This is a genomic window from Scytonema sp. UIC 10036, from assembly GCF_009725235.1.
Map to the genome: position 1 here is coordinate 1 of NZ_WJFC01000055.1, position 56,823 is coordinate 56,823.

At 40.8% G+C, this 56,823-nt stretch carries 61 protein-coding genes and 2 pseudogenes (1 of these 63 only partly in view); 26 read left to right on the forward strand and 37 right to left on the reverse strand.

Annotated elements, in window-relative coordinates:
* Positions 1-434: 434 nt before the first annotated feature.
* The gene (locus tag F7734_RS24655; RefSeq protein ID WP_155747295.1) at positions 435-1,163 is read right to left on the reverse strand and encodes a TerC family protein; all 729 of its coding nucleotides are present in this window, start codon (positions 1,161-1,163) and stop codon (positions 435-437) included.
* Positions 1,164-1,685: 522 nt separating this feature from the next.
* Here F7734_RS24655 and F7734_RS24660 point away from each other — a divergent pair.
* On the forward strand, positions 1,686-1,931 hold the full coding sequence (locus F7734_RS24660; protein ID WP_155747197.1) for a hypothetical protein: 246 nt from the start codon (positions 1,686-1,688) through the stop codon (positions 1,929-1,931).
* A 413-nt stretch (positions 1,932-2,344) separates the two neighbouring features.
* Here the strand turns inward: F7734_RS24660 and F7734_RS24670 are convergent, their stop codons facing one another.
* From F7734_RS24670 to F7734_RS24705, 8 genes and pseudogenes are all read right to left on the reverse strand, one after another.
* On the reverse strand, positions 2,345-3,967 hold the full coding sequence (locus tag F7734_RS24670) for a hypothetical protein (protein WP_155747201.1): 1,623 nt from the start codon (positions 3,965-3,967) through the stop codon (positions 2,345-2,347).
* A 2-nt stretch (positions 3,968-3,969) separates the two neighbouring features.
* A complete protein-coding gene (locus F7734_RS24675) occupies positions 3,970-4,287 on the reverse strand; it encodes a hypothetical protein (RefSeq protein WP_155747203.1) in 318 nt (105 codons plus the stop codon).
* A gap of 46 nt (positions 4,288-4,333) precedes the next feature.
* On the reverse strand, positions 4,334-4,705 hold the full coding sequence (locus F7734_RS24680; protein WP_155747205.1) for a hypothetical protein: 372 nt from the start codon (positions 4,703-4,705) through the stop codon (positions 4,334-4,336).
* Complete coding sequence (locus F7734_RS24685; RefSeq protein WP_155747207.1) at positions 4,678-5,241, reverse strand: hypothetical protein; 564 nt, start codon at positions 5,239-5,241, stop codon at positions 4,678-4,680. The genes F7734_RS24680 and F7734_RS24685 overlap by 28 nt, the downstream gene beginning before the upstream one ends.
* 2 nt (positions 5,242-5,243) lie before the next feature.
* Positions 5,244-6,291, reverse strand: a pseudogene (locus F7734_RS24690) (ATP-binding protein); the annotation flags it as partial.
* Between the two features lie 193 nt (positions 6,292-6,484).
* Complete coding sequence (locus F7734_RS24695; protein ID WP_155747209.1) at positions 6,485-7,126, reverse strand: restriction endonuclease subunit R; 642 nt, start codon at positions 7,124-7,126, stop codon at positions 6,485-6,487.
* Positions 7,127-7,348: 222 nt separating this feature from the next.
* Positions 7,349-7,723 carry a transcriptional regulator gene (locus F7734_RS24700; RefSeq protein WP_155747211.1) on the reverse strand — a complete coding sequence of 125 codons (375 nt, stop codon included), beginning with the start codon at positions 7,721-7,723 and terminating at the stop codon, positions 7,349-7,351.
* Entirely contained in the window at positions 7,695-8,144 is a 450-nt protein-coding gene (locus tag F7734_RS24705; protein WP_347566275.1) for a type II toxin-antitoxin system RelE/ParE family toxin, read from the reverse strand. Before F7734_RS24705 ends, F7734_RS24700 begins: the two co-directional genes overlap by 29 nt.
* Positions 8,145-8,344: 200 nt before the next feature.
* Here F7734_RS24705 and acs point away from each other — a divergent pair, with 200 nt between their 5' ends.
* A complete protein-coding gene (gene acs / locus F7734_RS24710) occupies positions 8,345-10,315 on the forward strand; it encodes an acetate--CoA ligase (RefSeq protein WP_155747213.1) in 1,971 nt (656 codons plus the stop codon).
* 422 nt (positions 10,316-10,737) lie between these two features.
* On the opposite strand, the gene F7734_RS24715 is transcribed toward acs, so the two are convergent.
* Positions 10,738-11,043 (reverse strand): hypothetical protein, encoded by a 306-nt coding sequence (locus F7734_RS24715; protein WP_155747215.1) that lies wholly within the window; start codon positions 11,041-11,043, stop codon positions 10,738-10,740.
* A gap of 1,380 nt (positions 11,044-12,423) precedes the next feature.
* Between F7734_RS24715 and F7734_RS24720 the strand changes: the two genes are divergently transcribed.
* From F7734_RS24720 to F7734_RS24745, 6 genes are all read left to right on the forward strand, one after another.
* A complete protein-coding gene (locus F7734_RS24720; RefSeq protein WP_155747217.1) occupies positions 12,424-13,470 on the forward strand; it encodes a transporter substrate-binding domain-containing protein in 1,047 nt (348 codons plus the stop codon).
* Between the two features lie 229 nt (positions 13,471-13,699).
* A complete protein-coding gene (locus F7734_RS24725; protein ID WP_155747218.1) occupies positions 13,700-14,731 on the forward strand; it encodes a transporter substrate-binding domain-containing protein in 1,032 nt (343 codons plus the stop codon).
* 306 nt (positions 14,732-15,037) lie between these two features.
* Entirely contained in the window at positions 15,038-15,454 is a 417-nt protein-coding gene (locus tag F7734_RS24730) for an ATP-binding cassette domain-containing protein (protein WP_347566279.1), read from the forward strand.
* Between the two features lie 89 nt (positions 15,455-15,543).
* A complete protein-coding gene (locus F7734_RS24735) occupies positions 15,544-16,338 on the forward strand; it encodes a Uma2 family endonuclease (protein WP_155747220.1) in 795 nt (264 codons plus the stop codon).
* A 26-nt stretch (positions 16,339-16,364) separates the two neighbouring features.
* Positions 16,365-17,066 carry a tetratricopeptide repeat protein gene (locus F7734_RS24740; RefSeq protein ID WP_155747222.1) on the forward strand — a complete coding sequence of 234 codons (702 nt, stop codon included), beginning with the start codon at positions 16,365-16,367 and terminating at the stop codon, positions 17,064-17,066.
* Between the two features lie 313 nt (positions 17,067-17,379).
* Positions 17,380-17,625: a hypothetical protein gene (locus F7734_RS24745; RefSeq protein WP_155747223.1), complete on the forward strand. Its 246-nt coding sequence runs from the start codon at positions 17,380-17,382 to the stop codon at positions 17,623-17,625.
* Positions 17,626-18,242: 617 nt separating this feature from the next.
* Here F7734_RS24745 and F7734_RS24750 read toward each other — a convergent pair.
* The 6 genes from F7734_RS24750 to F7734_RS24775 all read right to left on the reverse strand — a co-directional run bounded on the left by F7734_RS24750 (position 18,243) and on the right by F7734_RS24775 (position 25,313).
* A complete protein-coding gene (locus F7734_RS24750) occupies positions 18,243-18,821 on the reverse strand; it encodes a Uma2 family endonuclease (RefSeq protein WP_155747225.1) in 579 nt (192 codons plus the stop codon).
* A 247-nt stretch (positions 18,822-19,068) separates the two neighbouring features.
* A complete protein-coding gene (locus tag F7734_RS24755) occupies positions 19,069-20,676 on the reverse strand; it encodes a DHA2 family efflux MFS transporter permease subunit (RefSeq protein WP_347566276.1) in 1,608 nt (535 codons plus the stop codon).
* 135 nt (positions 20,677-20,811) lie between these two features.
* Complete coding sequence (locus F7734_RS24760) at positions 20,812-22,089, reverse strand: MFS transporter (RefSeq protein WP_155747227.1); 1,278 nt, start codon at positions 22,087-22,089, stop codon at positions 20,812-20,814.
* A 134-nt stretch (positions 22,090-22,223) separates the two neighbouring features.
* Positions 22,224-23,711: an HlyD family secretion protein gene (locus tag F7734_RS24765; RefSeq protein ID WP_155747228.1), complete on the reverse strand. Its 1,488-nt coding sequence runs from the start codon at positions 23,709-23,711 to the stop codon at positions 22,224-22,226.
* Positions 23,712-23,854: 143 nt separating this feature from the next.
* Positions 23,855-24,322 (reverse strand): MarR family transcriptional regulator, encoded by a 468-nt coding sequence (locus tag F7734_RS24770; RefSeq protein ID WP_155747230.1) that lies wholly within the window; start codon positions 24,320-24,322, stop codon positions 23,855-23,857.
* A 76-nt stretch (positions 24,323-24,398) separates the two neighbouring features.
* Positions 24,399-25,313, reverse strand: coding sequence for a glycosyltransferase family 2 protein (locus tag F7734_RS24775; protein WP_155747232.1), 915 nt, complete (start codon positions 25,311-25,313; stop codon positions 24,399-24,401).
* A 65-nt stretch (positions 25,314-25,378) separates the two neighbouring features.
* Here F7734_RS24775 and F7734_RS24780 point away from each other — a divergent pair, with 65 nt between their 5' ends.
* The 4 genes from F7734_RS24780 to F7734_RS63810 all read left to right on the forward strand — a co-directional run bounded on the left by F7734_RS24780 (position 25,379) and on the right by F7734_RS63810 (position 28,637).
* Complete coding sequence (locus F7734_RS24780; protein WP_155747233.1) at positions 25,379-27,130, forward strand: hypothetical protein; 1,752 nt, start codon at positions 25,379-25,381, stop codon at positions 27,128-27,130.
* Between the two features lie 549 nt (positions 27,131-27,679).
* The gene (locus F7734_RS63800) at positions 27,680-28,051 is read left to right on the forward strand and encodes a hypothetical protein (protein WP_243147057.1); all 372 of its coding nucleotides are present in this window, start codon (positions 27,680-27,682) and stop codon (positions 28,049-28,051) included.
* A 69-nt stretch (positions 28,052-28,120) separates the two neighbouring features.
* Positions 28,121-28,270 (forward strand): hypothetical protein, encoded by a 150-nt coding sequence (locus F7734_RS63805; RefSeq protein WP_243147058.1) that lies wholly within the window; start codon positions 28,121-28,123, stop codon positions 28,268-28,270.
* 52 nt (positions 28,271-28,322) lie between these two features.
* Positions 28,323-28,637, forward strand: a complete 315-nt coding sequence (locus tag F7734_RS63810) for a DUF4351 domain-containing protein (protein WP_243147059.1) — start codon at positions 28,323-28,325, stop codon at positions 28,635-28,637.
* A gap of 77 nt (positions 28,638-28,714) precedes the next feature.
* On the opposite strand, the gene F7734_RS24790 is transcribed toward F7734_RS63810, so the two are convergent.
* The 3 genes from F7734_RS24790 to F7734_RS24800 all read right to left on the reverse strand — a co-directional run bounded on the left by F7734_RS24790 (position 28,715) and on the right by F7734_RS24800 (position 30,202).
* Positions 28,715-28,939, reverse strand: coding sequence for a hypothetical protein (locus F7734_RS24790; protein ID WP_155747235.1), 225 nt, complete (start codon positions 28,937-28,939; stop codon positions 28,715-28,717).
* A 495-nt stretch (positions 28,940-29,434) separates the two neighbouring features.
* Positions 29,435-29,920, reverse strand: a complete 486-nt coding sequence (locus F7734_RS24795; protein ID WP_155747237.1) for a GNAT family N-acetyltransferase — start codon at positions 29,918-29,920, stop codon at positions 29,435-29,437.
* Positions 29,921-30,202 (reverse strand): DUF1778 domain-containing protein, encoded by a 282-nt coding sequence (locus F7734_RS24800; RefSeq protein WP_038078960.1) that lies wholly within the window; start codon positions 30,200-30,202, stop codon positions 29,921-29,923. It lies immediately after the preceding gene.
* Positions 30,203-30,792: 590 nt separating this feature from the next.
* Between F7734_RS24800 and F7734_RS62210 the strand changes: the two genes are divergently transcribed.
* Positions 30,793-31,536, forward strand: a complete 744-nt coding sequence (locus F7734_RS62210; RefSeq protein WP_155747240.1) for a winged helix-turn-helix domain-containing protein — start codon at positions 30,793-30,795, stop codon at positions 31,534-31,536.
* Between the two features lie 185 nt (positions 31,537-31,721).
* On the opposite strand, the gene F7734_RS24810 is transcribed toward F7734_RS62210, so the two are convergent.
* Complete coding sequence (locus tag F7734_RS24810) at positions 31,722-32,009, reverse strand: hypothetical protein (RefSeq protein WP_155747241.1); 288 nt, start codon at positions 32,007-32,009, stop codon at positions 31,722-31,724.
* Positions 32,010-32,350: 341 nt separating this feature from the next.
* On the opposite strand from F7734_RS24810, the gene F7734_RS24815 reads away from it, so the two are divergent.
* From F7734_RS24815 to F7734_RS24825, 3 genes are all read left to right on the forward strand, one after another.
* Positions 32,351-32,704, forward strand: coding sequence for a TPM domain-containing protein (locus F7734_RS24815; RefSeq protein WP_166482128.1), 354 nt, complete (start codon positions 32,351-32,353; stop codon positions 32,702-32,704).
* A gap of 212 nt (positions 32,705-32,916) precedes the next feature.
* Entirely contained in the window at positions 32,917-33,498 is a 582-nt protein-coding gene (locus tag F7734_RS24820; RefSeq protein WP_155747245.1) for a hypothetical protein, read from the forward strand.
* Between the two features lie 72 nt (positions 33,499-33,570).
* Positions 33,571-34,050, forward strand: a complete 480-nt coding sequence (locus tag F7734_RS24825; RefSeq protein ID WP_155747247.1) for a GNAT family N-acetyltransferase — start codon at positions 33,571-33,573, stop codon at positions 34,048-34,050.
* Between the two features lie 172 nt (positions 34,051-34,222).
* Here F7734_RS24825 and F7734_RS24830 read toward each other — a convergent pair whose 3' ends face one another.
* The gene (locus F7734_RS24830; RefSeq protein WP_155747249.1) at positions 34,223-34,492 is read right to left on the reverse strand and encodes a GlsB/YeaQ/YmgE family stress response membrane protein; all 270 of its coding nucleotides are present in this window, start codon (positions 34,490-34,492) and stop codon (positions 34,223-34,225) included.
* A 346-nt stretch (positions 34,493-34,838) separates the two neighbouring features.
* Positions 34,839-35,048, reverse strand: coding sequence for a hypothetical protein (locus F7734_RS24835; RefSeq protein ID WP_155747251.1), 210 nt, complete (start codon positions 35,046-35,048; stop codon positions 34,839-34,841).
* Positions 35,049-35,526: 478 nt separating this feature from the next.
* On the opposite strand from F7734_RS24835, the gene F7734_RS24840 reads away from it, so the two are divergent.
* Complete coding sequence (locus F7734_RS24840; RefSeq protein ID WP_155747252.1) at positions 35,527-36,225, forward strand: class I SAM-dependent methyltransferase; 699 nt, start codon at positions 35,527-35,529, stop codon at positions 36,223-36,225.
* Between the two features lie 4 nt (positions 36,226-36,229).
* On the opposite strand, the gene F7734_RS24845 is transcribed toward F7734_RS24840, so the two are convergent.
* Positions 36,230-37,783 (reverse strand): FAD-binding domain-containing protein, encoded by a 1,554-nt coding sequence (locus F7734_RS24845; RefSeq protein WP_155747254.1) that lies wholly within the window; start codon positions 37,781-37,783, stop codon positions 36,230-36,232.
* A 154-nt stretch (positions 37,784-37,937) separates the two neighbouring features.
* Here F7734_RS24845 and F7734_RS24850 point away from each other — a divergent pair, with 154 nt between their 5' ends.
* Positions 37,938-38,153 (forward strand): hypothetical protein, encoded by a 216-nt coding sequence (locus tag F7734_RS24850; RefSeq protein WP_155747256.1) that lies wholly within the window; start codon positions 37,938-37,940, stop codon positions 38,151-38,153.
* Here F7734_RS24850 and F7734_RS24855 read toward each other — a convergent pair.
* Positions 38,147-38,662: a DUF3122 domain-containing protein gene (locus F7734_RS24855; protein ID WP_155747258.1), complete on the reverse strand. Its 516-nt coding sequence runs from the start codon at positions 38,660-38,662 to the stop codon at positions 38,147-38,149. The genes F7734_RS24850 and F7734_RS24855 overlap by 7 nt on opposite strands.
* 815 nt (positions 38,663-39,477) lie before the next feature.
* Positions 39,478-40,458, reverse strand: a complete 981-nt coding sequence (gene glnT / locus F7734_RS24860; RefSeq protein WP_347566277.1) for a type III glutamate--ammonia ligase — start codon at positions 40,456-40,458, stop codon at positions 39,478-39,480.
* A 30-nt stretch (positions 40,459-40,488) separates the two neighbouring features.
* On the opposite strand from glnT, the gene F7734_RS62215 reads away from it, so the two are divergent.
* On the forward strand, positions 40,489-40,695 hold the full coding sequence (locus tag F7734_RS62215; protein ID WP_207714201.1) for a hypothetical protein: 207 nt from the start codon (positions 40,489-40,491) through the stop codon (positions 40,693-40,695).
* Positions 40,696-40,707: 12 nt separating this feature from the next.
* Here F7734_RS62215 and F7734_RS63815 read toward each other — a convergent pair whose 3' ends face one another.
* From F7734_RS63815 to F7734_RS24880, 5 genes are all read right to left on the reverse strand, one after another.
* Positions 40,708-41,358 (reverse strand): IS200/IS605 family accessory protein TnpB-related protein, encoded by a 651-nt coding sequence (locus F7734_RS63815; RefSeq protein ID WP_243147060.1) that lies wholly within the window; start codon positions 41,356-41,358, stop codon positions 40,708-40,710.
* Positions 41,312-42,370: a PspA/IM30 family protein gene (locus F7734_RS63820; RefSeq protein ID WP_243147061.1), complete on the reverse strand. Its 1,059-nt coding sequence runs from the start codon at positions 42,368-42,370 to the stop codon at positions 41,312-41,314. The genes F7734_RS63815 and F7734_RS63820 overlap by 47 nt, the downstream gene beginning before the upstream one ends.
* Before the next feature lie 358 nt (positions 42,371-42,728).
* On the reverse strand, positions 42,729-42,992 hold the full coding sequence (locus F7734_RS66235) for a recombinase family protein (RefSeq protein ID WP_347566278.1): 264 nt from the start codon (positions 42,990-42,992) through the stop codon (positions 42,729-42,731).
* Positions 42,993-43,109: 117 nt separating this feature from the next.
* Positions 43,110-43,253 carry a hypothetical protein gene (locus tag F7734_RS24875; RefSeq protein ID WP_207714199.1) on the reverse strand — a complete coding sequence of 48 codons (144 nt, stop codon included), beginning with the start codon at positions 43,251-43,253 and terminating at the stop codon, positions 43,110-43,112.
* Positions 43,254-43,499: 246 nt separating this feature from the next.
* Positions 43,500-43,730 carry a hypothetical protein gene (locus F7734_RS24880; RefSeq protein ID WP_243147062.1) on the reverse strand — a complete coding sequence of 77 codons (231 nt, stop codon included), beginning with the start codon at positions 43,728-43,730 and terminating at the stop codon, positions 43,500-43,502.
* Between the two features lie 330 nt (positions 43,731-44,060).
* Between F7734_RS24880 and F7734_RS24885 the strand changes: the two genes are divergently transcribed.
* Positions 44,061-44,627 (forward strand): HD domain-containing protein, encoded by a 567-nt coding sequence (locus F7734_RS24885; RefSeq protein WP_155747260.1) that lies wholly within the window; start codon positions 44,061-44,063, stop codon positions 44,625-44,627.
* Between the two features lie 179 nt (positions 44,628-44,806).
* Positions 44,807-45,769 carry a fatty acid desaturase family protein gene (locus F7734_RS24890; RefSeq protein WP_155747262.1) on the forward strand — a complete coding sequence of 321 codons (963 nt, stop codon included), beginning with the start codon at positions 44,807-44,809 and terminating at the stop codon, positions 45,767-45,769.
* A 276-nt stretch (positions 45,770-46,045) separates the two neighbouring features.
* On the opposite strand, the gene F7734_RS24895 is transcribed toward F7734_RS24890, so the two are convergent.
* Entirely contained in the window at positions 46,046-46,480 is a 435-nt protein-coding gene (locus F7734_RS24895) for a hypothetical protein (RefSeq protein WP_155747264.1), read from the reverse strand.
* Between the two features lie 485 nt (positions 46,481-46,965).
* Between F7734_RS24895 and F7734_RS24900 the strand changes: the two genes are divergently transcribed.
* Entirely contained in the window at positions 46,966-47,496 is a 531-nt protein-coding gene (locus F7734_RS24900; RefSeq protein WP_243147063.1) for a Uma2 family endonuclease, read from the forward strand.
* Here the strand turns inward: F7734_RS24900 and F7734_RS24905 are convergent.
* The 4 genes and pseudogenes from F7734_RS24905 to F7734_RS24920 form a co-directional block, all read right to left on the reverse strand.
* Positions 47,431-47,652, reverse strand: a pseudogene (locus F7734_RS24905) (type II toxin-antitoxin system mRNA interferase toxin, RelE/StbE family); the annotation flags it as partial. The gene F7734_RS24900 and the pseudogene F7734_RS24905 overlap by 66 nt on opposite strands.
* Positions 47,649-47,870: a hypothetical protein gene (locus F7734_RS24910; protein WP_155747268.1), complete on the reverse strand. Its 222-nt coding sequence runs from the start codon at positions 47,868-47,870 to the stop codon at positions 47,649-47,651. The gene F7734_RS24910 and the pseudogene F7734_RS24905, both read right to left, overlap by 4 nt.
* A 78-nt stretch (positions 47,871-47,948) precedes the next feature.
* Positions 47,949-48,734: a tryptophan-rich sensory protein gene (locus tag F7734_RS24915; RefSeq protein WP_155747270.1), complete on the reverse strand. Its 786-nt coding sequence runs from the start codon at positions 48,732-48,734 to the stop codon at positions 47,949-47,951.
* A gap of 19 nt (positions 48,735-48,753) precedes the next feature.
* Positions 48,754-50,445 carry a glycosyltransferase family 39 protein gene (locus F7734_RS24920; protein WP_155747303.1) on the reverse strand — a complete coding sequence of 564 codons (1,692 nt, stop codon included), beginning with the start codon at positions 50,443-50,445 and terminating at the stop codon, positions 48,754-48,756.
* A 206-nt stretch (positions 50,446-50,651) separates the two neighbouring features.
* Here F7734_RS24920 and F7734_RS24925 point away from each other — a divergent pair, with 206 nt between their 5' ends.
* From F7734_RS24925 to F7734_RS24935, 3 genes are all read left to right on the forward strand, one after another.
* Entirely contained in the window at positions 50,652-51,296 is a 645-nt protein-coding gene (locus tag F7734_RS24925) for a class I SAM-dependent methyltransferase (RefSeq protein WP_155747272.1), read from the forward strand.
* A gap of 190 nt (positions 51,297-51,486) precedes the next feature.
* Positions 51,487-51,999 carry a hypothetical protein gene (locus F7734_RS24930; protein WP_155747274.1) on the forward strand — a complete coding sequence of 171 codons (513 nt, stop codon included), beginning with the start codon at positions 51,487-51,489 and terminating at the stop codon, positions 51,997-51,999.
* Positions 52,000-52,114: 115 nt separating this feature from the next.
* Positions 52,115-53,002: a hypothetical protein gene (locus F7734_RS24935; protein WP_166482129.1), complete on the forward strand. Its 888-nt coding sequence runs from the start codon at positions 52,115-52,117 to the stop codon at positions 53,000-53,002.
* Positions 53,003-53,124: 122 nt separating this feature from the next.
* Here F7734_RS24935 and F7734_RS24940 read toward each other — a convergent pair whose 3' ends face one another.
* Both F7734_RS24940 and F7734_RS24945 read right to left on the reverse strand, forming a co-directional pair.
* Positions 53,125-53,862 (reverse strand): hypothetical protein, encoded by a 738-nt coding sequence (locus F7734_RS24940; RefSeq protein WP_155747277.1) that lies wholly within the window; start codon positions 53,860-53,862, stop codon positions 53,125-53,127.
* Positions 53,863-54,164: 302 nt separating this feature from the next.
* Positions 54,165-54,866 carry a DUF4079 domain-containing protein gene (locus F7734_RS24945; RefSeq protein ID WP_155747278.1) on the reverse strand — a complete coding sequence of 234 codons (702 nt, stop codon included), beginning with the start codon at positions 54,864-54,866 and terminating at the stop codon, positions 54,165-54,167.
* Positions 54,867-55,341: 475 nt separating this feature from the next.
* Between F7734_RS24945 and F7734_RS24950 the strand changes: the two genes are divergently transcribed.
* Positions 55,342-56,823 carry the 5' portion of a glycosyltransferase gene (locus F7734_RS24950; RefSeq protein WP_155747280.1) on the forward strand. It continues 789 nt past the right edge of the window, so only the first 1,482 of its 2,271 coding nucleotides appear in the window; its start codon is at positions 55,342-55,344; its stop codon lies off the right edge, out of view.

Consider the following 56,823-nt stretch of genomic DNA (forward strand, 5'->3'; position numbering starts at 1 on the left):
TTCCCCCCTTGATAAGGGGGGATTAAGGGGGGTTGACACCTTGGTTGTATGAGTAATACCTACCCCACCCTAACCCTCCCCTTGTAAAGGGGAGGGAAGTTGATTTTCCATTTCCCCCCTTGATAAGGGGGGATTAAGGGGGGTTGACACCTTGGTTGTATGAGTAGTACCTACCCCACCCTAACGCTCCCCTTGTAAAGGGGAGAGAAGTTGATTTTCCATTTCCCCCCTTGATAAGGGGGGATTAAGGGGGGTAATTCCAAGTTGTGTGTACACTGTAGCTTAATAGGGACAGGGTTTAAGCCCATAAGATGGGTAATTGATTTTTTGGAAACCTCGTGTTTGCGAAACTCAATCCACCGTCAGCCCATCCTTAAGGCTTAAAGTATAACATACAATTTTCTACTTATGTAGAATTAACTCACTCTCTATCCTCATCGTTGCACTTCAGTTTTTTCTGGTTCCTCAATCGTCGTTTCAGCCTTAAAATCTTTACGCTTAGAGAATCCCCAAGCCAAAATTAGGGCAATAGAAGTAATCATCACCCATTGTGGGGGCACAAAGGAGTCGTTCACAACTTTCAAGAACAAGCGCAAGCCCACTAAAGCTACTGTAACGTAACCAGCATCTTCCAAGTAGACGTATTCATCCAACCAACGAATGAACAAACCTGCCATAAACCGCAGAGTCACAACACCAATGGTGGTTCCTGTAAGTACCAACCAAGTCTCATTAGAGACAGCGATCGCAGTGGTTACGCTATCGAGAGAAAATGCCAAATCTGTCAGGGCAATAACGGGGATCGCTTGCCATAAGGAACTGAATCGAGGACCGTGGTGTTGGTTGTCTTCACCTTCTTCAGAAGTAAAATGTTGAAATACTAACCACAGTAGATAGGCTGCACCCAACAATTCAAACTGCCAGAACTGTTGTACCCAGGCAGCAGTGAGAAGTAACGTAATTCGCAAAACATAAGCAATCACCAAACCAATGTTCAGCGCCTGACGTTCGAGTTTCTGGTTCCCCAGCCCTTGAGCGATCGCCGCCAGAGCGATCGCATTATCTGCAGAGAGCACCGCCTCTAAAAAAATGAGGAGCAGCAAAACTATAGATGCTTCTAAACTAGGATGAAAGTTGAGGTAGTCAAATATTTGATCTAGCATTCCTGTTTTCTCAAACGGCAAAAATTGAAAGTTAACAGTAAAAGGAGACTTGATATACAAAACGTAACAAAAAGCTACTCTTTCCAGCTTAACCTGTAGTTGGTAAATCTGTTCAACTTGTACCGACATTATTCTATACTTTGAGTAGCATAGCCCTCTTTTAAGAGTATAAATTAATACATATAACGATGTGTAGGCTGGGTTGAGGAACGAAACCCAGCAAATGGAGATTAAAAGTTCTGGTGGTGCGGGCATCTTGCCTGCCTTTGACAAGTGACAGACAGGATGCCCATCCTATATTCTGGCAATAATTTATTTTCTGCTGCCCTGAGAATGGAATTCTGGGGCTATGCAAACAAAGCCCGTCTAAGCGGGCTATTCTCTTTCTGCTGTAAGTTATAGTAGCGATCGCATTGCCGAATTTTTCTTTGCTACAAGTAGATAAGTAGAAATAAACACGCTATATTACCAAATGTAAAAACACCTGAAACTCTTACTAATGACAAATAACTTTTGACACCAATGAAAGCAATTAAAGTCATGGCAACTATTAATGAACACGGACAACTTACTTTAGATCGCCCCTTAGTAAGTGCTCAAAACAGTCGCGTTGAAGTTATTGTTCTCATTCCAGAAGAAGTAGAAATCGAGGAAGATGATAAATCTAAAGAAGTGATTTTAGAGAATTTCCATCAAGCTTGGCATGAAGCGATGACTGGACAAACAATTCCTGTTGCTCAACTTTGGCAAGGAATCGAAGGCATTTGAGAAACTGCAATGGAACTCGCGTTCCCACAAACACTGGAGTTCCACTCATAATTTCTGGCTCGGAGTAGATAATTCCTTGCTCGCGTAAAACCTTTTGAATGTCCATTACAGGTATTCGCAGTCTTGTTAGAAGTTTAGAGTTTTATCTTAATTATATAGCAACCTGAAAACATTCGTAAGAAATTTCTAACTGATGAGCAACTTTCATCTCTATAAGGCAAATGTTATCTGCGTCCATCTGCTACAGGCTGAGGTTCCTAAACTCTTTCTTTACTAAGCCCAGTTGAAAACTGCAATAAGATGAGTTCTTGGAACCGCGAGCGCAATCAATACTCCTTGGGTATTTCACACCTATAGAAACGTTACAGTTTTCTCAATCCAAAATCCAAAATCTAAAATCCAAAATCATCCTACTATTCCTCTCTCAACTTTTTCAACTCATCTGTCGTGAAGGGATTTTTACCTGCATTTAAGGCATTAATCCAACGTTGACGCTGCGATTTTTGCTCGGAATTATTAGTCCATTTGATAAATGCCTGAAAATCTTCAATCGCTCCTTTACTATTATCATTGAGCGCTCTAGCTAGCCCTCGACTATCAAGAATATTTCCATCTTTTGGAGAAAGAGCAACTGCTTTTTCACAGGCAAACATGACATCTTTCGCAAATCCCCGCAAGCTACCATCCCAACAAAGAAAATTCCAATCATACGCAGAAATGGTTAAAGAGGGATCGAGTTTTTGAGCATCTTTGTAAAGAGCGATCGCTTCTTTGATTTTATCCTGCTTTATCAGTGCTTCTCCTCTTGTAATAACAGCAACTGCTTTTGGGTTATTCTCTGAAGCTTCTGTCTCTGGATTTAGGTCAATATTTCGAGCTAGTTGCTGTGCTTGTTTAAACTTAACTAATGCTGCCTCAATGTCACCTTCTTGGGCGAGTTCTATCCCTTGGACAACTATAGCTGGTGCTGCTTTTACTTCTGAATTATAGTTTAATTTAGAGTTCCACACCTTGGCTTTATTAAACTTAGCAACTGCCCCCTCAAAATTCCCCTCTTTTGCTAATGTCTCACCTTGTTCAACTAAAGTCGAGGCTGCAGCAATCAGGAGAGGCTTTGTTTGACATACCTGAAGTTCTGCCAATGTCTCAGGATGTTGGGGTAAATAATATTTGAGCCAATCGCATCCCAACACAAGTAAATTTTCCAGATCCAAGTTCCACAGTTTCACCGTCTTGTCCGAACTTGCAGAAGCAATCGTCTTGCCGTCGGGGCTGAAGCTGACGCTCAAAACCGAGGCGGTATGCCCTTTGAGGGTTTTGAGTTCTCTGCCTGTGGTATCCCACAGTTTGACGGTGTTGTCCCAACTTGCAGAAGCGATGGTCTTGCCGTCGGGGCTGAAGCTGACGCTCCAAACCGAGGCGGTATGCCCTTTGAGGGTTTTGAGTTCTCTGCCTTTTGACTCGTATACTGCTTGCCGTAAAGCAACAACAACTTGGTTGCGGGTATGAGCTTCCATCCACTTTGCCCAAATTGTTTGTTGCAGTTTTTCTCCTGCTCTAATGCCTTCCACCAAAGCTTCTTCTTGAAGAGTCGCAGTAAAAAGTGCTTCTGAAGAGGAGGTAAGAGCGCTAATTTGAGCATTTGTCTCACCAATTGTTGACTTAACTCCAAATGTCACAGCCACGGCTGTTAATGCTGCCAATCCAACCCCTGCACTGGAAGCTATTCTTAATCGCTGTTTTAAAACCTGATTTAACTTTGCTTCTGCTAATTGGCGTTTTTGTTTTTCTCTTTCCAATTCTGCTAATAATTCTGCACCGCGTTGTTGCCGAATAAAAGATACTAAATAATCATGAACCAGTTGATAGCGATCTGCTGGAGATTGCGGTATCAAAAAGACTATCCCTGATGTCACTAAAATATTTAAAACTAGCTCTAATTTCTCTACTTCAGCTGCTAAGACTGCCAAAGCATCTGCCAATTCAGCATAGGTTTTTAATGGGCGAGTGTTATTCTCATCAGTCAGTAAATACAAGACTAATTGAGCAGCACTTTCGTTTTCTTGTCCGCAATCTTTGACAACTTCTCATTTGCAAGTTGTGCGATCGCTTCGAGGGCTGTTGTTGCATATTGCTGAGTATCTTCCCAATGACATTTTCCCAGTGCAACTTCTGCGAGGAAAGCATAAGCATTTGCTAGCCTGATGGGATTGGGATAGGTTAAGTGTAGTTTAACAGCAGTGTTAGCAACAGATTTTAATTCATCCCACTTTGCCAACTGTTGTAGCACTTCTCCCCAAGGGTTGATAAATTGAGCGACTAAATCGGAACGGTTTGCTTGCTGCAATATTGCCACACACCGTTGATAGTAGCTTTCTGTTTGATGACAGGCTGTTTCATGCTCAGCTCGGTGTAAAACGGCGTACCTTCGCCACCATAGCCCCAGGTGGAAAAGTACACAGGCTTGTCGCAGGGATAGGGGATAGGGGATGGGGATGGGGATGGGGGAGAACAGTTTCTTCTGCTTGTTCTGTTGTCGTGTCCTCTGTACTCTGTTCCCAGAATACAAGGCTTTGTTCGTAAAGTTGACGCGATCGCTCCATTTGATTTTTACTATGGGCATCGCGTCCTGAAATAAATTGCTGACTGGCTTCTAATTCTGGTTCATAACAACCCCGATTGTGTAATTCTTCCAATGCTGATTCAATCTCAGCTGCATCCATACCTATATTTAATGCAGCATTGTCTAAAAATCTGTCTCCACCTGTTTCCAAAATTTTAGAAAATAATCCATCTGCTTTTTTTGCAGAACTTGAATTAATTCAGTGGTAGAGATGGCAAATTTAATGGGTACACCAGCATAAGTATAAAAATCTGGTGCTAATTTTATAAACTTTTGCAGCACTAAATCGTTAATCCAGAAGACTACGGGAAATGAAAAACTTTGGGGAAAATCATCCCGTACTCGATTGATGGAAATCAACAGATCGTCAATTCTAGTAACTGACTGTAAACCCGATACTATAATGGTATTAGCAATAGATAATGGCACGTCCAACCCATCTTTTGCCAATTTTTCTTGTATAATTGAATATAGATTTGTGGCTGACTTATCTAAATTTATTTCCAGAATTTCTAATTGAGGGTTTTGTCGTAACTTTTCTAAAATTTGTTCTTGCAAATGTGCGTAGTTGCAGCGTACTAAAATTAGGGAAAAGCGACCTTGAGAACGAACGATCGCTCTGACAAGAGTGGCTAGCGATCGCTCATTTTGCACGGAAATCTCTTCTGTATTTATCGGTTCGCTCATACCTAAAATTGCTTGGCTTCTGCTAATACGGGATTAATACCAAACCAGCGTCCTTCTTTATCTTGATATTCAAAGACAAATAAACTTCTTAATAAAGTTTGGTAGTCATCTTCACCACTCACACTTTGCTGTTGAACGACTTGACGGAGCAATTCCCATTCATGCTTTGTAATAGATAGTACCAAGCTTTCGCGGTATTCGCGGATAGAGTTTTCCAAACATTCTCGTGATAAAGGAGGATCTTCTGACTGAAGACAACTGTAGAGCAATCCTAGTAAATTTCGCACGTGACCCCCACTGATTTGACAAAGCCTGTTTAAGGTATCGGGAGTGTCGAAAACTTCTGCAATTAAATTCAATCTGAGTTCGGAGTTAACTGTGGGAAAAGCTCTTGCCAATATCATCTGTTGCAACAGCGCTATCCCTTCAGAGCATGGAGTTCCATCGCGTAACTGTACGGGAACCATCGGTAGTATCTTGGGACTGACTCCACCACCCAAACGATTTTTCATCGTCTCATATTCATTAGAGAATACCAATGCTAGGGGTATTGTGTAAACAACATGGCACTTCAGCCTGCGTAACTCTTCGCCGCGATCGACAAATAAATGTTCGGGTTGGGAGCGCTCTCGGTTTTTCGCCCTTGGATCGACTCGATCCAAATTATCCACAATCACCACCAGCCCTTTCTTACCCTTCTCTTTTAGTTCCTGGTTAGCACGAGTTAGGAATTCTTCATTAAGAGATTCTAAAATATTATTAGTGCGAGGTTCTAGATATTGCCTCAACTGACTTCGCAGATGGGGGCTATCTTTTGTTTTTGCGCTAATTTTAGCAATACCTACAGATAACTCCCCCGCAAGTTCTTTTGGAGTTTGTAAAAATTCATGAATTTCACCTAATAGTTTGGCAAAATATCCCGGTCTGAGTTTAATTCCTACTGCTTCTAAACTTTCACTCACTGACCTGGCGATAAGCTGGGTACAGCTTGCGCTTCGCGATCGCCAGTAAAATATCTGTAACATCTACATCAGCCATGTCTAAGTTCTGCTGGGGTTGCAACTGTCAAAAAATCTTTGCAAATCTAGTTTAAGTCGCATTCACCTGTCCTATCCGTAGATTTACTACTAGTTTGACAGTAGCTTCAACTTTATTGTCTCTTTTTCCGCAAATTTTTCCAAGTGAAGTAGAAGTCAGCAGGTGCAAAGATTCCCAACTCTGCTAAGTCAGGAATTTAACTTACCTAATTTTCTAGTTTGCAAATTGCTTTCAAAACCTGTAATAGCTGAATACTGTCTTCAGATTGAATTAGGTTCAGTAATGGCATTAACTGATAGGTAGGGGGATTTCCTCGTTCGAGACGGACAAACTGATAACGGTGACCGTTTGTTGCTAGTCCCCAAACTGATGATTGCTTTTCTAAGCTTTTAAAAGCGTAAGTCAGTAGTTGGGGTAAACCCTCGGAAACGTCTACCGAACTGTTTTTTGTTTCTATTACCAAAATCCAAAATGTATTTGCAGTCTTTGCTTGAGCGTTGCTAACTGCTAGAATATCCATCCGCCCTGTTATCTTTGTGTCCTCGTCTTCGATGGAGATAGCGATCGCATCTTCCATTGTTAGTCGGACAGGTACATCATAAAATCCAGCTAAGCGCATTAAAGGCGCGAGAGCCAAAAATTTTACTGAGCCTTCAGAAACTTTTCCAGCACTAAGGTAACGTTCAAAGTCGTTACTAATGCGTAATAAATCCTGCTGTTCCAAATCGGTCAATGGTTCTAAAGTTAGGTAGTCTGCAAACGATGGAGCATTTGGTGTCTTTTGCAGTTTCAATAAGCGATGAATATCATTCAGAGATAAGTTACTGGCTTCTAGAGTAATTGGCATAGGTTTTCACCACGTTTTCTAGTACTAATGAACATACTGCACTATGAAAAGCAAGAATTTCCATAGAGGATCTCTAAAAAGTCACACCTGATACTTCTTTCGGCAATTAGTGTCTAGCTCTGTTATAATATTTACCCTATGGCGATCGCCTGTCTCTCGGAATGCCTGGAAGTACAAACCCCCTATACCACCCCGCGCAGATCGTGTTCAGATGGATTTGCCCTATATACCCGCCCGCGCTTTATGCCAGTTGCGTAAGTCCTGTGGAACACTGTTGTCATCTTTTGGAGCAAGAGCAATTCGATAACCAAGTGCATTGAGAAATTCAATTAAAGTGTAAATTTCTGCTCCGCCAGTTTCTGCAAGAATTTTATCCAGTTTTTCATAATGCTGTCTGGCAGTTTCTGAAAGATTATTTGCTTGCAGACGCGCATCTATCACATCTTTTAGGGCTGAACCTAGCATTTCAAGCCCAGCGCCATCTTCTTCTAATTCCAAGAAAGTTTGAATATAACCAGCAGCCTCTTGGGGATCTTTAAGAGATGAAATCAAGTATTCAAGGTAACTTCTACTTGCTGGTGCTTGCACGTTTTTCATAATCTTTCCAGTATTCCTTAGCTTTGTTGATATCTTGTTCTTGAGTACTTTTATCTCCACCACAAAGGAGAAGTATTACTGTTGTTCCTATTTGTCCAAAATACACGCGGTATCCCGAACCATAGTCCACTTTTAGTTCGCAAACTCCTTCTCCAACTGAACGATAATTTCCTAAATTGCCCGACTCTACTCGCTTCAGCCTGTTTCTGATTTTAGCTCTTGCTTGAATATAGCGGTTCTCATCCGAATCAGGTACAACTTCATCTGCGTTCATCTGCGTCCATCTGCGGTTCCATAAATTTTTTATGTATTGCACCCAAGTGAGAACCGCTATATCTCTCAGAGCTTCAAGCCATGATGTAAAAGGGCTGTTACCATCTGGAGTGAGATAATCCTGAATTTCTCTTGGTTCTGCCTCCATAAGATTATTCTATGATGCAGTCATGATGAGTAATAGCACCCCAGATTCAAAAAACAAAATCCTGATTTGTAAAGTAGAGATATAGCATACCAAGTCCCTACTCTGTTAATTTCCATACATCTTAACGAAAATCAACCACACTTCTGGTAATTTTCCGTACACAATAGTTTTGTGTTAGAACGCCAATAACAGAAATGACTATGTCCCAAATCACCATAGAATCTATCCTTCAAGAAAAGCGTTTATTCCATCCCAGTCAGGAATTTTCTCAAAACGCTCACATCAAAAGTCTTGAAGACTACCAGCTCCTCTATGATAAGGCTAAGGCAGATCCTCAAACATTCTGGGCAGAGTTGGCTGAACAGGAGTTGCACTGGTTCCAGAAGTGGGACACGGTGCTGGATTGGCAACCACCTTTTGCTAAATGGTTTGTTGGGGGAAAAATTAATATTTCTTACAACTGTATTGACAGACACCTGATGACTTGGCGCAAAAATAAAGCTGCTATTATTTGGGAGGGGGAACCAGGAGATTCGCGCACTCTCACTTATGCCCAATTACATCGCGAAGTTTGTCAGTTTGCAAATGTGCTGAAGCAGTTGGGTGTGAAAAAGGGAGATAGGGTTGGCGTTTATATGCCAATGATTCCTGAAGCGGCAATCGCAATGCTGGCTTGTGCTAGAATTGGCGCACCCCACAGTGTGGTTTTTGGCGGTTTTAGTGCAGAAGCATTGCGCGATCGCCTTGTGGATGCCCAAGCAAAGGTGGTTATCACGGCTGATGGTGGTTGGCGCAAGGATGTGATCGTTGCTCTTAAGGATCAGGTGGATAAAGCTTTGGCTGATGGGGCTGTTCCTTCAGTGGAAAACGTCCTAGTTGTGCGGCGTACCAACCAGGAAATCCATATGGAATCGGGACGAGACCATTGGTGGCATGAGTTACAAAAAGGTGCGTCTGCAGATTGTCCTGCTGAACCTATGGACAGCGAAGATATGCTGTTCATTCTCTATACTTCCGGTAGCACGGGTAAGCCGAAGGGTGTTGTCCATACGACCGCAGGTTATAACTTATACACCCACATGACCACAAAATGGATTTTTGACTTGCAGGATACTGATGTATATTGGTGTACTGCGGATGTGGGTTGGATTACAGGACACAGTTACATTGTCTACGGTCCTTTGTCGAACGGTGCAACAACGCTGATGTATGAAGGTGCGCCTCGTGCTTCCAATCCGGGCTGTATGTGGGACGTTATTGAAAAGTACGGGGTTAATATATTTTATACCGCACCTACTGCGATTCGTGCCTTTATCAAAATGGGCGAACACCTACCGAAAGCGAGAAATCTTTCTTCTCTGCGCTTGTTGGGAACTGTGGGCGAACCCATTAACCCAGAAGCTTGGATGTGGTATCACAAAGCGATTGGTGGGGAACGCTGTCCGATTGTTGATACTTGGTGGCAAACGGAAACGGGTGGTATTATGATTACACCGTTACCTGGTGCTATTCCTACAAAACCTGGTTCCGCAACTCGTCCTTTCCCAGGAATCTTAGCTGATGTTGTGGATTTGGATGGTGTTCCTGCGGGTGATAATGAGGGTGGTTACTTGATTGTCCGACATCCTTGGCCTGGAATGATGCGGACAGTCTATGGAGATCCAGATCGTTTCCGTCGCACTTACTGGGAACACATCCGACCTCAAGATGGACAATATGTCTACTTTGCTGGGGATGGCGCAAGACGCGATGAAGATGGATATTACTGGGTGATGGGGCGTGTTGATGATGTGATTAATGTAGCAGGTCACCGTCTCGGTACCATGGAAATTGAATCGGCTCTCGTTTCCCATCCTGCAGTTGCTGAAGCGGCTGTCGTGGGTAAGCCAGATGAACTGAAGGGCGAAGAGATTGTTGCTTTTGTGACTCTAGAAGGAGAGAGTACGGCGTCGGAGGAATTGAGCAAGGAACTTAAGCAACACGTTGTTCAAGAAATTGGTGCGATCGCTCGTCCGGGGGAAATCCGCTTTACCGATGCTTTGCCCAAAACTCGTTCTGGTAAGATTATGCGGCGATTGCTGCGGAATCTGGCTGCAGGACAGGAAGTTTCTGGGGATACTTCTACTTTGGAGGATAGGGGTGTGTTGGATAAGTTGCGGGAAGGTGCTTAGGAGTTTTGAACCGCAGATGAACGCAGACGGACGCAGATAAAGAGCTGTTCGAGTTAATAAACTACAGCATTTTCTTTTGGTACTTCTTGTGATACGGGCGTCATAGCCCGTACACAGAAAAGAGGGCGGGGACGCCCACCCCACTCATGTAGTCTAATAATCTGAAACTGCTGTAACACTACGCACGCTTATTGGTAATGATGGTTTGAATTCTCGCCAGTGCCAAAATGAGTGAAGTTCCTGGCTTATATGTAGAAAACTAAAAAAGCTAGTGAAGTAGAATGTCCACTTGTACTAGCCTTGGTAGAAGTCACGACTATCCTAGCGAGAAGGATTTGTTGAGCGAGTATTTAGTTGTGGTTTGACCCCATAACTCCAGTTTTTTCAAGCATACAGTGTTTGTTGATGAGACATGAGTGAGTCTAATTGGTGTTGTTTTGAGTTCCTCCTGATTTGAAAAACTCAATCAAATCTTGCATTTGCTCCTTGCTAAGAACATAACGTTGACTGGGAACACCTTCATGAATGAGTGCATACTTTTTTGTGCTACCGTTGTTTCTCACAGTCTCGATCACAAGACTTGAACGACTAAACCCCGTACCTTGAATAGTTTTCTCAAAAAACTCAGCTAGGTTGGATAAGAAGGCTTGACGTTGATCTGGATTGTTTTGCTTATTGGGGCTAGGTTTCATGCCAATCTTTATGATGTCCTTAACGTAACGATTCATGAATCATTGTTATTGCCAATAAGGACAGTAAAATAGCTCCCACACGCACAATTAGACCTCCTAGTAACGGTAGCAGTGGGTACATAAGATGAATTCCACCAAAAGATATTGACATCACAAAGACGATTCCAAAACCGGCTAGTGCGAGCAAAAAATATTTGAGTGACCTAGAAACCACTCTGTATAGAAGATGAGGCTCATTTTCTATCACAATTTTACACCTACAATAATTCAATTGGGTTCTCTCTGACTCCTCACGACCCAAAACCTGGGTCTTTCACCACAATTTCAAATTGTATTTCTCAATACTTAGCTAGAACACTGTGTGGGTGCTGGTTTACAACTATCCATCACTTTATTTTGTTGTCTCAATAATTCAGGTAATACTTTCCTTGTTATACTAATTCTTTGCGAACTGGCACAGAATCTTGAAGTCTAAAATCCTTGCACGGAAAGGGTTTTGCATCTATTTATCCATGCGTCTTCACATGAAGTATTACAAAGATTTGACAGAGTCAGATACTGAAAATATGCGATAGCGTTCGCAAAGCGCAAGCTGTACCCAGCTTATCGCAATTTTCCAGAGTATCCTAATTTTGAAATCGATCCGCGAGCAGATTGGTAAAGTCTCAGTTCTTGCTTTCATGTAAACTTGTCCTTTAGAGACAGTTTCTGGCGATCGCTGTAACTTTGCATGACCTGCTATAAAAGGCTATTTAGTTTAAACAAACCGATAGACAAGATACCCATCGGACATCTTTACCCGAATTGTTACTAAGCATTTGCCTGCTGTTGCTTTGTATGCTGTCTTTCTAGGACAGTCTATACTTTTTTTTCTTTAATGAGTATATTATCCATTTTCGCTTCAATTGTCAAGCTTTTAACGTCAGTCACGATTTGCAGATTCTTGAAGGTTAAATTAGTTCTGGGAAAGAAAAATGTCATATTTTAGTATAATTTAGCTTAATTTAGCTAATTTGAGAAGAATTTGAGAATCTTTATCTCTACTTTAAACAAACTGGTATGCTTGGGTAACGTGTAGTTTGCCGAACTAGAGAACAGTAGGAAACAGTGGAGGTTGAGTAAAGTTTATTGATATAGATTGACAAAATATAAAATATAATTCTGCAAGTGCAGAATTTTGATAGTATTATGCTGTCTTTTAATGTTCGTCATGACAAACATTAATGATGTCATGACAAATATGCTCCTGACGTATATGCTTTTGATGTACAAAAAACTGAGTCACCCGAAAGTAAGTACAAATGTATTTATGTACCGGGGAAGGCAAAGTCATTTTTGGGTAAGTGCGTCTACCTTTTGCGAGCACTTACAGGTAAGGAACTGGAAAATTCGATAAATGAGGAGGTGGGTAATTTTGTGACAAGTTCAACTCGCAATCAATCTCAAAGTACTCCACCCAAGTCTGAGTTTATTCAAGTTCTTGAGAAATACCTACAGGAAGCAGGATGGACAAACCAGGAATTGATGAATGAAATCCAGATAGGGGAAACACAGTTTTATCGGTGGGCACGGGGCGATAGCGTTCCGAGAAAAGCTATCGTTAATCGTATAGCAGTCTCTTTAGCACATCGATTGGATCTCACTCGCCAAAAGTTACCTCACGATCCCTTTCCCGCCTCTGATGAAATTGACGAAATCGTGAATGAGCTTCTAGAAGCCGCAGGATATAGCTCTGCTGTTAAAGGCAAAGGCGCAGATTATAGCTGGCATGAAATAGCCAAGAACCATTCATGGACACTTGGATATACTGATGTTCCAACATGGTCGCAGATTTCAGATAAACCAGGTTCATCTCCAACTGGATTAGCCATTAAATATGCAGAGCAAATTGGTCGGTTATTGGGAGTCAATACAATTTGGGAGTATTTGACTTGGCAAGAAATGCCTCTGGCAATTAGAGAAAGAAGAGTTCATGGTATCGCTCCTTTCTTTCTTAGAATACCGGAGCGGTTGTTTGATTATCGGTTCTCTCAGCCATGTAGTGAGGAAGCTTACAGTCTTTCTGCTGTCATGGTTCCTAACCAAGATAATACATCTACCTCTCTTGAAGACTTGCCTAAAAGACGGGTTCAGTTGATTCACGTTAGAGGTGATATAGGAAGCTGGGCAGTGAAAATTCTGAGTGATTCATATGACCAGAGGAAGGAATTTGAAGATGGAAGGAAAGCTATTAGCTATTTATTAGCAATGTCAGGTAGCAACAATGATATTACTCCTGTCTTTGTGTCTGATAGTGTCACTTGTCAATACATCTCTAATGAGAACAAGCTACAGGCAATAGAGATTAAAAGCTTGAACAATGTCAAAATATCTCCAGCCTTTGCTTTTCATTTAGATGAAGAGAGACTAACAGTAGCAGTCAATTCCGCTATCAAAATAGTTCCAAAGTTCCAAATTAGATGAAAGTGAATTATTTATTCATAGAATTAAACCGAGATCCAAAACACAGAGTAATGATACATTCAACACATAATGAATCTAAAAATACTACTGATTTTTTACAATGTGTAGAAAAGGTTATTTTAAAGGTTTCGCAAACTATAATTTTTAGATAAATATTCTCAATAAATTAAAATTATTGAGAATGAACCTGTGAAAAAAACAACGCTGTTTCGTCGTTTGAAAACTTACCGTGAAAAGTCAGAAAAACGCTCCGTCTAAGTCCGAGTTTGTTCAAGTTGTTGAAAAATACATACAAGAAGCAAGATGGACAAACCAAGAGTTGATGAATGAAATCCAGATAGGGGAAACACAGTTTTATCGGTGGGCACGCGGCGACAGCGTTCCGAGAAAAGCTATTGTTAATCGTATAGCAGTCTCTTTAGCACGTAGGTTGGATCAAACCCGCCAAAAGTTACCTTACGATCCCTTTCCCGCCTCTGATGAAATTGACGGAATCGTGAATGAGCTTCTAGAAGCTGCAGGATATAGGGCTGCTGTTAAAGGCAAAGGCGTAGATTATAGCTGGCATGAAATAGCCAAGAACCAATCATGGATACTTGGATATACTGATGTTCCGACATGGTCAATTTCAGGTAAATCAGATTCTCCACCCACTGGATTAGCAATTAAATATGCGGAGCAAATTGGTCGATTATTAGGGGTCAATACAATTTGGGAATATTTGACTTGGCAGGCAATTCCTTTGGCAATTAGAGAAAGAAGAGTTCATGGTATTGCTCCTTTCTTTCTTGCATGGCCAGAGCGCTTTTTTGACTATCGTTTCTCTGAACAATGTAGTGAAGACTCTTATGGTTTTTCTGCCGTAATTGCACCTGAACAAAGTAAGAAGTCTATTTCTCTTGAAGATTTACCTAATAGACGTGTTGAATTGGTTTACGTTAGAGGTGAGATAGGAGACTGGGCAGCTACAATGCTGAGGGACTCGTATCAAAAAAAGAAGGAATTTGAAGATAGAAAGAGAGCAATCAACTATTTGCTAACAACAGCAAAAACAGAAGAGAAGAAGGTTATTCCCGTTTTTCTGTCTGAAGATGTAACATGTGAACATATCTCTAAGGAGAATGAACTACAGGTAATAAATATTGAAAGATTAGAAAATATAAAGATAGATCCAGCATTTGCTTTTCATCCAGACGAAGAGAAACTAGCAGTAGCAGTTAATTCCGCTATTAAAATAATTCCCAAGATCCAATGGAGATAGGTTGTGATTTTCCTGATACTACCAAAGCACTTGTCTTACTATCTTTTCTATGAATTATGTAGTGAGAAGCATTACAATATTTATGCTGCCATGGTCCCCCAACAGGACAACAACTTTGCCGTGCTTGAAGACTTGCCTAATAAACGTGTTCAGTTGGTTCATGTAAGAGGTGAGATAGGAAGTTAGGCAGCTAACGTGCTTAGCGATTCATATCAACATCTGGAATTCGAGGACAGAAAGAAAGCTATTAGCCACTTATTAACCCAAGTTGCGGGTTAACGCAATTTTGATAAGCAAGGCTTACAAATTGGTATGGTCTTTCAACAGCTATATCTTTGGTCTCATATGACTATACTTGAAAATGTGTCACTTCCTCTCTGGCTTCGTAATGGGAAAAATAAGAAGATTGCAGATGAAGTTGCAAAGGAAAAGTTAGCCTTGCTTGGTATTAAGCACAAAGCTAACGATTATCCAAATCAGCTATCAGGAGGTCAACGGCAAAGAGCTGCGCTTGCACGCGCACTTGTGCATTCTCCTCAACTTCTTTTATTAGATGAAATCACTGCAAATTTGGATTCAGAAACAGCTGACAAGGTTATAGCAATTGTTGAAGAAATTTCAAAAAACACATCAGTGATATTAATCACTCATTCGAATCTGTATTTAGCAAATTGGTCATTTTTGCTCTTTAACGGGATAGAATGGAAGTTTCAAAAAAGTTAATGAATTAGTGTGGTCTTTGAAGATCGAGGAGATGTTCCCAGTCTCCAATCGCATTACAATAAAAATCAGATAGATGCCTGGTGAACCGTATGACTTCCGTCACTACACCAACTGACTCAGTGCTGAGTTTACCCGACCACACGCAATTGCCTGATTCTGACGGGACATTTGTGAAAAACTTACAAGAACATCCTCAAAGTATTCTACTGACAGATTCGATTAAACCTGTTTTAGAAACTCTACATCCTGACGGTCAATATTGTATCGGTCAAGATTCAGGTATTTATTGGCGGTTAATAGATCCCCCAGAGAGGGGGGCTGAAGCACCAGACTGGTTCTACGTACCGAACGTACCGCCAACTCTTAATGGCAAAATGCGCCGTTCCTACGTTTTGTGGAAGGAATATGTTGCACCGTTGATTGCGATCGAATTTGTCTCTGGCGATGGGAGTGAAGAACGAGATAAAACTTCACCATCACAAGGAGGAGAAGGGGAAGTTGGTAAATTTTGGGTTTACGAGCAGGCGATCCGCATTCCTTATTATGCGATTTATGAAGTAGAAAAAGCGGGGGTAGAAGTATACCGTCTCGTAGGTAATGCCTATCAACTGATGACACCCAATGACAGAGGTCATTATGCTATTACACCCATGGGAGTAGAGTTAGGAATTTGGCAAGGACGGTATCAAAATGCAGAATTGCCGTGGTTGCGGTGGTGGGATGCTGAGGGAAATTTACTACTAACAGGTGAGGAACGTGCTGAAGTTGAGCGACAAAGAGCCGATCTGGAGCGACAAAAGCGAGAGGAAATTGTAGAAAAATTACGATCGCTTTCTCCGGAACAACTGAACGCGTTAGGAATTAATCCAGAGTTACTGGATTAGCTGAAACTTCAGAAAGGAATCTCGAAATGAAGATGTTGAAACTAGCAAAGGCAAAGTTAACAAGTGGAATTTGTACGGGTGTATTTTTGACTTTTGCTTTGATTCCATCTTCTCTGGCTGCAAAGTCTGGTGGTGAATACCGACAATTAGGGCTTTTGTATCGTCAACAAGGACGGTTTCCTGAAGCCATTGCAGCGATGCAAAAGTCTGTGGAACTCGACCCAAAAAATATCATGGGGCGCGTGAATTTGGGTTGGACGCAGCATTTAGCAGGTCAGGAAAAAGAAGCGGCTAGCTCTTTATGGCAAGCTATCTATCAAGAACCTTTGTTTGTTCCCGCTTACAATGCTTTGGGAATTGTCTATTTAGTGGATGGAAATGTACCAGTCGCAACATTAGTTCATGCTTGGGCTGCTATTCTCAAACCGAATAATGAAATTGCTTACTTTAATTTGAGTTTGTCTTTGCATCGGCTACAAGTTTATAACTTTGCTATTATTTGTGCCGAGCGTGCTGCTACATTAGAGCCTAATAATCCTCATCCTTTGGTTGCTGCTGCGATCGCTTATTGGGATAATGGCGATAAAGATGCTGCTAAACAGGTCTATACAAAAGCTATACAGTTGGATTCTCGGTATCGCGATCGTTCTTTTTTAGGTCATCTCAAGCAAGCGGCTTTCAGTCAAGAACAAATTAAAATAACAGAGCAAATATTGACTGTGATGTAAATTTATTAGATTATTTCACGCAAAGACGTGCCGAGGAAATTGTAGAAATTGTAGGTTGGGTTGAGGAACGAAACCCAACAAATGCTGATAAATGTTGGGTTTCGCAAAGCCTCAACCCAACCTACGTTGAATTTGAGCAAACAAACGGAAATTAGATAACTGTGGTCTTAACCTCTATCCAAAGTATTAGCTTTAGAATACAACTATCTCAGGATTGAAATGTTTATCTGCCTATGGGTAGCTGCAATCACACTCGAAATTTACACAATTTAGTATTAATAACTGTTTCTATTTCTCTTGGATGGTTTAACTGATGCAAAGAAAATTTCACACGACGGTTGAAGAGAAGGAGGCAATATACTACTCAGAGTTATTCAAACAGGGTGTCGAATACGATAAAGCAGCTATTGCTGCGAAAATTTTAGCGTCTGGAAAATCGGATGAAGAATTGACTCGTGGAGAAATAGAACTTGTCAATGAAGTTTGCTCGGAGTGGTTAGCAAAGTACCAGCGCTACAAACATTTGAAACCGTTTTTAGCCAAGTATAAGCAGGTTTAGTACATCTACTCATCACTAGAATCATTTCACGTTTCGTCTCTGCTAATTAATGTCCCAACTAATTAATCATGGTTGGGATTTTTTAGTTAAATTCTTAATATACGTTTGATATTCTGTCATTTATTCCACACTTAAGGGAAATAATTTCTGTCTAACGCTAGAAGTAAATAATCTGTAAATTCGACAAACTCAAACCTAAAACTCAAAACTCAAACTGTTAAGGACTAAAAAAGAAGTTTGTTCAGAATGGTTGAGACAACATCAAAGATTGAGTTCAATTTTAGAGAATACAAACACTAAAAACAGAATTTAATCAAAGTTCGTAAAATCCAGAAAAGTTGCTAACTAGCTAGGGATTCAGAGAATTTGCTAATTAGCAGCTTGTTTAAGGTTTAAGCCAAGATTTTTTTAACATAAATTTTAAATAAAGTTCTACTATCTGTAGAAATATTGTATTTAAAGCAAAACTTCTAACTTAAGACGGAAGTCAAAATGTCATAAATTAAATGATTTGGAGTATTTATACTCATCCGAGTTACTTTTTCAAACGGCTTGGACGCTAGATTTTATGAGTCACGTTGACAGGGCTAGCAATATCCACCCTACTTTAAAAGTTTTCATGATGATTCCTCAGTTAAAGTAACATCTTCGTAGATTGCTGCTATTGGGCAACGAAAATCAACACTTGCTAAATGGACTTCTTCGTCTTTTTCAAACGAAAAAAGTTCCCAACGACCTTCTGAATTGCGACGGAAACACTCTACAATCATTGTGTCTTGGGAAATGAGGACATATTCTTGAAGTGTTTCTAAATGTCGGTAGTTAGCAAACTTTTTACCTCTGTCTAATGCTTCTGTTGAATCGGAAAGCACTTCTACAATCAAGCAAGGAAATTTTTTAAAGTATTCAAATTCTCTATCTCTTGCGTCACAGGTAACCATCACATCAGGATAGTAGTAGCAATTTAAGGTTTCAATTTGTGCTTTCATATCAAATGCGTAAACGCGGCAACCTTTACCCCGAAGATGGTTTCGTAAGAGAAATGATAAGTTTAGACTGATGGTAACGTGAGCATCGCTTGCTCCTGCCATTGCAAAGACTTGCCCATCAATATACTCGTGTTTAATTTGACTGTATTTCTCAGCTTCCAAATATTCTTCTGATGAAATGTAGTATTCATGCCTGCTAGTAACCATCTTAGTGTTTTTTTATCAATAATTTAGTAACCATTATAAACTGCTTACAATAGGAAATACTCCCTTGATGCTATAAAACTAACGTTCTTATTCTCCTCTTTCTTCGTATACTTCGCGTCTATGCCTCCTTCGTCGGCACGCTTCGCGAACGCGGTTCATTTAATTAGGTAATCTTTAAGTGGGATAGGAATATAAAAAAGCGATTAGTGAGCGATTCTCTAACCCCTAACCCCGAAACCCTAACCCCTCAATGCGCTACAGCACCGCCTGTGGGCTTAACTTTTTTGATAAACAAAATAGCAATACCGCTTAATAATAAGGCAATGCCAATAAAATAGAAACAATCGTTAAAAGCCATAACAAAAGCTTCACGACGCACAATTTTGTCAATAGCAGCTATTGCTTGGTTTTGTGCTGTCTCTAAATCCACTCCGCCTCGATTAGCAAAATATTGAGTTAGCTGGTTAATTCGCTCTTGAGTTGCAGGGCTATATATAGAGACTGATTCACCTAACCTATTAGAATGAAACTGTTCTCTATTAGTTAATAAAGTCGCTAATGCTGCAATTCCTATAGAACCGCCTAAATTCCGCATCATATTAAATAAACCACTTGCGGAACCAGCTTCTTTAGGGTTTAATCCCGCAGTGGCGATTGAAGTTAACGGTACCATAATCAGTGGTTGTCCCATTGCACGCACAAGTTGTGACCATCGCAATTGATCTAGCCCTGTTTCATACGTCATCCTAGCGTTCATAAAGACACTTATGGAAAACAAAGCTACACCCACAGCCACCATTAACCGCACATCAATACGTTGCATGAGTTTGGGAATAAAGGGAATAATAAATAACTGAGGAATCCCCGCCCAAATCAGAACTTCACCGATTTGCAAGGCATTGTATCCTTGAATTTGAGCTAAATACAGTGGCAAAATATAAATTGAACCGTACAATCCCACTCCTAAGGAAACATTCACGACACTTGCTAAACCAAAGTTACGATATCGCAAAAGCCCTAAATTAATAAATGGTTGTCTGCGAGTTAACTCAATCCAAAAGAATAACGCCAGAAAAATTGCCGCTACAATACTTAAGCGCACAATCAAGGCTGAACCAAACCAGTCTTTCCGGCTACCTTCTTCTAGAACAATTTGCAGAGAACCTAACCCAATTGCCATAGAAATAATTCCCAACCAATCACCTTGTTTGAGCAATTGTAGTTGCGGTGGTTCTTGCTTAATTCCATACCACACCCCAGCCAGCATTAACAAACCAGGAAAAACATTTATATAAAAGCTATATTGCCAGCTGTAATTTTCTGTTAACCAACCACCTAATGTTGGACCAATAGATGGTGCAAAAACTGCTGTAATCCCAAATGCAGCTAAACCGATTGGTTGTTTGGATGGAGGCAAATATGTCAGTACAACTGCCATAGCAGTAGGAATTAAAACTCCTCCAGTAAAACCTTGTAAGGCGCGGAAAACAATCATGGAGTTGAGGTTCCACGCCCAAGCACAAGTTATGGAAAACAAGATAAATAGGGCAGTGTTAACTAACAAATACCGTCGCAGGGAAAAGACACGAGACAGCCATCCTGTTAGGGGTATCACGACAATTTCTGCCACAAGATATGCTGTAGAAATCCAAGAACCTTCTTCTAGAGTTGCTCCTAATGTTGCCTGGATTTCTTGTAAAGAAGCATTGGTAATCTGAATATCCAGTACTGCCATAAAAGCACCAAGCATACTGGCTAAAACGCCTATCCAGGTTCTCAAGGGGACTTTTTGATTGGAGGGGGAATTGGCAGAACCCCGATTACCCCCATTGCCAACAGCATTTGTATTAGTCACAACAGGACTCCAAAAATTTTTTTGACAATCGATCTCAAATCCGTTTGGATCAGAATTATTTCTCCTTTCTTTTCCTCTGCGCCCTCTGCGCCCTCTGCGGTTTAATTATTCAGATGCTACCGGATTCGAGATGAATTATTGTTTAGCACTGACTACAATACCTTTTTCAGCCAAAATTGGATGAACCAATTTCCTTAAAGCAGGTAACTGTCTGGCAAAATATATGGAACCTAAGATACAAACTATACCATCAATGATTAAAGTTGTAGGAGCACCAATTTGACGAGCTAATGCACCTCCCACTAAATTTCCAAAGGGGATCGTGCCTAAAAATGACATCGTATATAAGCTCATGACTCGCCCACGCATATTTTCCCGAACAATTGTCTGTAATACTGTGTTGCTACTGGCAATTTGAATAATTGTTCCCAAACCAACAAACAGCATTGTTAGCAACGAAATTGGAAGTATGCGCGATAAGGCAAAGGCAATTAAACCAATTCCTAAAACAGTGGGACCTAAAACAATCAGTTTCCCAAGCCCTACGACGGTTCTTCGTGTTGCTAAATAAATACCACCAGTTAACGCTCCTACTCCCGAACCTGCCATTAAGAAACCTAAAGTTTCTGCACCACCTTTTAGGATTTCTTCTGCAAAAACTGGGGCAAGAACAGTGTATTGCATTCCAAAAAAGCTGACTAAAGCTGATATTAATAGAATAGCTCGAATGGGTGGAAAACCAAAAGCATAAGCAAATCCTTCTTTGATTTCTACTATAGGATTGCTATGAGTTCCTGTCATTCTTGAAGGCTTAATTTTCATTGCCAGTAATGCTATAATGACTGCAATATAACTCAACCCATCAATGAGGAAACAGTAAGCAGAACCTACTCTGGCAATAAGTAATCCCCCAATTGCAGGACCAATTAACCTCGCTCCATTAAACATGGTTGAGTTAATGGCAATAGCATTTGCTAAATCGTCTCTACGTTCCACTAACTCTGGTACAAATGCTTGTCTGGCTGGTGCATCAAAGGCATTAATAAATCCTTGAAACAAACTTAATGCAATGATATGCCAAATTTGGATAGTACCAGTAAATGCTAAGATTGCTAATGCCAAGGACTGTATCATTGCTAGTACTTGAGTACCAACAAGAGTGCGGTGACGGGAAAAGCGATCCACAAATACCCCACCAAAAGGAGTTAGAAAAAAGCTCGGAATTTGACTGGTAAAGCCGATAACACCTAACATAAAAGCGGAGTTTGTTAGATCGTAAACCAGCCAAATTGTAGCTAGTTGAGTCATCCAAGAACCAATCAAAGAAATGCCTTGTCCGGTAAAAAATAATTGATAGTTTCTTGACCTTAATGCGGGTGGTAGTAATTTACTTATGGGCGATCGCGTGTTCATACAAGGGTTGTTTTATACCTGTCATATATCTTCATAAATATCATCAGGCTCCAACCCTAACCCCTCTCTACAGGGAGAGATAAAGGATGAATGATGAATTGAAGCCTTCATAATTCATAATTCATAATTCATAATTATTTCACAGCTACGCTAACATCTGCGGACATTCCAGGAGTAATTCGTGCTTCATAGCCTTTTATACTCTCTCGGTCAAAAACAATTTTTACAGGAATGCGTTGCACGATTTTGGTAAAGTTACCTGTGGCGTTATCCGGTGGTAAAAGGGCAAATTGAGCGCCTGACGCTGGAGCAATACTGTCAACATGACCTACAAAAGTATGATGGGGAAATGCGTCTAGCTTAATTTCTACGGATTGTCCCGGCTTCATGTCTTCTAATTGGGTTTCTTTAAAGTTGGCAACAAGCCAATACTCGTTACTCACAATCGCCATGACTGGTGTGCCTGCTTGTATCCGATTCCCAACTTCCACTGTTTTTCGTCCGATGTGTCCGCTGGCAGGAGCAGTGATGTTGGTATAAGAGAGCTGCAACTGTGCATCTTTCAAAGATGCTTCTGTTTGGGCTATGGCTGCTTTTGCGGCTTCATACTGGCTGCGGTTCACTGTTGTTTGTCGTCCACTCGCAGTTGCTTGTTGCAAGCCTCCCCTCGATGCTGCTAATTTTGCTTGGGCGCTGACAACACCTTCTTGTGCTTGTGCTAGTTGAGATTCTGCTTTGGCTACACCAACTCTTGCTGCTGCAAGTCGCGCTTGTGCTTGTTGCACTGCCTGAACAGCGGCACTCTTCTGTGCTGAAGCAACATCATAGGCTGCTTTGGCTGTATCTAATTGTTGGCGGGCAATTGCGCCTTGTTGATATAGGGTGTTGTAACGGTTGTAGTCAGCTTGGGCTTTCTGTAAATTGGCATCTGCCTGTGCTACCTGTGCTTGGGCTGTGGGAACTCCTGCTTCTGCTACTTTGACTTCTGCTTGCGCCGCCGGAATCCCCGCTTGGGCTTCTTGCACTGCTGCAGTAGCTGTGGAAATTGCTGCTAATGCCCCACTCACATCTCCTTGCGCTTGAGTGGTTTTGGCTGTGGTTGTTTCTGAAGCGAGAGCAATGTTTGCTTGTGCTGCTTCTGCTTGACGGCGCGCATTTTGTAATGCTGCTTCTGCTTGCTGTACTTTACTCTCTATATCTCGCGGATCGAGTTTTACTAGTAATTGTCCCGGTTGCACTAGCTGGTTGTCATTTACCAGTACTTGGCTGACTGTTCCGGGAATACGACTGCTGACTTGGTGAATGTGCCCTGCGACTTGGGCGTTGTCTGTTTCTTGATGGCTGGATGCATACTGCCACCAACGATAACCAAAACCACTCGCTGCGATCGCACCCACACCCAATGCTGTCAATATCAATCCCATTGGCTTCTTCCGCTTTGGGGTTTCTGGTAGTTGTGGTACTTCTGCCTCAGATGGAGTACTCACACTCTTTTCTGGAGCCAGTACCATCTCCTCATTTGCAGTTTTATTTGCGATCGCTACAGAGAGTGTTTCTATATCTTTGACTGGTTCTGGTTCTAAAACTACAGTTTTATGTCCGTTATTGTTTGTGAATTTCATGATGACTAAATCCCTGGTATATCAAAAGTCAATTTGGAAAATTACTTAGTACACGTACTATTTAGTTAGAGGTTAATTATTTAGAATACGTAATATTTTTTCAAGAAAACTTAGATATGGCATCACCCAATCAGGTGATTTTTCTATGAAAGATTGTCAATTGTCTTACTCAGTATTTGCGAAAATAGCTCGCGTTCGGCATAGGAAATACCGCGCATCGCTTGTTCGCGAATCTCAACTGCGATAGGTGGTAACACAGTTTCAAGTTCCTTACCTGCGTCGGTTAACCAAATCCGCCAGATGCGGCGATCGCGAGAATCGCGTTCTCGACGAATCAATTTTCTTTCCTCCATTCTATCAAGGACACCAGTTAAGGTACCGCCAACTTGTTGTAGTTTATCCCCTATACTAGATGTCGGTAAACCGTCCTCTTCCCACAAACAGCACAGAACAACCCAGTGAAAAGGTGTCAATCCAAACGGTTCTAGGCGTTCTGTAAACTTGCGAGCCAGGAGTTGTGAAAGAAGTTTAATGCGGTAGCCAGTCCCATAAGGAGCGCGAACTTGCTGCCAAGACGCCAAATCTTGAGAATTATGTGGCTTGGAAACCATATCTAATTATTTAGTATGCGTACTATTATTATGCCATACGATCGCTGGAAAGGATAAAGGATGAAATTTTAATCCTCTATCCTTTCCCACTACGTTTGTCAATCATATCAGCTAGTAAAGCAAACATACCCAATTGAGTAGCAGCAACAAAGAGAATCAAAGTACGCTCGGTTAAATCGCGTCTAATAAAGATATCTTGACACAGAGTCATCAGAAAACCAGCGAAAAATAACCCAGCGACAGGGAGAAAGACGCGTAAAGGGGCAAAATACACTCCTACGCGCAGAATAAGTTGCACAAAACGTAAAGTATCCTGAATGGGTTTAATCTTGCTTTTACCTACCCGATGATGGTAGTCAATAGGGACATACTGAACAATGTAGTGATTGGTGAGCATTGCTAATGTAATAGTGGTGGTAAAGCTGAAGGTATCAGGTAAGATATTTAAAAATTCCTCAACGATGCTTTTACGGAACACCCTTAACCCACTATTCAAGTCTGGAATGCTCGTCATAGAAATCCATTCTGCAAAACGGACTAAAAACCACTTAGGTATTTTGCGGAGTTTTGAGTAAGTGACATTATTCCCTATTCTAGCTCCAACAACCATATCAGCCTGGTTGGTAAGAGCCACTAGTTCTGGAATCCGTTCGTTAGGATAAGTTCCATCAGCATCAGTAATGACAATCAGAGGATACTTAGCTTGGCGAATTCCTGATTTTAGAGCAGCACCATATCCCCGATTTCTGATATGTTCTATTACACGAATGTCACTGTGGGAGCTTAAAATATCACCAGTCTCATCTGTAGAGCCATCGTTAACTACTATAATTTCGTACTGACAGTTAGCTGAGTTAAGGGTACGGTGCAAATTACTTAATGTGGCTGCAATGCTTTTTTCTTCGTTATACACAGGCAGAACAAGCGAAAAAGCTGGACATACAGATGGTATAAATTGAGAATCTTTACCTGTTCGCGTGTCTGACTGCATGATAATTTCTGAAAAGCTATATGATATTACAAGTCAATTATATATGTCTATTTATTTAACAAAAAATGGCAGCGACTGAAACATATCATTCCTTGAGCGCTTTAACTAAAAAAACGAAAAGTTATACAATTTTTTGGTTGACTCTAAGTATAGCTGTGGCTACTATTTATAGTGCGATCGCTATACTACCAACCTTTCAACATCAATATATCATTCAAGATGACGCCCGACAACATATTTTTTGGATGCAACGGTTTGTAGATAACCAATTGTTTCCAAAAGATTTAATAGCCGATTACTTTGAATCTATTGCACCACCGGGCTACAAAGCTTTTTATCAAATACTGGCAATAGCAGGAATTAATCCAATCTTAGCAAGTAAGATTTTACCAGTCTTGTTAGATGTTATGACAACTGTGTATTGCTTTGGTGTTTGTGTAGAAATTTTGCCAATACCAGTTACAGGCTTTATCGGTACGGTAATACTGAATCAGGGTTTATGGCTGGGAGACGATATCATTTCAGCAACATCTAGAGCTTTTCTGTATCCTTTTTTCTTTGCATTTACTTACTATCTACTCAAACGTTCTTTATTTCCATGCCTTGTATTCTTAGCACTGCTGGGATTATTCTACCCTGGATTTGTGCTGATATCTGTTGGCATTTTGATTTTGCAAATTTTTAAGTTTCAAAATGGGTTACCACGATTATCTGGGGAACGTAGCAATTATTGGTTTTGTGGATTGGGGATAGTGGTTGGGTTCGGAAGCCTCCTCCCTTATTTTTTAGACGCTTCGCAATTTGGTCCCTTAATGACTGTGAAAGAGGCTAGAACATTACCCGAGTTTCTCTCATCTGGGAGAATGAGCTTTTTTCATGATGACAATCCATGGCGATTTTGGTTCGGTGCAAGCCGTGCTGGGCTGAGAATATCGTTTAATCCACCGATAGTTTTTCTGGGACTCTTTTTACCTCTATTACTGCGATTGAAAACTCGTTTCCCACTGGTTCAACAGGTACGAGGGAATGTTTCTACACTGATTCATCTAATAATTACTTCCTTATTTTTGTTTTTTGCAGCTCATATTCTGCTGTTCAAGCTATATCTTCCAAGCCGATTTACAGTGCATAGTTCTAAAATTGTTCTAGCTTTAGCCACTGCGATCGCACTCACGCTAATATTAGATGCCATTCTTAACACAAGTCGAAAACGCAAATTTTTAGCAATTTCAACAACACTCATAATTGGGATATTCATTGTTTTCTACCCCAATATTTTTTGGAAAAAAAGTTTTCCAATTAATAGTTATATAGTAGGTCAAAAAACTGGTTTATATGAATTTCTTCAACAATATCCCAAAGATACACTCATAGCGTCTTTGGTAGGAGAAGCTAATAACATACCTAGTTTTGCTCAACGTCCTATTTTAGTTGGTAATGAATATGCGATCGCTTACCATGTTGGTTATTATCGCCAGATTCGCCAACGACTAGCTGATTTAATTCGCGCTCATTATAGTTCCGAGCTAGCAGATACACAAAATTTAATTCAAAAATATGGTGTTGATTTCTTCTTAATAGAAAAAAGAGTATTTGCTCCCGAATATATCACAAAAACAAAATGGTTGCGACAATATCTATCACCAAAATTGCCAGATGATATGCTAGCAAAATTGATGAGAGAAACCCTCGATAGTTTGCAAAAAGGAACAGTTCCCGCTTTATCCAAAGTTGTACAAGATTGTACTGCATTTAGTGCTGGAGAATCGATATTGTTAGATGCTAGATGTATTGCGAAAAAAACTAACCTTAATTAATACCAAAACCTTCTTACATTGGAAATGCTACAGTGTATACATAAATACGAGGAATTTGCGGTAAAAATATGAAAACACGTAAGTTGGGTTGAGGAACGAAACCCAACATTTACAGGAATTGGTTGGGTTTCACGATTTTACAACCCAACCTACAAAAATTCGAGACCCCTTGCAGTATCGATGGTTGACCAGCAAATTTAAAATTTTGGTGTGGTGTTTCGTCACCCTTTATTCATCCGCCAGTAGCTTAACCTTCAACTGAATTCTGGCGACTGACTCCTGAATTCTTTCATGTTAAATCTGGTGATATCCAAAATTCTTCTGCTGTTTAATAAGCTTTTTGATAAAGCAGCTGAATTGTGTTTAGCTTGAATCGTCCTATAGAAGATTTGAATTTTAAAAATTAAAAGAAAAATTTTGTTGATTCACACTAGAATCCCCTAGAGTTAGATTCTACTTGTTCAGTTCATGAGAGCTAACCAAATGCTTTCTTAACAAGTTAACCCAACACTAGATTTTCCCAAGCAAATATCATTTAGTAAAAGCAAAATGACTGAAGTCAGAGCGAATTATGATAAATCCTGGAAAGAAGCTTTAAACGAATATTTTGAAAACTTCTTATCCTTTTTCTTTCCCGAAGTACACAGAGCAATTGATTGGACGCAAACCCCTGAATCTCTTGATAAAGAACTTCAAAATATTACTGCTTCAGCAGAAACGGGAGATGGAGTGGCTGATAAACTTTACAAAGTTGCGTTGTTAGACAAAAAAGAAGCTTGGATTTTAATCCATGTTGAGGTGCAAAGCTATTATGATGTCAACTTGGAAAAGCGAATCTACACTTATAATTACCGCGCTGCCGAACTTTACGATAAATTTGTTGTGAGTCTGGCGGTTTTAGGTGACACTATTCCTACATAGCGACCTAACCGATATGCGAAATCTGTTTTAGATTGTTCATTGAGTTTCACATTTCCTACTGTCAAGCTCATGGATTACGAACAGAGTTGGCATGAGTTAGAATCAAATAGTAACCCATTTGCCATCATTACGATGGCGCACCTAAAAACTAAAGCAACGACTAGTGATTTAACCCAACGGGAAGAATGTCCATTGGCATTTAATTCGCGGACTTTATGAACGGGGTTTAACAAAACAACAAATTGTTAAACTCTTTGACATAATTGATACGATGATGACATTGCCTCAACAGCTACAACAAAGATTAGCGATCAAAATCAATCGTTTTGAGGAGGAAAGGAAAATGACTTTGGTTAGCCCAACTGTACAATTGGCTAGAGAAGAAGGCGAAATAATAGGTGAGCAGAAAGTCATTATACGACTACTCAATCGTCGTCTTGGTGAGATTGAAGCCCGATTAATTGAACAAATTCGTAAATTACCTGTCCAACAGTTAGAAGAATTAGCAGAAGCATTACTGGATTTTTCGACTGTAGCTGATTTAGAACAATGGTTACGAGATAGATCTAATGCTGTAGAAGCATAAAAAAGTTAATAACTTGATACTAGGGGAGTGATGGGAATTTTGTTTCTTTTCTCCCCACTGCTTGGGTTTATAGGAATTTAAATTAAATTCAAAAATTGAACTGTTCTGGAGATGTCTAACAAATAATTCCCAGTCATTTCTAGAGAATACACAAATGGCAGGCTTACGTGAAACTTACTTAGGCGATAATCTGGTAACCGCGACCAGATGAAGCGCTCGGTATCTGGAGCTTTCCAAAATTCAAGATTATTCATCTGAGCGATCGCATTCCTGAAAGTTGCATAACTCACATCTTGCACCATTACCTTATTGCAAAAATCAAAGCCCAAAAAGCTGATTATTTCGTAGGTAGGGCTATGCCGCACACTCCCTTATTGAGAAGGTGCAAGATATCAGATAACCAACACTATCGCCTTCAATCTTTAACTTGAAGTTGTCAGAAATAATCTGACAATCATGGTGAAACTGCAAACCGTATTTGAGAGTGTGATTAATTTGTTATGAGAGGCAAGATAGACTGAAAGTATTGCAACATATGCTTCTCAGATATCGTTTCCTATGAAATCATCTAGACCTAGCTTACGCTCATCTGCCCAAAGTTACCACAAGGGTGGAACGAAAGAACGGGTACACATCTTAACTTGGTCGCTTCGCCGTATTTTGGTTTTCTTCCCGCTCCCGATCTGGCTCCGCCTCTAGGCATGGCTTCTACCAACCTTTTTAGAATTCGCTGTACAAATTCTAAAAGCGCATTATGAAGCGTAAAAATACATTTTTTACAAGCGCTGATTTTGAGATTATATTATGACTTTCTTGATAGACAGAATAAGCGTCATGGGTTGCGTGGGCGAAGGAGAAAACCCGTAATGCTGGTAGAATTGCTTAGCTTCTTCCGATATGGCATGTACTACTATTCCACGAATGCCTAGTATCTCTGCTGCCTGCATTGTACGAAGCACCGCATCCTGTAGTAACGCCGCGCCTAACCCCTGCCCTTTCCATGAGGTATCTACTCCAAGCCTTCCAAGAATGGCTACGGGTATGGGGTCGGGCATATTCCGTCTTATAGGCGATGGCGCGTGTGAGAGCGCCAATGCGCCAGAGGAAAGGCAATAGTAAGCAATCACTTTTTCCCCATCCGTTACAACATAGGTACGTGATGCATTGTTCTTCTGATTGGCAACAGCGCGGCGTTTTAACCAGTCATTCAGGCTGGCTACTCCGCAATCAAAGTCATCCAATACGTGAGTATCCGCAAGAGGTACAGGGGCTTGAAGGGTCATCTATCCCCACGGCTTCTTAACATTCATCAAGCGTTCAAACCCTTCATTGCAGGGCGGGCTATCCAGAACATTCAGAAAATGCTGATAGGTTTCTTCGTCCACTCGCACAAAGGTCTGGTCAAGCAGCGTATCTTCCGCCGCTCGCCGCGCAGCATCAATCATAAAGTCTGAACGTGATTTGCTTTGCGCTTTTGCTGCTCGGTCAATAAGCGTCCGCACATCCTTACGGATACGCAGATTGACGGCGCAAGTAGGAATATCAGGGTTGCTCTGGGGCTGCATAATGTCCTCCTTTGTCTTGTACCTTAGCATAGGACTGCCAGATACACAATGTGTATCTTTATTATAAGATTACCCATATTGTTCTGTTGCCATTTCGTAGCGGAAGGCATCAATGAGAAAGTAAGCAACTTTTTTATGACCTTGGGTGAGGGGGTGTACGACTTGGTCGTAGAGAGTGCGTTGCTGAAGGTCGTCATCGGGTAAAAAGCTTTCTGTGGTGCAGATAAGGGCAAAGTCTTGCGCCAGGGTATCAGCCCAATTGCGGTACTGAAAACGAAGTTTATCGGCAGCTTTTAGGAGTTGGGCGAAGTGAGGTAAAGTGGGTTCTAGGAGTTTTAACCTCTATACAGGAGCAGCTTACGGAAGCACTCAACGATTTTTTTATTAAGAATGGTAGACCGCCAATTGCTTGATTTTTGATGGTTGAGGTTAAGTCAGAAAAACGGGTACTTTTGAGAAATATCCCAAAAAGTTTAATTTCGTGAATTTGGGCATTCCCATATTTCTCAAATCCCGTTTAAAAATCAAAGCCTGATAATTTAAAATTTATTTATTGAGTTTTCTTACTTTAAATTACAATACCTAGCAACATGGTGAAAGATACAAACTTCCAAAGTAGATTTCCTCAAAGGTTTCAAATCAAAGAAGAATTACTATGTGTGATTGCAGAGAGAGGAGGATCTATAAAAATTCAGGATCGGGCAACTGGATGGAGTATTTATGAAGAACTAGCTAATAGACTAAATCTTTCGGACGAAGCTAGAACACGTATGAGAGATTCAAAAAAACCTGAGAAAAAACCTGAGCTAGCTTGGGAGAACGAGGTTAGATGGTGTCGAACGGAGCTTGGGAGTGCAGGATTAATTGAGAAGGACAAGGTAAATGGACAAGGAATTTGGACTTTAACCAATTTGGGACGAGAATCAGTAGAAAATAAAATAGAAAATAAAATAGAAAATACAATAACTAATCAAAAATTTTCATTTCCAGAAGAAGTTCCTCCCGATACGGTGAGTTTTCATGAAGGATCGGTGACAAGAGTCCTTGTAAATCGTTATGAGCGCAACCCTATTGCCCGCCAACAATGTATTAATTACTACGGAAAAAAATGTTTCGTTTGTGGCTTTGAATTTGCTAGGGTATACGGAACCGTTGCAGAGGACTTAATCCACGTTCATCATCTGAAAGCTTTGTCAGAAATAGCAGAGGAGTACGAAGTCGATCCAATTGCAGATCTGCGACCTGTCTGCCCAAATTGCCATGCTGTTTTACACCTCCGGTTCCCACCATACAGTATTGAAGAAGTGCAGGGTTTTCTTCATCAGGAGCCATGATTTGAATTATTGGTATGGTCACTTCTCTCAATCTTCAATCCGGTTCCAATCAATCGCATTAAAGCGTCGGGGATTTAATTTTGGTATACCGTTCGGTGTGCCGAATATTCCTGTGTCCCCATAAAATCCAAAATAAAAAAAGCACCAATTGGTGCCATTAAAAGCAGATATGAGCATTAATGAATTTAATGCTTGGTGGATGATTCGGCTAGTAGTTCTTGTCTAGCTTTTGTCAACCAAGTATGCGCGGTTTTAGTCATACCTAAGAAAGGCATAACAGTAAAAGATCCTGCAATCGAAGTGAAAACGCCAGTTGGTGTTTTCCCCACAATTAGGAAACTAGCGCCAGCGGACAAGATGGCTATGCAAGTGATAATCCCAAGGATGCCCACAAAGAACAACCATCGGGCTTGGTTTCTGATATCCGCAATCAAGATATTGTCAGTAATTTCGTTTCTCTGTATTTGAGACATAAGAGGATAAAAAGTAATTGGGATACTGCCTGGAGAGATACCAGGCAATTACTATTTGGTGCCACCTTAATATTCCTAGTGACACTCATTCATAGTATTTGCCCAGATTTATAGTTACAAAGTTTCGATAATTCAACGAAAATGCGTATCTGTTATCTGAGTTGGTTCCAGTGTATGACGGAAATTTTATTAATTTATGGGAAATCCCTTATTTAAGGAAAATTTGGCTCTCGACAGTTGTCTTTACAGTATAGACATTGGAAATGTGGGGCTATACAAGCAAAGCTTACCTACACGGGCTGATTAGAAGCCAAATGTTGTGCCAACAATGGAATGATAAAATGTTAAAAAAAGTTTTAGTGTTAACTCTAATTTGTGTCGTGCTTTTCTGTATTGCTGTACCTGCAGAAGCTATTACTGTAAGAGAAGTTCCCAACCCTCATTTAAACAATAAAGGTTGGGTAACAGATATGGCAAATTTACTGAACGCAGAAACAGAAGCCCAGTTGAATCAACTTCTTTCTAATTTGGAGAAAAAAACTGGAAATGAAATAGCTGTGGTGACAGTGACAGATACAGCACCTAGCTCTAACCCAAAGCAGTTTGCAAGAGACTTATTTTATCGCTGGGGACTTGGCAAAAGAGGCAAAACCTATGGAGTATTATTTTTAATTTCTAAAGATGACCGTAAGTAGAGATTAAAACTGGCGAAGGAACTCCATCAGTTTTACCTAACAGGCGTGTTAAGGAAATTATTGAGTTACAAATTATTCCTCAATTTAAATTAGGGGAATATTCTTCAGGGATAGTCGCAGGAACACAAGCACTTGTTTCTTCTCTATCAGGCAATCAATCCCGTTATATAGAAGATGTTTCTAAATATCATCCTGAAGCAATTTTCTTTGGATTGATAGGAGTTGCTTTGATAGGAAGTGCGATCGCTCTTAGCGCAAGCCGTACCCGGCTTATCGCAATTGCAAAAGCTCTGAGTCACCCTTTACTTGAACCTAATGGTCGTTCTCGTGTAAACAAAATTGAAAAAGATGAAGCGGCGAAATGGGCTCAATGCCGACAGCCGATGGATAAATTAGACTCATTATCGCTTATTTCTTACCTTAGCAAACCAGAGCAAGCTGCTCAAACATTAGGGAGCGTTAGTTTTGAGGGGTGGCAATGTCGAAAATGCTACCCCAACCCTACTGAACGAGGAGTCCACATACGAGCTTATGCACCTAAGAGTCGTAAATTTACCATGTGTTCTACCTGTAAGGAATTGACTGTAGAACGTACATCACCAATTTTGCAACAAGCCACTATAGCCAACAAAGGTCAAAAAATAGTGACTGAAAAATGCTATTGTTGCGACTATTATAAAGCGAATGTCACAACAATACCCGCAATTGATTCGGACTACTCTAGTGGTTTTTATGATGGAGGTGGTAGTTCCGGGGGTGACTGTGGAGGTGGTGGTGATGGAGGTAGTTGGTAGATAAAATGAGAGATAAACTTAAGCATAACTACACCCGATTGATTCTATTTGGTGAAAGATTGAGTAGAACAGATGATTGAAATTAAACCAATACAAGGACATCAAATTGAAGAAGCCAAGCAAGTAATCATAACAACTTGTCTGGAAATTTTTACAGGTATGGTGAGTGAAGAACAACTCAAGCTCTACGATCCCATGCTTGACTTGGTGATGGTGCAATCTCACTACTTTGACAATAATGGTATGTTCCTGGTACTGCTGGATCGCTATCGAGTTGTAGGTACTGGAGCTATACGCCGATTCAACGAAGAAATCGGCGAACTCAAACGGATGTGGTTTTTAAAAGAGTATCGAGGACGAGGATTGGGTAAAGAAATGGCTCAGATGCTCTTAGATTTTGCACGTTCTGCTGCTTACAAGAAAATCAGACTTGACACTTTTAGTCAAGAAAAGCAGTCTCAGGCAATTGAATTCTACAAACGGCTTGGATTTTACTGTATTGAGCGATATAACGATAGTTTATGTACTGTATTTATGGAGAAAGAATTATAACGTTGTTATTCTTTTATTTCTGTTCATTAGTTTCAAAGCAAGTGCTTCTTTTCTTCAATAATGATAGCGCTCCCTAACTAGAGAGGAGCGCCATTTTTCTTATTAAATTCAGGGATAATATATAGAAATTCGCTCCCTGAGGTTGACTATAAATTTAGTGTATTTTAATTGATTACGCTGCATGACGGGTAACTAAATTCCAAACAAAAACAGCAACAAGCGCACCCAGAACTGCTAATGCGATACCAGGAATACTCAAAGTAGAAGCTGCCAAGCTAAATTGTCCGGTGCTGAAGAATACACCCAAACTGCCACCGACAAAAGCACCGATAATTCCCAACAAGATAGTTCCCAGGATTCCGCCACCTTGATGTCCGGGATAAATAGCCTTAGCTATAGCTCCAGCAATCAAACCTAAAACAATCCAAGCAATAATGTTCATTGTTCTTTTGGGGATAAACTTTTTAATTTCACAATGACATAATAACAATTCAAACTTCTATTTCCAATCTGCCATCAGAACTAATTATTTACAAGTCTTAAGTATGAGTTAATTAGGTTTATTTCTGAAGATATACATCGCTCCTAAGAGATTAAAAAACTCCTAGTTAGTCCCAAACTAGGAGATGGAAGAATTATTGCTTGGTAATTGCATTCTAGGAATTTTTCAAAATTTATCTGTTCTCCCAAAGAAGTAAAACTTGGGAATGAATTTGCTTTGGGTAACCGCGTCAAGTCGCTATCTCAAGTCCAAAACATTGACGAGCACGCTTATTGAAAGTCATTCGTCACCATTCATACAGCCAAAGCTCTTCAGACTCAACTTTTTGGTATCCAGCTTTTGCAAGTGAATTAAGTATAAAGGAGTTTTGAGGGAACATTCCGCTAACTGTTTGGTAACCCATACAGTGTGCCAGTTGGCGCAACTCATGCAGCAAAGTCGGTAAGCTTTCATTGTCGCCTGTAACAAAACCAACCAGTCCGTAAATTAAGGACAAGTTAATAATGCTGCTTCTTATTCGTTAAACAATCAAACGTTGAGACACTAAATTTCTCACTCCATGTCTGATGTTTTCTGTCAATGCGTAAGTCCTATAATTGTATAAGTGACACGCGATGTAGGAGGAGGAAGTGAACTGGAGTAATCCAGAGTAAATCGGAGCAATTCGACTTACTGACTCCACCATGACTCAACCTTGAACTAGTTTCAAGGTTACCCGTTCCGGGTTTCAGTCCGCTTAAGAGTCATGACTTAATGAAGTTAGCCAGCTTCAAGCGTCGGGTTAGGAACATGACTGCGTCACACAGTGCAACACCAAAACCTATTCACAAGCTCTTAAGCAGTGTCGAGGCAAACAATACCCCGAAAGGGCGTGCTCAAATGAGCAACAACGTAAATTTGGGGTGCGGTTAAGTCCGATTCACCCCAAATTACTCAAAATAATCCTCATTTTTGTCTACTTAGTTACATGACAAATGACACTAACACAATTCTCGGATGAACTTATAAATACGTGGTTAGAAGATGGTCAATGTATTAGAGAATACTATTCTCAACTGGTTGCAAAGGAGGGACTAAAATCAGCAAGAAGTATCGGAGAAAGAGACGAAAAAAGAGATTTTCGAGTTTTCGAGCGGCTTTTTGAAAAAGTTTCGATAAGCTCTAATTGTTCAATACTAGATATAGGTTGTGGCAAAGGAGAACTTCTTGATTACTTGTCATCCCGGTTTCCTAATATTAGCTACTCCAATTATCTTGGGATTGATATTGTCCCGGCTTTCATCCCAATAAATCAGCAGAAAGTTCCCTCACAAGAGTTTAAGTTAGTTAACTTTATCGACCCCTCTTTTACTCCAGAAAATAAATTTGATATTGTTTTAGCGCTAGGAGTTTTAGTAACAAGAGTACGACACTACGAATGTTTTGTAGAGTATTTTGTTCAGAAAATGGTTAAGTGCGCTAAAAAGTATGTCCTCTTTAATGTCATTTCTTATATTGAGCCATCTTCCTCTAATTACTCAGATCCGTTGGGAGTTGGGCACTCCACAGTCCTTGACACCAAAACTTTACACTCAATCATAGACAATGTTTGCTGTTATAAGTGGTTAGTGGAACCTTACAACATCTTTCCAGACGCGACTGACCTTTTCGTACAAATACAGTTAGAACAGTAAATGTTTAATTCTCAATCTGAAAATCTTTTTCCTTGAACTGCTTGTATTGTTTATCTTTGGACTCAAAGTATTTTTCAACGGTTGTTTTTGTGGCTATAGCACTTTCTAACTCATCACCACCACTCACCAGCAGACGTTCTCGCACCCGTTTGCGAATGTCAGAAACAATTTTACCGTTAACTTTACGAGTCATTGACCAGTCTAGAATTGGTGGTGGATATAAACCATGTTCGATATACTTGCCTTGAAGAATTTCAGGTAGACTATACCCTAGTAACTCTGGTGCCCAGTGGTAAATGAAGCGTAAATCTGAATCTTTCTCCTCAATATTCTTATTAGGATTATAAATACGAAAAGTGTCACTTAAGGGATTAGTAATTCCTGCCTGCATTTGCCACTGCCAATTATCGATCGCCAAATCTCCATCCACCAAATAATTCATGTAGTGTCTAGCACCATGATGCCAGGAGATACCGCAATTGATAGTTAAGAAAGTAGCACACATCGCCCGCATACGGAAATTCATCCAGCCCATTGTTCTGAGCTGACGCATACTGGCATCAACCATTGGGAAACCAGTTAAACCCTCACACCAAGCATGAAATAACTCTTGTTGCTGTTGGGTAAGTTCATCTGGTCTGTAATACTCGTCAAATTCAGGATAACGATTGGTATATGCTATCTCTGGATGAAAGTATAACCGTTGAGTAAAACTATCGTGCCAACGCAATCGGTCTCGAAATGCCTTGAGAGAAAATTCAGCCTTTGGTTGATCGGCTAGTTCTATTGCTCGCGCTTTCGTGCGTTGGTAGACTGTGCGGACTGAGATTGTACCAAAAGTTAGGTGTGGTGATAGATGAGACGTTGCTTTTTGTTGTGCCAACCAGGGACGTGACAGTTTCCAATGATACCCATGAAATCGTTTTGTGAGAAAAGAATTCAGTGTGGAAAACGCTTGTGTTTCTCCACCTTTAAAGTAAACTCGCTTTGTTTCGTAAAAAGTACTGTACTTTTGCTTGAGTTTGGTGAAAGTGAGTTGGGGTAAATTGAACGATAACTGTGGGGTGTTAATGCGAATTGGCGTCGGATGTGGAGATTGCCTAACATAAGTGTAGTACTCCTCAAACCACCGATCGCGATGGTCATCATCTGTCTGTAAGAAGTTGTTGAGACCGATGTGGCATTCCAGATTGAATTGGTGGTAGAAGTTAGCGATCGCTCTGTCACGACTTATTCCATATTCAACTTGCACGTCGCGGTTAAAGTAGAGCTTGGGTTTGTGCCCAAGTTGAATTAACTGTTGGGTAAGTTGTTGCAAAATATCTACTGAATTTCCCTCAAATAGATAGAGTTGACTGCCCAATGAACGTAAGTTTTTCTCTAAATTTTCTAAAGACTCAAATAAAAATCTGACCCGTGCCTTACCTACCTCTGATTGCTCGTAAAACCAGGGATCGATAATAAAGCAAGGTAATACTTGGGCATTATTATCAGTTGCCCTAGCTACGCTTTCATTATCGCTTAACCGCAAGTCCCGTCGAAACCACAGAATGTGCATACATTAGTACTATCACTCCACTTCTATTTTGGCATTTTTCAGGTGGTGTGGGGCGATTGCAAATGTACGTTAAGTACTAATTGTGCAATACGCCAGAATATATGTCATGACGTTATTGTCAATAGATGATGAAAAAGACATTACTTGACAGCTTATGCTTATCATTCCTATGTTCCCTTTGAGTTGGCTCGCTCGAGAGAGATTGATATACTATGAGCATGAAATAACCCATGGCAAGCAACCAACTGCATTTACACTCTCTGTTTTGGATATTAAGCAGCCAGTGGTTTGGAATGGCGACCCTGAGATTACCGAGCATTGGTGTTTGGCTCATTATCTCCTTGATGGTCACCATAAAACTTTTTATTGAACAACATTGTTAAAATCAGTAATTAACCACTGCCATTCTGTAACTACCTCTTTAGGTATTGTTAGTATTAAGCTTTTCTTTCTTTGTAAAGGTAGGTATAGTTTCAAAGCATCAATTGTTTCTAACTTTGGTAGTACATCAGCAAACTTATATTCGCCTACGTTAGGTGCAGGAGACTTTTCTGAGTAAACATCAGTTGCGGTTAATATCTTGCCGTTTGCTGTCAAAATTTCGAGTGCTTGTGGGTGTGCGAATTCCACGATACCAGGAAAGCCCACCAATCGCAGATGAATATTCTGCAGTCTATCATCATCAAAGACTTTGAATAGTAATATCTGCCAAGCGTATCCTGTATCGTCTTTGATAGACACTTGGGAATGATAGCGCAGAACCCCTGGTGCATCATGATGCGGACGTAGTAGAGCAATTGCTTGAGGAGCGATCGAGACCCAATTCATCAGTACGATAAACATTACCAGGAAACAGCGTAACAATAATGTTGTGACCATGAGGCAGCTTGTAGACGATGGCAGAATTTTCTCATTTTTATCTCGATTGAAACAATCCTCAATCAACTTCCGTTGGTAATTGTCACTTTTGGGAAAGCATCGCTCCACGAAAAATTTTCCACTGTTGGGGCGATCGCCTAAAAAATATCAATAAACAAGTATTATTGGGACTCTTGGAGGGTTATTTAAAAGCTTAAAAAATGTTATTTTTCGTGAATTTAAATATAACATATTAATATCATATTTGTCCATAAATCAATAAGATTTTACAAAGAGCCTAAAGTCTGATTTTTCGTTTTATGGAAAATAATATATATTTATTGAAAACGTAATTTTAAGTATTAATACATTAGTGAAAGATATGAACCTCTCACTAGCGTTGCGGCACGCCACCCGCTATAAATAAAAGAAACACCTTCTTTCCCTTACGTCCCAACCTACCAAATAAAAGGATTTTGGGAATTCGCTAGCAGTCAGTGTCATAAACGTGGATCGTGGGTAATCAAGTTTTCTAAACCCTAAAGTGTCACACTACGAATTTTGAACGTTTGAGGATTTGAGGTTGGCGCTCTTCGCAGCTTACCGTAGGTATCGCCATCGAAATTCTACACAATTTTGTATAAAATACAGCTTTTATAGTTAGTAAAACTCCGAAAAACCCGATTGTGACAGTAGGGGGTGCGGAAGGGGGGTTAAAACCTGGATTCTCTCTGGTTGCATTGCGATCGCCTGTTAAAGTGGTGTACAGCATTTGCAAGTAACCAATATCTCGATAGGGATGGTACAAGTTATCAGTTCTAACAAAAGTTGTGCTGCTAGCAATCTAAAGTATTTTCCAATTCCCAAGGGGTGATGCAACTACTGTAGTTATTCCATTCCTGATGTTTTAATTTTAAATAAGCTGCCGTGAACCGCTCTCCCAGAGCTTGGGGTAAAACTGTGTTTGCTTTGAGGCTGCGTAAAGCATCCAATAGGTTTGACGGCAACTGTTTTACTCGTTCGCTTGTTTGTGGCTCTGTATAGCTGTTGAAGTCAGAACGCGGTCCGGGATCGCGCTTGTTGGCAATTCCATCAAGTCCCGCAGCAATGAGTGCAGCGCTTAGTAGGTAGGGATTAGCCGCACCATCAGCCAGACGAAACTCGAAGCGATCGACATCAGGAATGCGGATTGCATGAGTGCGGTTATTGCCGCTATAAGTAATGGTATTGGGTGCCCAAGTTGCCCCTGAAGTAGTCACTTTGGCGTTGATTCGCTTGTAGGAATTGACAGTAGGATTTGAAAAAGCACACAGCGCCTCGGCAGAATGCAACACGCCTGCAATGAACTGGTAAGCTAGAGGTGAAAGTCCCAATTCTCCCTGCTCGTCGTGGAAGAGATTTGCGTTAAGATCTGTGTTCCAGACAGAGAGGTGAGTGTGACAGCCATTACCAGTCAAATGAGGAAAAGGCTTGGGCATAAAGGTAGCACGCAATCCGTGCTTTTCGGCAATCGTTTTGACCATATATTTGAAGAAAGCATGACGATCTGCGGTGACGAGGGCATCGGCATACATCCAATTCATCTCAAACTGACCGTTTGCGTCCTCATGGTCGTTTTGGTAAGCGCCCCAATCGAGGCTTAACATACCGTCGCAGATTTCCCGAATTACCTCATAGCGGCGCATCAAGGCTTGTTGATCGTAGCAGGGTTTAGAGGAGCGATCGCTCCTCAATGCCCCCCAGTGATATGCCTGCTGTGCGCCCATTGACCAGCCATAAATCAGCGCTAAACGTTCAATTTTGAATACGGACTGCAACAGTTGTTCTTGAGCGCGAACATTATCTACATGGCTAAACCAAAAGCCTTCTTCACTCGGTCTACAATCAAAGCAGTTGCTGGGCGAACTCGACAGTCCATTGCCAAACATATTGGGAACGATAATGAACCAACGGCTGGGGTCGAGAATACTATCGGGACGAATCAGCCACTCAATGTCGTAATGTTGCGCTCCGTAAGAAGTTGGGTAGAGGATGACATTGCGGCGCTACTCTAAACCTGGGCAAACTTAAGGATTTAAGCCCTTAAGGACAGGGATGCCGATAGCGCAAGGCTTTTTACGGATATGAGGGGTCACTAAAACCTGCACAGTATCAAACCTCCTAGAGGTCTTTGTTTGCCGTAGCGTGCCGTGCAAAAGACAGTTAGTCTTTACCTGTTTGATACCGGGAGAATAAAATTTATGACGTTTAAAAGCGCCACAAATATCAATCTTCCTAGCTACCTTCTTCCAAGCTCCCGACTTCAATTTGTCCTCTGGCTTCTTGAAGTAAGAATCAAGGCGTTTGGGTAATCTTTCAGTCCGATTCTGACCGCGCCGCGCTATTACCAACGCTGCGGCACACCCAGAATTCAAACCAGAAATTGCCATGTATTTCGTAACACCAATAACACTGGTGTAAGCAGCGTCAACTTTAATCAGTTCTACCCCAGATTTGATGCATTTAGACTCAATCATTTGGGTAAACTGACTGTACGCCATATTAGAAAGCATCCGAGCGTACTTTGCGCTTTTCTCCTTCATAGATGCTTTCTTTTGGGCAAAATCTAAATCTTCAATAACTATGGGTACGCCGTACTTCAATGCAATTCTAACTATTTCAGATACAGCCTTACCAATAATGTATGATTGTTTGCGCCGAGCGCTTATCCTGAACATTAATCTTGATAGTTCCGTGGCGCTTTAAATTCCCATGACGATCTATTAAACTCCAGTCAATACTATTAGGATTAAAGTCAATGCCTAGAGCACCCTGTTCTAAGGATGTTTGGATTACTGGATCTACTGTTTCGAGGGTTGCATTAACATAAAAATTCCCATCTTTGTTAACTATTTCATAAGTGACAGGCTGAAGGCTTCCGTTCCTAGATGTCCCTTTCTTCTCTCCGTCTTTTCCTTTCCGTGTAGAGGTACGTTTCACTGGTTCTATAGCAGCTAGTAACCAATCGTGACCGTAGGGAAAATTAATATTATGAAGAGTTACAGTATCACCATACTTCGCTCTTAAGTTAGGGGTAACCGTCAAGGTCAAAGTATGTAAATTAGCATCATATCTAATTAACTGATTTCCACTTTGATAGTTTTTTGAACCTATAAAGAATGAACGATTAGACCGTGTTGAGCGCCAGTCTTCAAGCCATTCCTGCTTGTTGTTGTACCCATTCTTTTCTAAAGAGTGCTGCTTTTCAAATAATTTAGACGAACCAAAAGTTACTGTAAAATGTCCGGTAGCTTTCGCCTCTTTTAGACGGTGAATTTTAGCGTCTAGCTTGTTAATTTTCTGTTGCTTGAAGTGAATTCTCTTTTTTAATTTTTTAGCTGTGGTTTCCTGCCCCAACACAACAGCTTTGTTTAGCTTAAACTCTAATTTCTTAATAGTCCGTCGAATCTCTTTGATGCAGTCGTAGTTGTCCTCTATGTATAGATCTACTAACTCAGCTTGCGAGCTATAAGCAGCCGTCGCTTTATTGTAAGCGTTTTTAGCCTCTGAATTGGAAATACCAAACCTTTTTTCAAGCTCCTTGCAAATTGTCTTTTCTAATTCAGATTCTTTGGTTGTTGTCTTACCAATTCGATTTCTTAGCACAAATGCTGTTCGGGTAGCTTGTCCGAAAAGTATCCCGTAGTCTTCTAGATAATCTAGCGCTGGCTTATTTTGATTAGTGCTCATTGCAATTGTTTGGATAGTTACGACGGACAAGCTTTATCACCCCCTTAAATTTTTTAGCTTCTTGTCATTATACACAAGATTCTAACTCAATTGAGTTTGTTTACTGAAATTTTTTTGGCGCTTTTATCTAACTCCTCAATCAACGACTTATTTTGATGACTCCGTAACCCATACAACCGAGCGGAAAACAAGGGTTAGACTTCTAACTCGTCTTGCACCAACTCTTGTTCCGGTGAGGCATTAACATCGTGGTTAATGATTATGACCTCAACCTTTAATTGTTCGCGTGCTGGAGAAAATTAACTCAGCACCAAACCTTAATAAACGGTCTTTATGCGTAACCACTAGCCTTCTTACTTCACTCCTCTAGAAGTAGCCTCACTAACCTCGATAAACCACGTTTATTGTAGTTAATCCCTGAACCTATATCGGTGATTAGTTCATATTTCCAACCTTGTCGATCGCAGTCACCTGCAAGCACAAGTCCCTGACGTTGCAAATCGTCTTTCTGTGGGCGAGTGCTTACTCGTGCATAACAAATTGTTTTACCTTCACGCTCAGATGTTCCCAGAAGTTTAGCAACATCATACCGTCTATGCCCACCATTGGTACGTTCTGCCACAATGCAAGCCTTCCTCCTCCCACATAGCTCAAAGTGTCCGGATGTACGCCTAACAGGTCACTCGCATCTTGAATTGAAATCTTCGGTATAAGTCAAATCTACTTAACTATCCTTAGATTAACCTAAAATTTTCGCAGTGGAACTTACCCGATCGCTCGCAAGTTCGCCGTAGGTTTGGTACACCAGTTGCGCTTCGGGTAAAACCGCACCACACTGTAGTTGAAAGTTCTTTAACGTTAGACAACCAATCTTGTTTGTCATTCCTCTAACTGTCTGTCTATTTAATCAAACATTACCACACTGAGAATCGACTCACCTTTACACCTAGATAACACGGGAGGCAGGTAGCCCCGTAACTTTAGTTCGGGGTGGAATGCCCTTCGGGTTCGCCAGTCCCCTACGGAGGGATCACCGTAGGGGCTGGTCTCACCGACACGAGCAAATTTATTTGCCGTGAAGAACCTGAAACTTTATTTGCTGTTAAATATTCTTATCAATGCGATCGCCTTATGCCGCTTGCTGATTCAAAGAATCCAACCAAACTTTCAATCTGTCCCTCTGCTCTAGACTGACAAATCGGCTGCCTTGCCCTAAAACCTCTCGTGGGAAAATCGCACGTAGGTCTGCCAACATATCCGCATTTTCACAAGCCTCCAAACACGAAGCAACATACCGTACCGATTCTTGGGAAAGCCATTCTGATGTCGTGTGAGCGTTACAGATCTTCATGGAAGTCATGCCTCCAAACACGGTGCTTCTTTTCCAAGAAGTTTATATCGCGTTGCTTGCTGCATTTACTAGATCGAATTTTACATTTAATTTTAAGAGATAAAAATCTGTGTTAGTCGGGGTGCGTTCAATGCACAATCCCATGCCTCACCGTGGTCAAGTGTAATTTTTTACAACAGCACTTTTATTTATGCCTTTTGTCTCAAGCCAAAGCTATACCGGGTTGTCTTGATGTTCGTTATGGAGTGTAAAGTAAAAATGTTCGAGTTCTAAGTGTTGGGAGCGCTCCTAAAAGAAACGTTGTAGGCAATAATGGTAGTAGCGCCTCCATAAGAATATATGAAACAAAACTGGTTGCAAGAAGTTTATATCAAAGCCTATAGATTTGCCGCACTCGCACACTTGGGTCAAAAAGTGCCAGGTACGGAAATCTCTTATATTCAACACTTAAGTTTTGTCAGCATGGAAATCATTGCTGCTTTGAATATAGAAACAGAACGTGACGGTAATTTAGCAGTTCAATGTGCCCTTTTGCACGATACCATTGAAGATACAAACGTCACTTTTGAGCAAATAGAAGCCGAATTTGGCTTACCTGTAGCTAATGGTGTACTTGCACTGACAAAAAACTCAAGCTTAGAAAAATCTCTCCAAATGTTAGATAGTTTGCAGAGGATAAAAGAGCAACCGCAAGAAATTTGGATGGTCAAGTTAGCAGATAGAATCAGCAATTTACTACTACCACCACCACACTATTGGACTCAAGAGAAAATTATTCGATATCGAGAAGAAGCTATGGTCATTTATGAAGCTAAAAAAGAGGCAAGCCCTTTTTTAGCTTCGCGGTTAGCTGACAAAATCGAAAACTACAAAGAGACTTCAACAGGACTATCGCCTATCGTTTAACTTAAAAAAAAATAAGAAGTCTAGTAACTTGGTAACAACATTACCTCATCTGAGAGGCTTCACTAGATGCGGTAGAGCGTAAGCGTTAAGCTTTCGGCTTATTGCTCTAGAATCAACTGTATGAGTTGTACTATACTAAGTTTGTGATATTTATGTTTACGTTTAATTACGCTTGAATTATGTCTGGTGATGCAATGGTTCAAAGGGAATTATTAGATAATCAAGCTCAAAAACTCAATCACGCACGTCAGATTCTGAATGTAAAGGAATTAAGTATTTTGAACGAGCGCTCTAACATAACTGGGCTGCTTTATCTAACCGGACATCTTACTATCCTTGGCTGCAGTGGCTACCTCTGGGCAACGAATTGGGGATATTGGTTGGTGGCGATCCCAGCATTGGTAATTTATGGCTTTAGTATTGCTTCCATGTTTGCACCAATGCACGAATGCGTTCACCGAACTGCTTTTGCTAACAATCGTTTGAATGAGGCTGTGGCTTGGTGTGCGGGAGTGCTCTCTTTTTACAACAGCACTTTCTATCGTCATTACCACAAATGGCATCACCTTTATACTCGGGTTCCAGGTAAAGACCCGGAACTGACCGACCTCACACCACGTAACTGGAGTGAATATCTCTTGGTACTTAGCGGTTTACCTTGGTGGGCAAACAAGATACGCGGGTATTGTCGCGCTCTACTAGGTCAACTTGATGATTGCCCATTTATACCAGTTGCAGAGAGAGCCGAAGTCATTAGCTCCATCAGAGGGCAATTAGCTGTTTATGCAGTCGCGATCGCTGTGTCAATAGCGTTCAGGCAGCCTTGGTTTGTGCTCTATTGGCTGCTGCCGCTCATTGTAGGTCAACCTATTCTGCGTTTTATTTTACTAGGGGAACATACAGGTTGCTCGCTTGACGCTAATCCATTAACCAATACGCGGGTAACACTAACCCTGTCGCCTGTGCGATTTTTCATGTGGAATATGCCATTTCATGCAGAGCACCATTTGTATCCATCAATTCCTTTCCACGCATTGCCTAAAGCCCATCAGCAGTTGAGTTCATACTTTACCCACGTCGAGCGGGGCTACATCAAAGTCAACCGGGACATTATAGCTAAATTGGGACAGTTACAAGCATGAGGAAACCGCATTGAGGGCAAGACGCGAATAGCGATCGCGCTTCTAAAACTGCATAATTTACCAAGCTTTCATTGATAAATATTTAAAGTCCATTAAACTAGACAATACTAAAAACGCCTGTGGATGTGAAAGCATTTGCAGGTTTCCTTGTATGCAGGCGATAAGGATGAGTGCTCCTAAACTGAACCTTTGATGAATAAAGCGAAAGGAGTTAGGGTGGGCGCACTCAAAGGTATCATTGCCCCCTTAGGAGCGAAAACTCATTGCTCTTACAGCTTAATTAGAGGAGTTTAACTCCGGACATAAATAGCGAAACGCATTCTCCCAAGTGGCCCCAACTATAGTACCTCCTTTGTCTAGATCGTATCCCCATTTTTCCCAATAAACATTTGTAAATTCTTTAGCTAACTTGATGGCTCTGTCTTTATACAAAATTTCATTTTGCCATTGCTCTTTTGCTTGGCAAAACTGTTTACCCTGCTTTAGAGAAAGGCGTTGCTGCTCGGAGTTATTTAAATAGTAATTACTATCTATTAAGAAGAGTACATGACTCACTGAAATTTTGACGGCTTGGATAAATTTCTCTTCTTTGGGTAGCGAAGAATCTACTGGTCTATGAGTTAGCCAATAATCAAATGCTAAAAACATTGATACCAGTAAGAATATACTGCGTATAACATTATTTCTAGAAAATTTTGGTTCTCCATTCATACTTCCCCCTTCAAGAAGCTCAATAAACCTTTTTCTACCAACGCCAATCTCTAACCTTTGACTTTAAACAAAGTCAGAAGTTTGGTAGCTTAGCCATAGCATTGCCTCATGTTAAATACTTCAACAGAAGCGGCGCTTTTTCGGATACCCATTAAAGTTACTTAACATAATGACTGTAGTCGGAATTTCACAAGTAGAATCCGGAATAATACCAGACAGCAATGTAGTTACTTGGAAATTTAACTTTTGACTCCGTACAATGCAGCCTATATCTTAACTACAGTGCGCTAACACAGGAACGCCACAATGCTGCTTGGTAAACGCGAGGTTTACGCTGCCCAAGTCCACCATCGTCGTGCCTTCCATTTGTTGGCTACTTCAAAAAGACTTATCAGGTGATGGAGGTAGTTGGTAGATAAAATGAGAGATAAATTTAAGCATATAAATTTCTGTGAGTGAAAGCGTCTATAATCGCGAGGGGTTCCATGCAGTCAGCCACCACCAATCCAGTTCGTTGGACGACTTATGACTTACAAATTTTTGAAGGCGATCGCGTCAATCGCTACGAAATTATTGACGGAGAATTGTTTGTGACCAGAGCACCAGATTGGAAGCATCAAGCAGTTTGCATCAACATTGGAACTGTACTGAAGCTATGGTCAGACGAGAGCGGTTTGGGTCAACCTGCCGTTACCCCTGGGATTGTTTTTTCAGAATCAGATAATGTCATCCCTGATATCGTTTGGGCAAGTAAGGAACGTTTGGAACGATTGCTAGATGAAGCAGGACATCTAACAGCAGCTCCAGAGTTAGTCGTTGAGGTTTTATCTCCTGGCAAAGCAAATGAAAGACGGGACAGGGAAGCCAAGTTAAAGTTGTATTCAGTTTTAATACACATCATCGTGAGAGCCAATATCGATGAGAACAATCTTATCCTCATCAGAATCGGGATTTGGCTCAAATTTGTAGATGATGCGGCAATCATATTCAACCCAACATGCCCACAAACCTTCTAAATCGCCTTTCAACTTGTGTGATTTTAACGAAGGTACAAAGGGATCGGCTATAAGTAATTCCAAAACTTGGAAAATTTTTTCTTCTAACTGAGAATTCTTACGAATAACTTTCTTGAAAGCACGCTTGAAGCTACTATCCCAAATGATAAGTCTCATTCGTTACTCAGTAAATCTCGCCGTAGGTCTTCAAGTGTACCACATTTGGCTGTACCTGCTTCAATTGCTGCCTGCGTTTGTGCGGCATTTTTAGCAATTTCTTTACGCCTTTGTTCAATCCGCCTTTTCTTTATTAAATCCAGTAGCAAATCTTGGTCTTCTCTTGGAAGCGCCTCAAAGTCTTCAATAACTGTCTGCAAAGATACAAACTTACTCATCGATAAAATTTACGTGTTTTTGATTTTGTATTATCTTATTTTATCTAAACTATATTAACGTTAGCAAACTATGAATGTTTAACCGGAACGGCGGCTAAGTAAGACTCTAGTAACAATGAGAACAATAAGAGCGATCGCTAAAACCAATGCCAAATTTCTTACAGTTGCCTTATCCCAATTTTTAACACCAACGGCAACCAATGCCCAAACAGTAACCCCTGTATAAGCGCCGTCTTGATACTGGATTGCAATGGCTATAGTAACAACAGCTGCTACTATCAACAAAATCAACGTCCATACTTCTGCAGAAATCCCCCCTCCATTCCAATTTTGAGCATACAAAGCACAAGCCACATTCACAATTGTTGCTACACTAATCCATCCCAAGTAAATACTAATAGGAAAGTGTACGCACCACTTTTTAATACGAGATACAGGATTTTTCCCAATTTCCAATCGCAAGTAGGCAACAATTAGAGGTAGCAAAATGCCTAACATTGCGACTACTGAAAGAAAAAAGAGTCTATCTAGAAAAAGATATACCCAGATACTTTGAGCTAGACTGGCGATAACCAGTAAATAACCTATATTGCGTAAATCGGGATCTTGCTTTTGATTGGGAAGAAACTGATAAACTGCAAAAGCAAACAAACCCAGGTAAATCAAACCCCAAATTGCAAAGGCATAGTTAGCAGGAATAATTAGAACATTTCTAAATAATGTATTAGAAATTTCACCAATACTTAGCCCATTTAATGGAAAAATATTAGAGATAACATTCACTACAAAAGCGGTTGCGATCGCACCTAGTGTAAGAATTTGACGAAGAAAATCATTGTCTAATCGGAAGTTAGACTGCTGCATGGTTTTGGTTCAACAATATCTATTTTTCTTTTAGCTTATCGTTATTTAGAAGTTGAATTAAATTGACCTTTTGGACGGTACCAACAAGACGATAAGGCTGAGATACCAAAGTCATTTTTTTTGCAGGAATCCAAGCATAGCTAGCAGCCGGAAGTTCAGAAACTTGTTGTACCTTCTGTCCGTGATGAGGGGTGTAGAAATTCAACAAAACTCCAGTTTTTCCACCAATTTGGACAAAATAAACGGGTGAAGAAGACAAAACTTGAGCAATCTCAGGCTGATGAATAAAAGCTTTCAAATCTGGATTATAGTCACCTATGATACCAGTACTACCAGCAACAGCCAAAGTTAACCAAGCAGGAATTAACCACCCTGCTATCCAATAGCGAACTGTTAAAAACTTTTGATCGTAATGATAACGAGCAATCCAAATTGCAAGTAAAATCAGCCAACCTATTCCCAATACCAATCCCATAGTCGCATACTTGCGAACTTCTGCATCACCTATAGTAAAAGCCACAACACCTGCTACTGACAGTACAACACCCAATCCACCAAAGGCATAACTGAGATTTCGGGCTAAGGAGGAGGGGGTGAGGGAGTGAGGGATTCCTTGTGTATTTTGTCTCCTTGTTCCTTTGTCAGTCTCCATGACTAAACGAAAATTGGTATAACCTCTACCCAACCAATTCAAACCCACAGCACCCAGTAAAGCAATGAACGGATAGAGGGTGAGACTGTAGTGAGGTAAGCGAGTCGGGAAAAGAGTTAGTTCGACAAATAAAGTCAGAGGAAAACCAATAAGGAGGAGATGGTAGCGAGGAATGGGGCGGCGTAGAACTACGCCCAAGCCTAAAAGACTCACAAAAAACCAGGGAAATGCTCGAACTGGTAAGTTCCAGAAATAAAACTCCAACCCATTATTATTCCGATCGCCAGAACTCAACTTCATTACAAAGTTGATTAATTCTGCAAAACCGTTTTTGCCATAGTGGTGAAAGTTGAGCCAAAGCCAGATACCAGTAGGAATTAAACCTACGACAAATCCCAAGTACAACATTGGGTTGGTGAGATGACGATGGCGGCGATGCTCCCAAATTAGGTAAGGTAGCAAAGCGACGATGGGTAAGACAATCATGAAGCTTCTCACTAAGAAGCCCAAACCAAAACTTAAACCAGCAAGAAAACTCCAGAAAAAGCGGTATCGGGGATGTAGTTCTGCTTTTAAGAAAGACCAAATAGCCAAAAGTACCAAGAAAATCATAGGTACATCGGGTGTACCCAAGCGACTGTACTGCAACCAAAGGAATTCAACACTTAAAATGGCAGCAGCTAACCAACCCACTTTTTTGCCTAAGAGAATTCTGCCGATTTCGTATAATAGTAACACGCTGAGAATGCCTGCCATCGCACTTGGCAGTCGCACGCTGGTTTCATTAATCCCGAACAAGGTATAGGCACTGGCTATTAACCAGTAGGGACCGGGAGTTTTATGATGGGGTGTTGACCATGGATGTATCCAGTCACCTGACTCTACCATGAAACGCGATCGCCAAGCATAAAGCCCTTCATCATGTGCCATCAAGCTGTCTTGCCCCGAGTTAAACAGCAGTAGCGGCAGTGTCCAAAGTAACAAGCTTATATAAGGAAAACCCCATAATATCTCAGTAAAAACCCTATTACGATAAATACATTGTGCTTTATACAACATTGAATTAAACCCAGCCAAATTTTTATTTGGCTCCTTGAGTGTTTGTATCTATTTATAGAATACGTATTGTGGTATCAAAATTGTTGCCAACGAAAATGGGAATTGGGCATCGGGAATTGGGAATTGGGCATCGTAAAAGCTATTCAAGACAGCATTACCCCATGCCCATAGCCCATAGCCCATAGAACTACCTTGAAAAAACATTTATGCCATTAAGACCAGAGCAACGCGATAAGCTAGACATTACAGATGACAAGCTGTTTTACGAATATCCCCGCTTCGTCACTCATGTGGATGAAGGTTTTATTCAACAGCTAATTGACTTGTACCGCGAGCGACTCAAACCCAACACCCGTATCTTTGACATGATGAGTAGTTGGGTATCCCACCTACCAGAAGAGATGGAATTTGAATATGTGGAAGGACATGGGCTAAATGCTGAAGAACTAGAACGCAATCCACGGTTGAATCATTACTTCGTACAAAATCTCAACGAAAACCCCCAACTTCCTTTACCAGACCAAAATTTTGATGCCGTACTCAACTGTGTTTCCGTGCAGTACTTACAATATCCAGAAGCAATTTTTTCAGAAATTCACCGCATTCTTAAACCGGGTGGTGTAGCAATTATCAGCTTTTCCAACCGAATGTTTTTCCAAAAAGCAATTCAAGCGTGGCGCGAGGGTAGTGAAGCGAGTCGAGTTGCACTGGTGAAAAGTTACTTCTCTTCTGTACCGGGCTTTTCTCCTCCTGAGGTTATTGCACGCCAGTCAACAGCTCCCAATTTACTACAGTGGTTGGGAGTTGGAGGGGGAGATCCATTCTACGCTGTCATAGCACACCGCAATTGAGAATGGCGATTGGGGATTAGGGATTTGCGACTGGGGACTGGGTTTTTCCTTAACCCCTAACTCCTAACCCCTAACCCCGACCTTACGGTAGTTGCACTCAAAAGTTATTAGAAAGTAAATTTTTCAAGTAAACACTACAGGAAAGCAGATAATAAATTGCCTGTAAGTTAAGCACATGGAGGAGGCAAAGATGATTTTCCCTCGTGTCCGTAGAGTATTGGTGGCTTTGTTGTTATGTTTGTTACTAGTGACAACGGGGTGTGCAACGAAAGCCCCCGGACGATTCGATCAAGTACAGCAAGAAAGTAGCAGGCAAAAAAGCGGTCAAGCTGTCGCTAAAGAAGCAACCCAAGGTAGCGAATTTAACAAATTCTTCCCCTCTGCTGGTGATGGTTACCAACGAGTTTTTACCCAAGAGAAAAAAGGCTTTGCTGAAGCTAAGTTGAAGCAAGACGGTAAAGATATAGCCATGTTAGCCATTTCTGATACAACGAGTGTTCCAGGTTCGGCTGCTACCTACTCAAATAGCACAACAAAAATAGCCGGTTATCCCGCACGCCAATTGGGTAATACTCAAACATCAGTACTGGTAAACAATCGCTACCAAGTCAAAGTGATTTCCCGCGATCCGTCATTTACAGCAAGCGATCGCGAAGCATGGATACAAAAATTCAACCTTGATGGTTTGGCAAAACTGAAATAAGGCTAATGGCTAATGGCTAATGGCTAATGGTAAGAACGCAATTAACAACTAACAATTAGCAATTAGCAATTAGCAATTAGCAATTAACAAACTACATAACAACAAGGAGTATTTTGTGGCTAAACCTATTTTTGAACTGGTTGACGAGCTACCAACCGGCGGTTTGACAGTGTCAATGTTGAACTCTCTGGATTTCGTAGCTCCGGGCCAATGGCACAATGTGGTTGGATTTGTCAATACCATCAAAACTGTAACTGGCGAAACTGATGACGCCCTAATTCAAGCGATTGGTGAAAGAGCAATTTATCTCTACAACGATCGCTCTCAAGGGTACCAACGCGCCATGTGGCTTTATCAAACTGTTGACAGCACAGATAGAGCACTTGGTGCGGCAGCGTTAGCGAATAAAGTCGGTGAAAAAATTCCTCTTTTTGGCTTTCTCAACAAAGTAACTCCCAAATCTGATAAAGCCCAAACTATTGATTTATGTATAAAGTTAGTTGCCGAGTTGGTAGCTTTCTGTCAAATCAATGGTATTCCTGGAGACAGTATTGGAGATTTTGTTGCTTCTTTAGGTGAATATAGTGGTGAGTCGCTCATCCGTATGGTTGCCTTAGTTTGTGTAGATGGCTTACTGCCTCTTGGTCCTGATTTTATCAGCACAGCATTATCCAGAATTAGCCAGACAAACCCCCAAGAATTGGAACAGAATGCCACTTACCAAAACATTCAAGATGCAATTCCTGGTGGTGATTCTCGCGGAAAACTTAACTTTATTGGGGAAAGCTTTGACTCAGTTAAGGGTTGGATGAGCGGTTTGGTTGCTTCCAATGGTTTAACGCCACAAAAAGTTGCTCACAACTTGCAAAGCTTCCTTGATGTTGCAGATGAGAATCTAGACTATTTAGCTGCATTCCTGGATGTTTCAACCAACTACTACGAGCATACAGGGACACAAACTTTAGCACGCCGTCTTATTGAACGGGCATTTGCTGAAATTTAATTCTTACCAAGTATTCACCTAAAATCAGCCTAATGGCTGGTTTTTAAACCTCATCAGTTACGTATATTGATACAGGTGATGTGCTTGTTCTTTTTCCGTGAAGGCACGGCAGTGCCGTGCCCTTACTTCGGTAATTTGACTCCCTGTACTATTACAGGCATATGCGGTTCAAAATTCCGGAAATTTTCCACTTTATCAAACTTCCCTGTTGCGGAGGCTGTGTCAAAGGCAGTTGTAATGACGTACAGGGCTTTACCGTCAAAGGCAACATAACCGCGATGTTCTTCATGAGATCCACCTTGTTTTTTCAGCCCTGCAAATCCGTAGTACACTCCCTTCAGTTTACCGACTTGTACTGTTTGAGGGGGCTGGGATGAGAAGGTAATTTTGTTGCTGTACTCTCCCTTACGATCTTTTGCCAAAACACTGTAGTGCTCAGAAGTCCAAAGTTTCAGTGCTGAGGTTACCTGGTTTTGGTTCTTCGGGTCTTGGTAATCTATTTTAGAATTTGCTGGAATACCGACTTGTACCAGCATTTTTTGAAAATTTGGTAGTTTGTCTAAAGGGTATACTCCCATCTCAACTGTACCCAAAACTTTTTCTTGAGAAGATACGCAGAGTAAAGGTGCAGTTCCTTCACAAGGTGAAACACTCCAGCCCGATGGGGCGCTCGTTTTCCCTAAGATTGTCTTCCAGATATTGCCTTGAGTTGCTTGTGAGTTAGCAGCACTCCCTTGTACAACCGCAGGTTGCTGCGATTTATGGGCAGCTGAAAACTTAGAGAAAGCTTGTATCAAGCCAAGTGGTGTTAATACTGAAACAACAAGAGCACCAAGGAGAACGTGATAGAGTCTTAACATAAGTTTTATAAATATAATTCGTTTTACCATTTTAGATTTTGGATTTTAGATTTTGGATTGAAAAAGCCTTAGTTGGGCTTAATTTTAACCAACGATCTGTTGCATTCCTGTTTCAAAATGGTACGAGTTAGCAGATAACATTATCTGCTAGCTTTGTGGATATCTTATGAAGATTCAGCTATTTCTTCTCGTGTTCCGGATTTGTCATTTGTCATTTGTCATTTGTCATTTGTATACATTATTCTCCCTTGTCCCCATGTCTCCCTTATCCCCCATGTCTCCCTTATCCCTATTCCCTACCCCTACCCCCTAGGACAGGTTTTGTTAGCAAAATCACATTGATAAATGTAAGGTTCCTGCCAACTTAAGGGAATTTCTAGCAAGTCTCTTGTACCTGTCATAGCTTGCCCGATAAATAGTAACAAGGCAATGCAATTTAAAATTGTGTGGACTGTACGCCAACGATTCGATCTATCTTTGTAAATATCAGGCACAATTGCTAGAGAAAAAATCATCAGCAAAGCAGCTGCTATTCCGTAGTAGTAATGAGACCAGTACCATTCATTGTCTCGGCGAAAGACTCCATCCTGATAGCCAAGAATAACTATACCCGCACCCGTTAAAGTAGCAAATATTCCCCGCCATAGCGGTGGTTTGACACGATACAGTAAGACTAAAGAAACAATTGTAACCACAAACATTACAAAAATAAAAGTAACCTGGAAAGCATCTTTAGCCCACAATTGATTTTTGATAATGTTTTTCCCAATTGGATAAGCAAGCCCTATTAATACTAATCCCACAACTGCGCCTGTTAGCCAATTCCCAAGCTGTCTGTGTTCTACTCCTACTACAGGCGGAATCTTGCTTTTCTGCGAATTTTTGGATTCCAAGCGTCGCTGACGTGTTTGCCATGCAAAGTTAACTACCATGCCAATTAGAGGAAATACGAAAAAGACTGCGATCGCTGGATGGACAAGACCAAGAAAATCTGCTAACTCCATAGAACACCTTTTTACACAAACTTGTTTAGCGCGAACACTGTAATTTCGTTTTTTTCAATCCTAAAACACAACCTATGGTGTATTTAGCTACTTTAAGGCAACCGACCGAGCAACACTCCTTCTCAAATTTATTGCTAAGGTTACTTTAAACTGTATTTTCAGCAGTTAAATGAATGCAAGCTGAGAATTTTTTCAAAAAATCCCCTGAGTTCCAAGAATTGATTTCTCATAGCATTCTACTCCTGACAACCAAGTTATTAATTTTTGTTGCAGAACCTTCGTATTTTGTTGTAAAGTATATCAAATGTTTACAATGGTGTTGACTTTAAGAATTCACCAAACTTGACCAAGCGTAAACTCGTACAAGCTCGAAAATTTTGTTTATGGAAAAAAAGAAGTTGATTCACAAGTGTGAGGATTAACTGAACTTCAGTCACTGGTTACTGCTCATTGGTCATTGTTAAGGGATTTCAAAATGATAATTACAAAGTTGAGTAAATACAGCCTCAAACTTGTTCGTCAGCGAGGTTTCCAAGTCCATACAGCAACATTTTTTCTATTAAGCATCTTTGTCTTATTTGGTGCTGTTATTGCAGCGTGGTTTGCAGGTGACGAGGTAATCGGTCATGCTTTTGCGGAGATTAATGAATGGCAAAAGAACCCGCCGGTTTGGTTAACTGTGCCAATGGTGCCAAAACAGTATTTACTAGCACCCACTGTGTTGCTATTCCTATCTGTCTTGGCGATTGTAAAAATTTCTCCCCAACCTCAGGCTTGGTCTCGAAGGTTTGTAGTAGGAATTTTACTGTGCTTGACTTTGCGTTATGTTCTTTGGCGATCGCTTTCCACGCTCAATTTAGCTAATCCTCTCGTAGGCGTTTTCAGCGTAGGGCTATTCGTGTTTGAAATGTTCACGCTCCTGAATACGATTATTCAGCTATTTCTGATGCTTAATATCACAGATCGCCGTCAGGAAGCAACTAGAAAATCGCTCGCCGTTCTTCATGGAATCTTTACGCCATCCGTTGACATTTTAATACCAACGTATAACGAACCCGCTTTTATTTTGCAGCGTACAATTATTGGCTGTCAAGCACTAGACTACCCTAAGAAAAAAATCTATCTTCTGGATGATACCAGCCGTCCGGAAATGAAACAATTAGCTAAAGAATTAGGATGTGAATATGTAACACGTCCGGATAACAGGTATGCCAAAGCGGGAAATTTGAATCATGCTGTATCTCAAACTGATGGCGAGCTGATTGTTGTTTTTGATGCAGATTTTGTCCCCACTAAAAATTTCCTGACCCGCACAGTTGGCTTCTTTCAGGATGAAAATATAGCACTCGTGCAGACACCTCAAAGCTTTTATAATGTTGACCCTATAACCCGCAACCTTGGCTTAGAAAATATTCTCACTCCAGACGAAGAAGGATTTTATCGTCAACTCCAACCTATTCGTGATGCAGCAGGTAGCTTAGTTTGTTGTGGTACTTCCTTTGTTGTTCGACGCAGTGCATTAGAAAGTGTGGGTGGGTTCGTGACAAATTCTTTAAGCGAAGACTATTTCACGGGAATTCGTTTATCTGCTCGAGGCTATAACTTAATTTATCTCAACGAACAATTGAGTGCAGGTTTAGCGGCGGAAAACATTGCTGCTTATGTAACTCAACGACTGCGTTGGTCAAGGGGTACATTGCAAGCATTTTTTATTAAATCCAATCCTTTAACAATTCCCGGATTGACTCTCATCCAACGATTGGGTCATTTGGAAGGATTGTTGAACCACTCTAGTAGTATTGCTCGTGTTTACTTCCTTTTGATACCACTTGCCTACTTATTTTTAGGTGTGATTCCCATTCATGCAACCGCAGTGGAAATTCTATATTTCTACCTACCTATTTATATAGTAAATCTGACAGTTTTTTCTTGGTTAAATTACCGATCGCGCTCTGCT

What these genes read in the sequence shown, in the direction of transcription:
- F7734_RS24655 (WP_155747295.1), bottom strand. Translation starts at nt 1,163, where the DNA reads ATGCTAGATCAAATATTTGACTACCTCAACTTTCATCCTAGTTTAGAA.
- F7734_RS24660 (WP_155747197.1), top strand. Translation starts at nt 1,686, where the DNA reads ATGAAAGCAATTAAAGTCATGGCAACTATTAATGAACACGGACAACTT.
- F7734_RS24685 (WP_155747207.1), bottom strand. Translation starts at nt 5,241, where the DNA reads ATGAGCGAACCGATAAATACAGAAGAGATTTCCGTGCAAAATGAGCGA.
- F7734_RS24695 (WP_155747209.1), bottom strand. Translation starts at nt 7,126, where the DNA reads ATGCCAATTACTCTAGAAGCCAGTAACTTATCTCTGAATGATATTCAT.
- F7734_RS24700 (WP_155747211.1), bottom strand. Translation starts at nt 7,723, where the DNA reads ATGAAAAACGTGCAAGCACCAGCAAGTAGAAGTTACCTTGAATACTTG.
- F7734_RS24705 (WP_347566275.1), bottom strand. Translation starts at nt 8,144, where the DNA reads ATGGAGGCAGAACCAAGAGAAATTCAGGATTATCTCACTCCAGATGGT.
- acs (WP_155747213.1), top strand. Translation starts at nt 8,345, where the DNA reads ATGTCCCAAATCACCATAGAATCTATCCTTCAAGAAAAGCGTTTATTC.
- F7734_RS24715 (WP_155747215.1), bottom strand. Translation starts at nt 11,043, where the DNA reads ATGAATCGTTACGTTAAGGACATCATAAAGATTGGCATGAAACCTAGC.
- F7734_RS24735 (WP_155747220.1), top strand. Translation starts at nt 15,544, where the DNA reads ATGACTTCCGTCACTACACCAACTGACTCAGTGCTGAGTTTACCCGAC.
- F7734_RS24740 (WP_155747222.1), top strand. Translation starts at nt 16,365, where the DNA reads ATGAAGATGTTGAAACTAGCAAAGGCAAAGTTAACAAGTGGAATTTGT.
- F7734_RS24745 (WP_155747223.1), top strand. Translation starts at nt 17,380, where the DNA reads ATGCAAAGAAAATTTCACACGACGGTTGAAGAGAAGGAGGCAATATAC.
- F7734_RS24750 (WP_155747225.1), bottom strand. Translation starts at nt 18,821, where the DNA reads ATGGTTACTAGCAGGCATGAATACTACATTTCATCAGAAGAATATTTG.
- F7734_RS24760 (WP_155747227.1), bottom strand. Translation starts at nt 22,089, where the DNA reads ATGAACACGCGATCGCCCATAAGTAAATTACTACCACCCGCATTAAGG.
- F7734_RS24765 (WP_155747228.1), bottom strand. Translation starts at nt 23,711, where the DNA reads ATGAAATTCACAAACAATAACGGACATAAAACTGTAGTTTTAGAACCA.
- F7734_RS24770 (WP_155747230.1), bottom strand. Translation starts at nt 24,322, where the DNA reads ATGGTTTCCAAGCCACATAATTCTCAAGATTTGGCGTCTTGGCAGCAA.
- F7734_RS24775 (WP_155747232.1), bottom strand. Translation starts at nt 25,313, where the DNA reads ATGCAGTCAGACACGCGAACAGGTAAAGATTCTCAATTTATACCATCT.
- F7734_RS24780 (WP_155747233.1), top strand. Translation starts at nt 25,379, where the DNA reads ATGGCAGCGACTGAAACATATCATTCCTTGAGCGCTTTAACTAAAAAA.
- F7734_RS63800 (WP_243147057.1), top strand. Translation starts at nt 27,680, where the DNA reads ATGACTGAAGTCAGAGCGAATTATGATAAATCCTGGAAAGAAGCTTTA.
- F7734_RS63805 (WP_243147058.1), top strand. Translation starts at nt 28,121, where the DNA reads ATGGATTACGAACAGAGTTGGCATGAGTTAGAATCAAATAGTAACCCA.
- F7734_RS63810 (WP_243147059.1), top strand. Translation starts at nt 28,323, where the DNA reads ATGATGACATTGCCTCAACAGCTACAACAAAGATTAGCGATCAAAATC.
- F7734_RS24790 (WP_155747235.1), bottom strand. Translation starts at nt 28,939, where the DNA reads ATGGTGCAAGATGTGAGTTATGCAACTTTCAGGAATGCGATCGCTCAG.
- F7734_RS24795 (WP_155747237.1), bottom strand. Translation starts at nt 29,920, where the DNA reads ATGACCCTTCAAGCCCCTGTACCTCTTGCGGATACTCACGTATTGGAT.
- F7734_RS24800 (WP_038078960.1), bottom strand. Translation starts at nt 30,202, where the DNA reads ATGCAGCCCCAGAGCAACCCTGATATTCCTACTTGCGCCGTCAATCTG.
- F7734_RS62210 (WP_155747240.1), top strand. Translation starts at nt 30,793, where the DNA reads ATGGTGAAAGATACAAACTTCCAAAGTAGATTTCCTCAAAGGTTTCAA.
- F7734_RS24810 (WP_155747241.1), bottom strand. Translation starts at nt 32,009, where the DNA reads ATGTCTCAAATACAGAGAAACGAAATTACTGACAATATCTTGATTGCG.
- F7734_RS24815 (WP_166482128.1), top strand. Translation starts at nt 32,351, where the DNA reads ATGTTAAAAAAAGTTTTAGTGTTAACTCTAATTTGTGTCGTGCTTTTC.
- F7734_RS24825 (WP_155747247.1), top strand. Translation starts at nt 33,571, where the DNA reads ATGATTGAAATTAAACCAATACAAGGACATCAAATTGAAGAAGCCAAG.
- F7734_RS24830 (WP_155747249.1), bottom strand. Translation starts at nt 34,492, where the DNA reads ATGAACATTATTGCTTGGATTGTTTTAGGTTTGATTGCTGGAGCTATA.
- F7734_RS24840 (WP_155747252.1), top strand. Translation starts at nt 35,527, where the DNA reads ATGACACTAACACAATTCTCGGATGAACTTATAAATACGTGGTTAGAA.
- F7734_RS24845 (WP_155747254.1), bottom strand. Translation starts at nt 37,783, where the DNA reads ATGCACATTCTGTGGTTTCGACGGGACTTGCGGTTAAGCGATAATGAA.
- F7734_RS24850 (WP_155747256.1), top strand. Translation starts at nt 37,938, where the DNA reads ATGCTTATCATTCCTATGTTCCCTTTGAGTTGGCTCGCTCGAGAGAGA.
- F7734_RS24855 (WP_155747258.1), bottom strand. Translation starts at nt 38,662, where the DNA reads ATGGTCACAACATTATTGTTACGCTGTTTCCTGGTAATGTTTATCGTA.
- F7734_RS62215 (WP_207714201.1), top strand. Translation starts at nt 40,489, where the DNA reads ATGGCTAAACCAAAAGCCTTCTTCACTCGGTCTACAATCAAAGCAGTT.
- F7734_RS63815 (WP_243147060.1), bottom strand. Translation starts at nt 41,358, where the DNA reads ATGTTCAGGATAAGCGCTCGGCGCAAACAATCATACATTATTGGTAAG.
- F7734_RS63820 (WP_243147061.1), bottom strand. Translation starts at nt 42,370, where the DNA reads ATGAGCACTAATCAAAATAAGCCAGCGCTAGATTATCTAGAAGACTAC.
- F7734_RS24875 (WP_207714199.1), bottom strand. Translation starts at nt 43,253, where the DNA reads ATGACAAACAAGATTGGTTGTCTAACGTTAAAGAACTTTCAACTACAG.
- F7734_RS24880 (WP_243147062.1), bottom strand. Translation starts at nt 43,730, where the DNA reads ATGACTTCCATGAAGATCTGTAACGCTCACACGACATCAGAATGGCTT.
- F7734_RS24885 (WP_155747260.1), top strand. Translation starts at nt 44,061, where the DNA reads ATGAAACAAAACTGGTTGCAAGAAGTTTATATCAAAGCCTATAGATTT.
- F7734_RS24890 (WP_155747262.1), top strand. Translation starts at nt 44,807, where the DNA reads ATGTCTGGTGATGCAATGGTTCAAAGGGAATTATTAGATAATCAAGCT.
- F7734_RS24895 (WP_155747264.1), bottom strand. Translation starts at nt 46,480, where the DNA reads ATGAATGGAGAACCAAAATTTTCTAGAAATAATGTTATACGCAGTATA.
- F7734_RS24900 (WP_243147063.1), top strand. Translation starts at nt 46,966, where the DNA reads ATGCAGTCAGCCACCACCAATCCAGTTCGTTGGACGACTTATGACTTA.
- F7734_RS24910 (WP_155747268.1), bottom strand. Translation starts at nt 47,870, where the DNA reads ATGAGTAAGTTTGTATCTTTGCAGACAGTTATTGAAGACTTTGAGGCG.
- F7734_RS24915 (WP_155747270.1), bottom strand. Translation starts at nt 48,734, where the DNA reads ATGCAGCAGTCTAACTTCCGATTAGACAATGATTTTCTTCGTCAAATT.
- F7734_RS24920 (WP_155747303.1), bottom strand. Translation starts at nt 50,445, where the DNA reads ATGTTGTATAAAGCACAATGTATTTATCGTAATAGGGTTTTTACTGAG.
- F7734_RS24925 (WP_155747272.1), top strand. Translation starts at nt 50,652, where the DNA reads ATGCCATTAAGACCAGAGCAACGCGATAAGCTAGACATTACAGATGAC.
- F7734_RS24930 (WP_155747274.1), top strand. Translation starts at nt 51,487, where the DNA reads ATGATTTTCCCTCGTGTCCGTAGAGTATTGGTGGCTTTGTTGTTATGT.
- F7734_RS24940 (WP_155747277.1), bottom strand. Translation starts at nt 53,862, where the DNA reads ATGTTAAGACTCTATCACGTTCTCCTTGGTGCTCTTGTTGTTTCAGTA.
- F7734_RS24945 (WP_155747278.1), bottom strand. Translation starts at nt 54,866, where the DNA reads ATGGAGTTAGCAGATTTTCTTGGTCTTGTCCATCCAGCGATCGCAGTC.